This is a genomic window from Streptomyces griseus subsp. griseus, from assembly GCF_000720255.1.
Lineage (GTDB): Bacteria > Actinomycetota > Actinomycetes > Streptomycetales > Streptomycetaceae > Streptomyces > Streptomyces griseus_I.
The window spans coordinates 113,458-171,128 of record NZ_JOJE01000009.1 but is presented as its reverse complement, the minus strand read 5'-3'; the positions used below and the strand labels follow the sequence as shown (position 1 = coordinate 171,128).

Sequence of the window (57,671 nt, the reverse complement as noted above, 5' to 3'; positions counted from 1 at the left end):
AGGCCAGGGCCGACGCGGCCGAACCCAAGGGGGGAACCTCATGACCGGCTTCGTGGGCTTCGCCCTCCGCCGCGCCCTCGGCATGGTGATCACCCTCTTCGCCATCTCGGTGATCGTCTACGTCGTCTTCTACGTCACCCCCGGCAACGTCGCCCAGATCACCTGCGGCCCGCGCTGCTCGCCCGCCCAGGTGCACCAGGTCGCCGAGCAACTGCACCTCGACGACCCGCTGTACGTGCGCTACTGGCACTTCCTCCAGGGCCTCTTCGCCGGCCAGGACTACTCGACGGGCACCGCGGTCCAGCACTGCTCGGCGCCCTGCCTCGGCCTGTCGTACCAGAGCGACCAGCAGGTGACCCAGCTGATCCTGGCGAAGCTGCCGGTCAGCCTGTCGCTCGTGTTCGGCGCCATGGTCGTCTGGCTGGTTCTCGGCGTCGGCACCGGTGTGCTCTCGGCGTGGCGGCGCGGCCGGCTCTCCGAGCGGCTGCTGACCGGCATCACGCTCGCCGGCGTGGCCACCCCTGTCTTCGTCATCGGCCTGGTCCTGCTGATCGTGGTCTGCGGCGAACTGGAGCTCCTGCCGTTCCCGCAGTACGTCGCCCTGACCGACGACCCCGAGCAGTGGGCGTGGAACCTGCTGCTGCCGTGGCTCTCGCTCGCCCTCATCGAGGCCGCCGCGTTCGCCCGGCTGACCCGGGCGTCGATGCTGGAGACTCTCGCCGAGGACCACATCCGCACCTTCCGCGCGTACGGCGTCGGCGAACGGTCGATCATCGGACGGCACGCGCTGCGCGGGGCGTTCGCGCCGGTCATCGCGCTCAACGCCAACAACTTCGGGGGCGCGGTCGGCGGCGCGGTCCTCACCGAGACGCTCTTCGGCCTGCCCGGCATCGGACAGGAACTGGTCCATGCCGTCAACGTCGTCGACCTTCCCGTGGTCGTCGGCATGGTCCTGGTCATCGGGTTCTTCGTGGTCGTCGCCAACGCCGTCGCGGACGTGCTGTACGCGGTGGCCGACCGACGGGTGGTGCTGACATGAGTCTCGTGGAAGTCACCGATCTCACGGTCGAGTTCGGCGAGCTGCGGGCCGTCGACGGACTGTCCTTCGCGCTGGAGCAGGGTGCCGCCCTCGCCCTGGTCGGCGAGTCCGGCTCCGGCAAGTCCACGGTCGCCTCGGCCCTGCTGGGGCTGCACCGCGGCACGGGCGCGCGGGTCGGCGGCTCGGTCCACGTGGCCGGGACCGACGTACGGGCCGCCTCCGACGAGGAGTTGCGGCGGCTGCGCGGCGGGAAGGCCGCCATGGTCTTCCAGGACCCGCTGTCGTCCCTCGACCCGTACTACGCCATCGGCGATCAGATCGCCGAGGTGTACCGCGTGCACACGCGCGCGTCGCGGCGAGCGGCACGCGCGCGTGCGGTCGAGGTGCTCGACCGGGTGGGAATCCCGGACGCGGTACGGCGGTCCCGGTCCCGCCCGCACGAGTTCAGCGGCGGCATGCGGCAACGAGCGCTGATCGCCATGGCGCTGGCCTGCGAGCCCGGCCTGCTCATCGCCGACGAGCCGACGACCGCGCTCGACGTGACCGTCCAGGCGCAGATCCTCGACCTGCTGCACACGCTGCGCGAGGAAACCGGCATGGGGCTGCTGCTCGTCACCCACGACGTGGGCGTCGCCGCCGAGAGCGTCGACGAGGTGCTGGTCATGAGGCACGGACGGGCGGTCGAGCACGGAGCGGTGCAGGAGGTGCTCGGAGCGCCGTCGGAGGCGTACACGCGGGAGCTGTTGGGGGCGGTACCGCGAGTCGACGCGGCTCGGGTCGCTCCCCAGGAGGTCCCGGTGTCAGAGGGAGGTTCCGGGGAGCCCGTCCTCGAGGCGACCGGGCTCGGGCGGGTGTTCGGGCGTGGAAAGCGGGCGTTCAACGCCGTGGACGACGTCTCGCTGACGATCCACCGGGGCGAGACCCTCGGCATCGTGGGCGAGAGCGGCAGCGGCAAGACGACGCTGGGCCGGATGCTGGTCGGGCTGCTGGAGCCCACGGCCGGAGAGGTCCGCTTCGACGGCCGAGTGCGGTCCGGGGTGGACCCGGCCGTGCAGATGGTCTTCCAGGACCCCGTCTCCTCACTCAACCCCCGCCGCAGCGTGGGCGAGTCGATCGCCGATCCGCTGCGGGCGCGCGGGGAGAAGGACGAGGGGCGGGTACGCGGGCGTGTACGCGAACTGCTGGAGCGCGTCGGCCTCGAAGGGGCGCACTACGACCGCTACCCGCACGAGTTCAGCGGCGGACAGCGCCAGCGCGTCGGCATCGCGCGGGCGCTCGCGGCCGACCCACGCGTCATCGTCTGCGACGAGCCGGTCTCCGCGCTCGACGTCACCACCCAGGCGCAGGTGGTCGCCCTGCTCGGTGAACTGCAGCGCGAACTCGGGCTTGCGCTCGTCTTCGTCGCGCACGACCTCGCCGTGGTGCGCCAGGTCAGCGACCGGGTCGTGGTGATGCGGCGCGGCCGGATCGTCGAGGAGGGCCCCGCCGACGCGGTGTACGAGTCGCCCCGGGACCTGTACACCAAGCAGCTCCTGGCCGCAGTGCCGGCGCTCGACCCGGCGGAAGCGGCCCGTCGCCGGGCCGCGCGCCGGGAGTTGGCGGTGGTCGTCTGAGTCTCCGCCCAGTTCGCAAGTGACGTTTCGTGTGCGGTTGATCTCCTAGCGCGACGGAACGCTACCTGCACGGGAAAGTTACGCCCCTTCACCCCTTTTGGTGGCGCGATGGACAACCGTCCGTCGCGCCACCGCCTTGTCCGCATACGTTCTTCCCGCTGCGAGCCGTCGGGTCAACGGCGGCTCCCCAAACGGGAGATCGGGGGTGCACTCGTGCGCATCGGACTGCTTACGGAGGGTGGCTATCCGTATGTGAGCGGTGACGCCGTGCTCTGGTGCGACCGGCTCGTGCGCGGGCTCGGGCAGCACGAGTTCGACATCTACGCGCTCAGCCGCAGCGAACGCCAGGAGGACGAGGGCTGGGTCGCGCTGCCGCCGCACGTCGACCGGGTCCGCACCGCGCCCCTCTGGTCCGCCGAGTGCGACGGGGTGGTGTACGGGCGCCGCGCGCGCCGCCGGTTCGCGGAGGCCTACGGCGAGTTGGTGGCCGCGCTGTGCCAGGGGGATGCCTCGGACCCCCTCGCCGGCTCGTCGGGCGCCGAGGCGGACCGTTTCGGCTACGCGCTGTACGGCCTGGCGGAACTCGCCCGTGATGAGGGCGGGCTGATGGGCGCGCTCCGGTCCGAACACGCTGTGCGCACCCTGGAGCGCGCCTGCCGTGCGCCCGGCGCACTGCGCACGGCGCGCGAAGCCCGCGTGCCCGAACTGCTCGCCGTCGCGGATCACATCGAACGCGCCCTGCGCCCCCTCTCGCTCGACTGGTACGAGGAGGACGGCCTCGGCGCGGTCGACCTGTGCCACGCCACGTCCGGCGGCGCGGCCGCCCTGCCCGGCCTGCTCGCGCGGCACTTCTCGGGCGTACCGCTGCTGGTGACCGAGTACGGGGTGCGGCTGCGGTCGCACTATCTGGCTTCGGGTGCGGGGGCGTCGGGTGCGGGGACGTCGGGTGAGTCCGCTGGGCCTGGTGGATCCGGTGCACCCGGGGCACCCGGGGCACCCGGTGAAGCCACGGGGGCCGCTCCCGCCGTACGCGCCCTGCTCGCCGTCTTTCACGGCGGGCTGGCCGCCGAGGTGTACCGGCAGGCCGCCTTCGTCACCTCCGGCAACGCGCACGCACGGCGCTGGCAGGAACGCTGCGGCGCCGACCGCGCCAAGCTCCGTACCGTCCACCCGGGCATGGACGCGTCCCGCTTCGCGGACGTCGGGGAGTCCCCGGACGCCGCCGAGCCGAACACGCTGGTCTGGATGGGCCGGGTGGAGCCCGCCAAGGACCTGGTGTCGCTGCTGCACGCCTTCGCCAAGGTCCGCGAGGGGGAGCCGAAGGCGCGGCTGCGGATCGTCGGCGCCCCGGCCGGAGCCGAGGGTGCGGCGTACCTCGGCCACTGCAAGGCGCTGGCCGCGCAGCTCTTCCCCGACGAGGCCGAGGGCCCCCACGCCGTGGGCGACAACCCGGTGTCCTTCGAGGAGATCGGCGGCCCGGAGGCCCCGACGCCCGCCGACGCGTACGCGTCCGGTGCGGTGATCGTCCTGTCCAGCGTCGTCGAGGGCTTCCCCATCGGCCTGGCCGAGGCCATGTTCTGCGGCCGGGCGACGGTGTCGACGGACGTCGGCGCGGTCGTGGAGGTCATCGGCGGCACCGGGCTGGTCGTGCCTCCGCGCAATCCGCGGGCGCTCGCCGAGGCGTGCGTGGCGTTGCTGCGCGACCCCGAGCGTCGTGCCCGCCTGGGTGCCGCCGCCCGCGCCCGCGCACTCGAACTGTTCACCGTCGAGCAGAACATCACGGCGTTCCACGGCATTTACCTGGAGATCGTCTCCCGATGCCCGGTCACCCGCGCCGCCCTCGAGGGCAGCGGTGACCCCCAGCCCTTCGCCGTCCCCGCCGAGGCCCACCTTCCCGGCCGCTGGGCCGACCCGGTGGCCCGCGTCGCCGCCCGCGGTGGGCAGGGCGGGACGGCACAGCCACCGGTCACCGCCACGGCCGGAAACCCCGCGGTGGAGGCAGCCCGATGAACAGTGCCGAGCGACTGAGCCGAGCCGGGGGCCCGGACCGTACTAAGGCATGGGAAAGGGGGGTTTTGGCTACGGAAGCCGGAGGGATCGGGGAGAACGGCGTGACGGAGCTCGGGGTGGCCGGGGGAGTGGCGCGGGACATCACGGAGTCCGGTGTGAACGAGGTCGAGGACGCCGTCGAGCGCGCGGTCGAGGTCAAGGGCGCGGTCGACAGCGACGGAGATATCGACAGCGACGGAGATATCGACGGCGACGGCGAGGGCGTGGCTTTGGCCGGTCGCGCGCTGAGCGCTGCCCGCAAGCCGGACGTCGGCCCGTCCCGCCGAGGCGCCGTCGATCCCGTCAAAGCCCTGATGCACCGCCATCGTGAGCTGTGCGAACGGGCCGTGGACCCCCTGGAGATCGCCGCCGGCCTCGAGGCCCACGGCGTCACCGACCGGACCGCGGCCCGATTCCGCCACCGTGACGTCTTCTCGCTCGCGGAGGAGATGTACGCGCGCGTGCCCCGCGACGGCGAAGCGCCGCCCCACACGGCCCCCGCGCCCGCCCGACCCCGTGTCGACCGGGCCCTGCTCACCCTCCTCCCCGGCGCGCTGTGCACCGCGACCGTGGCCGGCGTACGCCTCACCCAGGGACAGCCGCGCCTGATCGTCGCGGCCGCGGGGGTCATCGCCGTCGCCCTCGGACTGGGCGCGGTCCTGCGCCACGGGCCCCTGGGCCTCAGGCGGGGCGCGTCCTCCGGCCGTCATGCCTCCAGCGTCTGGACCGGCTGGCTCCTCGCCTACACCGCCCTGGGGGACGGACTCCTGCGCGCCGCTCTCGCCGGAGGCCCGGACGGTCTGCCGACCGGAACGGCGGACGGCCCCTGGCCGCTGGCCACCGTCCCCCTGCTGGCCCTCACCCTCGCCTGCACGCCCGCGGCCTGGACGACCCACCTCTTCGCCACACGCGCGCGGCGCACCCTTGCCGCCAGCCGCGGCCTGGAGGAGTTCGCCACCTCCGTACGCCCGCTGCTGTTCGGCACGTTCACCCTGTACGTCGGCGCGCTGGCGGCCCTGCTCACCCTCTGCGCGGCGGTCCTGGACGAGCCCGCCTCCTACGCGGCCACCCTCACCCTGGGCGCGCTCCTCCTGCTCGCCCGTCTCCTCACCGTCCACGGCTTCACCCACGCCCCGGCGGTCGTCCTCGCCGCCACGACCGCCGCCGAGGCGGTCGCCCTCGCCACGGTCTTCGCGGGCCGCCTGCCCGGCTGCGCCGCCCTCGCCGTCCCCGTCGAGACCCTCGCGGAGGCCTGGGGCCCCGCGGGAGTCCCGGCCCTCTCCTGCGGAGCGGCCTCCCTCACCCTCCTGATCCACGCGGCCCGCACCCTGACCCGGGCCTCGGCCCACGCCCGAGCGAACCGGCCGTGACACCCGCACCACCCATGACACCGCACAACCCGTAACACCCATAAGGAGACCACCAGATGACCACCTCCCGACCCGGCGCCACCGCAGCCGCCGGAGCGCAGCACCCGGGAGCCGTACGCACCCAGGGAGTCGAACGATGAGGGTCCTGCTGATCGGAGCCAACGGCTACCTCGGCCGCTTCGTCGCCGACCGCCTGATCGCCGACCCGGCCGTCCAGCTCACCGCGCTCGGCCGCGGCGACGACGCCGACGTCCGCTTCGACCTCGCGTCCGGCAGCCCCGGCGCGCTCACCCGCTTCTTCGACGCGGTCCACCCCGGTGTCGTCGTCAACTGCGCGGGCGCCACCCGCGGCGGCGCCCGCGAACTCACCCGGCACAACACCGTCGCCGTCGCCACCGTCTGCGAGGCGCTGCGCCGCAGCGGCTGCGGTGCCCGTCTGGTGCAGATCGGCTGCGGCGCCGAGTACGGACCCAGCCAGCCCGGCTCCTCCACCGCCGAGGACGCCGTCCCCCGCCCCGGCGGCCCGTACGGCGTCAGCAAACTCGCCGCCACCGAGCTCGTGCTGGGCTCCGGTCTGGACGCCGTCGTCCTGCGCGTCTTCTCGCCCGCCGGCCCCGGCACCCCGGCCGGCTCCCCGCTCGGCCGCCTCGCCGAGGCCATGCGCCGCGCCATGCAGTCCGGCGACGGCGAGCTCAAGCTCGCCGGTCTGGGTGCCCAGCGCGACTTCGTCGACGTGCGCGACGTCGCCCGTGCCGTGCACGCGGCCTCCCTCTCCGCGGCGCAGGGCGTCATCAACATCGGCTCGGGCCGCGCCGTGCGCCTGCGCGACGCCGCCGCGATCCTCGCCCGCGTCGCCGGGTACGGCGGCGCCCTCCACGAACTCGACGGACACCACGGCCCCCTGCGGTCCGCCGTCGGGCACCCGCGCTCCGAGTCGGACCACACGGCCCCCGTCGCGTATCCGTACCCCGACGGCTGCGGCAACTGGCAGCAGGCCGACGTGCGCACCGCACGCGACCGGCTCGGCTGGCGCCCCCGGATCAACCTGGAGGAGTCCCTGGCCGACATCTGGATGGAGGCGGCGTGCCGTATCTGACCAGTTCGGCGGCGGGCACCGCGGACACCGACGTACGCCTCGGCTTCGGCGTCCCGGGCTTCGCGCACCCCCTCCTCGCGCCCGCCGAGTGGGGCGAGCTCACCCGCCCCGGCACCCCCCTGCACTGGGTGGTCCTCAACGTGGCCGACGGCCCCGGCGTCCGGCCCGACCCGCACTGTCTGGCGGCCGCCGGGCGGCTGCGCAACGGAGGTGTCCGCGTCCTCGGCCACCTCGATGCCGCCCACGGCGCCCGCTCCTTCGCCAAGGTGGTCTCCGACGCCCAGCGCTACCTCGACTGGTACCAGGTCGACGGTTTCCTCCTGGACCGCTGCCCCGCCGGACGCGGCAAGCTCCCCGAGGTCCGCCGCACGGTGACCACGCTCCGCACCCTTCGCGACGGCGCCCACATCGTCCTCGGCCACGGCACCCACCCCCACCCGGGCTACGCCGAGAACGCCGACCAGCTGGTGACCTTCTCCGGTTCCTGGAGCGACTACCGCTGGTCGCAGGTGGCCGAATGGACCGCCGACTACCCGCCCGACCGCTTCTGCCACTTCGTCCACGGCGTGCCCCGCGGCCACCTCGACGAGGCCCTGCGCGTCGCCCGCTGGCAGGGCGCGGCGACGATCTACTTCACCGACCACACGGACCGCGACGGCCACACCGATCCCTGGCAGACCATGCCCGGCTACTGGGACGACATCGTCTCGCGTATCGGAACAGGTGTCTCGGAATGAAGAAGGCCATGGCAGTGTTACAGGGAGAACAACCGTAGTGATTGACCGACCAACGGAGTCCCCGTGTCGTTGCCACCCCTGGTCGAGCCCGCCTCCGAGCTCACCGTAGACGAGGTCCGCAGGTACTCCCGCCACCTGATCATCCCCGACGTCGGGATGGACGGGCAGAAGCGGCTGAAGAACGCCAAGGTGCTGTGTGTGGGCGCTGGCGGCCTGGGCTCGCCGGCGTTGATGTACCTGGCCGCGGCCGGTGTCGGCACGCTCGGCATCGTGGAGTTCGACGAGGTCGACGAGTCGAACCTGCAGCGCCAGATCATCCACAGCCAGTCCGACATCGGCCGCTCCAAGGCCGCGTCCGCGCGTGACTCCGTCCTGGGCATCAACCCGTACGTGAACGTGGTCCTTCACGAGGAGCGGCTCGAGGCCGACAACGTGATGGACATCTTCAGCCAGTACGACCTGATCGTCGACGGCACGGACAACTTCGCGACCCGCTACCTGGTCAATGACGCGTGCGTGCTGCTGAACAAGCCGTACGTCTGGGGCTCGATCTACCGCTTCGACGGCCAGGCCTCCGTCTTCTGGTCCGAGCACGGTCCCTGCTACCGCTGCCTCTACCCGGAGCCCCCGCCCCCCGGCATGGTCCCCTCCTGCGCCGAGGGTGGCGTGCTCGGCGTGCTGTGCGCGTCCATCGGTTCCATCCAGGTCAACGAGGCCATCAAGCTCCTCGCGGGCATCGGCGAGCCGCTCGTCGGCCGCCTGATGATCTACGACGCCCTGGAGATGCAGTACCGCCAGGTCAAGGTCCGCAAGGACCCGGACTGCGCGGTCTGCGGTGAGAACCCGACCGTCACCGAGCTCATCGACTACGAGGCCTTCTGCGGCGTCGTCTCCGAGGAGGCCCAGGAGGCGGCCGCCAGCTCGACGATCACTCCGAAGCAGCTCAAGGAGTGGATCGACGACGGCGAGAACATCGACATCATCGACGTTCGCGAGGTCAACGAGTACGAGATCGTCTCGATCCCGGGCGCCAGGCTGATCCCGAAGAACGAGTTCCTCATGGGCACCGCCCTGGAGAGCCTGCCCCAGGACAAGAAGATCGTCCTGCACTGCAAGACGGGTGTCCGCAGTGCGGAAGTTCTCGCGGTCCTGAAGTCCGCGGGCTTCTCCGACGCCGTCCACGTCGGCGGCGGCGTCATCGGCTGGGTCAACCAGATCGAACCCGACAAGCCGGTCTACTGATCACCGCTCTCGCTCCAGCGAGGCTGACGAAGCCCACGGCGCCGACCAGTTCGGACGCCGTGGGCTTCCGTCGTCAGTCTGGCAACAGGCTGAAGCCGAGCAATACGGCGGCCTCGACGCCGCACCGCCCCGGGGGCGAAGACACCGTCGGATTCGGGATCGCGTCCGATGCGATTCCCGTGGCTGCGCAGCCCGACCGATTCCGGGTCGACGTCCTGGATGTGCACGACAGGACCGAGCCGCACACGGCAGGCATCCGCGTAGACCTCGGCCTTGCGTCGTGCGGCCGCGTCCGGTCCGCGCCGTAGCCCTTGAACTCCGACTGGAGGGCGAGGCGTGATCCGGATACGTCGGAGTCGGGTATTCCGTGCTCCCGCAGTACGGTCCGCAGCCTGGCAACCGCCGCTCCAGCCTGTTCAAAGGCTTCTTTGGGCGTCGGTGCCACAAGGTCGACCGCCATCTTCGCCTGGGCTCCGCCGACACATGCCCCGCACCGAGCGCACTGAGCCCCCAGGGCTCCTTGATCTCTGCCATTCGAGGATCGAATCAGTAACACCCCACCGCGGCAACACACTTGAAAACCGTTGTGGCGTCGCGCCGCCGTCATGCGCAGACCTTGCCGTCCTTCGGGGCCGTGCCCTTGAGGAGGTACGCGTTCACCGTGGAGTCGACGCAGTCGCTGCCGCTGCCGTAGGCGCCGTGGCCCTCGCCCTTCCAGGTGAGTACGACGCCGACGTCCTTGCCGAGTTCGTCGGCCATCCTGCGGGCGCCCTCGTAAGGGGTGGCCGGGTCGCCGGTGTTGCCGACCACCAGGATCGGAGCCGCGCCCGGGGCACTCACCTCCGGGGTGTCGAACTGACCGGCCACGGGCCAGTCGTGGCACCAGCCCGCCGTGTCCCAGGCGAGGAAGTCACCGAAGACGGGCGATATCTGCTCGAACGCGGGCAGACGCTTCCTCGTCTCCGCCGAGGTCGGCCGCTGCTTGTCGTCCAGGCACGAGATGACCCGCTGCGCATGGGTCGTCGTGCCGTAGTGCCCGGAGGCGTCCCGCTCGTTGTAGCCGTCGGCCAGGGTGAGCAGCCCGGTGCCGTCTCCGGCCTCGGCCGCCTTCAGGGCGTTGGTGAGGGTCGGCCAGCCGGCCTCGCTGTACAGCGGGAGGACGATGCCGGTGACCGCCAGGGTCTGGGTGAGCGTGCGGCCCGACGAGGTCGGCAGCGGCTTCGCGTCGATTCGCTTCAGCAGGTCGGCGATCTTCCGGGTGCCCTGCCGCGGGTCCTGGCCGGTCGACTTCAGGTAGTCGTCCAGCGCGCGCTGGAAGCCCCGGGCCTGGTTCTCGGCGTGCCCCACGGTGTCGGCGCTCGGGTCGACCACCGCGTCGAGGATGATCCGCCCCACGTTCCGGGGGAAGAGGTGGGCGTAGACGCCGCCGAGTTCGGTGCCGTAGGAGATGCCGAAGTAGTGCATCCTGCTGTCGCTGAGGACCTGGCGCATCAGGTCCATGTCGCGCGCGGTGTCAGTGGTCGACACGTGGGCCATCCGGTCCCCGGCGTCCTTCTGGCAGCCCTTGGCGAAGTCCTCGGCGTCCTGGAAGTACGCCTGCTCCTCCGCCGGGGTGTCCGGCGTGGCGTCGATCTTCTCCTCGGCGGCCTGGATCTGCTTGTCGTCGCGGCAGCGGATCCCGCCCCGCGCACCCACGCCCCGCGGGTCCCAGCTGACCAGGTCGTACCGCTCGTGCAGGGAGGAGACCGTCGAGGCGTACGACGGCATGGAGTCGACTCCGGAGCCGCCGGGGCCGCCGAAGTTGAACAGCAGTGAACCGATGCGGTCCTTGCCCCGGGCCTTGCTGCGGATCATCGCCAGTTCCATGGTCCGGCCGCCCGGCTTCGACCAGTCCAGCGGTACCTTCAGCAGCGCGCACTGCCAGTCGCTGCCCGGAGCGGGGGAGTCCCCGGTCGCCCGGCACCGCCCCCAGTCGAGCTTCTGCGAGGTCAGGGAAGAGGGCAGGGCGTTGGTCCCGGAGCCCGAGGACGGCGCGGTGGCGGACGGGCGGTCACTGCCCTGGCGCTGCCCTCCCTTGCCGCTCTTGCCGTCGGACGACGAGCCGCCGCTACAGCCCGTCACCAGCAACGCGGCGGCGGCGCCCAACGCCGTCCACCTGACGAAACGACCCATCCCATTCCCCCTCGCAAGCCGCCCGCACTTCGGTCGCGGACGGTGGTCAGGCCATCGTAGGCGGACCGCACCACAGCTGCCGAAGCCTGTGGATAACCCTTTGACCTGCGCTCTTGCCCAGCACCGTGCGTCACGCTAGGAGCAGACGGTCCCGGCGGCCGGAACCTTCCCCTCCAGCAGATAGCCGTCCACCGCGCCCTGCACGCACTTGTTGCCGCTGTCGTACGCGCCATGCCCCTGCCCCTTGTACGTCAGCTCGACCCCCACGCCCGGGCCGAGGGCGTCGACCATCTTCTTCGCGCCCTCGTACGGCGTGGCCGGGTCGCCGGTGTTGCCCACGACGAGGATCGGCGCCGATCCGGGCGCGCTGACGTCCGGGTGGTCGGCGGCGCCCCGCACGGCCCAGTCGGTGCAGCTGGTCAGGCCCCACGCCAGGTAGTCGCCGAAGAGCGCCGAGGCCGCCCGGAACTCGGGCAGCTTCCGCTGCACGTAGTTACTGTCGTAGCGCGGCCTGTCGTCGGCACAGTTGATGGACACGTTGGCGGCGGTGATGTTGCTGTACTCACGGTTCTCGCCGCGTCCGTTCATCGAGTCGGACAGCAGCATCAGGATCTTCCCGTCCCCGTCGTACGCCTGTTCAAGACCTTCGGTGAGGTACTTCCAGAACTCCTGGGAGTAGAGCGACTGGGCGATCCCGCTGATGGCGGCGCTCTGGGTCAGTTCACGGGGGAAGACGCCCGGGATGGGTCTGACGTCGAGGTCCTCGAGCAGCCGGGCGATACGGTTCTTCACGTCCTGTGGAGTGGCGCCGACCGGGCATTCCTCGGTCTGCGAGGTGCAGTTCTCGGCGAAGTTGTCGAGGGCCCGTTGGAATCCCCTGGCCTGCCCCAGTGAGCCCTGCTCGGGTGTCTGCGTCGGATCGACGACCGCGTCGAAGACGGCCCGGCCCACGGTCCGGGGAAACAGGTGGGCGTAGACGCCGCCGAGTTCGGTGCCGTAGGAGATGCCGAAGTAGTACAGCTTGTCGTCGCCGAGGACCTGGCGCATCAGGTCCATGTCGTGGGCCGCGTCGGTCGTGCGCACGTGCGGCAGCATCCCCTTCGAGTTGTCCTCGCAGGCCTCGTTGAACTCCTTGGTGCTGTCGAGGAACTCGGAGCGTTCCGTGGCGTCGTCGGGCGTCATGTCCTGCTGGAAGTAGGCGTCGAGCTGTGGGTCGTTCTCGCAGCGGACGGGGGCGCTGCGGCCGACCCCGCGCGGGTCGAAGCTGACCAGGTCGTAGCGGGTGCGCAAGGCCGCGTAGTCCTGGCCGAAGGCGTGCAGCGTGGTGACGCCGGAGCCGCCGGGCCCGCCGAAGTTGAACACCAGGGAGCCGATCCGCCGGCTCGCCTCGCCGCTCGCCTTCGCCCGGATCAGCGCGAGCCCGATGGTGTCGCCCTGCGGTTCGTCCCAGTCGAGGGGCACCCTGAGAGTGGCGCACTGCCACGGGTCGCCGTCCGGCAGGGGCGACGGGGCGGTGCCTCCGCCCTCCGCCTGGGACGGTGCCGGGCAGTCCTTCCAGCTCAGTTTCTGGGCCGACAGGTCCTCGTCACCCGCGTCGTCGCCGCAGGCCGCCGCCAGGGAGGACAGCAGGACGGCGACGGCTGTGAGGCCAGCGGTGCGCAGGCGGGAGGGCTTCGGCATGCAACCCATCCTGGGGTCGGGCCCGGCGCGGCGCGCGGGGCACGAGCCGTCCGAGGTAAGGCCGCCGTCGTCCTACAACGCGCCCTTGCGGGTCAACTGGTTGAAGGCCAGCCAGCCCGGCAGCACCGGGATCCACAGGGTGAGCAGCCGGAACAGCAGGACCGCGGGCGCCGCGACCTCCTTGGGAAGTCCGACGGCGATCAGACCGACTGTGAGGGTCGCCTCGACCGCGCCGACACCGCCCGGCGTCGGGGCGGCGGATCCGAGCGCGTTACCGGCGAGGAAGACGACGGCGACGCTGGCGATGCTGAGGTTGGTCGACTGGTCACCGAACGCGCGGATCGACGCGTCCAGGCACATCACGAAGCAGGCGGTGAGCAGCAGCATGCCGCCGATGCCGGTGATCAGCTTCTGCGGCCGCTGGAGCACGTCCAGCATGCGGGGTACGACACCGGCGAACAGCGACCGCACGCGCGTGACGACGAACTTCCGCAGGAACGGCACCGAGGTCACCACGAGCACCAGCACCGCCACGGTGAGCAGACCCGCGATGACGGTCCGGGACGGCGACAGCGACGGTGTCTTCTCGGTGCCGGTCAGGTAACCGAAGGACAGCAGCATGAGGATGTGACAGCCGAGCCCGAACAGTTGGGAGGCGCCCACGCTGGCCACCGCGAGCCCGGGCCGCACCCCCGCGCGCTGCAGGAAACGGGTGTTGAGGGCCACTCCACCGACCGCGGCCGGTGCGACGATCTTCACGAACGACCCGGCGACCTGCGCGGCCACCGTCCGCGGGAACGGCACGCGCTCCGGCACGAATCCCAGCAGGCTCATCGCCGCGGCGACATAGCTCAGCGCCGAGAACAGCACGGCCGCCGCGACCCAGCCCCACTCGGCGTTGGCGACGAGCGGACCGAACTCGATGTGGGTGAGCTGCGTCAGCAGGAAGTACGCGCCGATGGCGCCGGCGATGAAACTGATCAGAGTGCGGGGCCGCACCCGCTCCAGGCGGGCCGGCTCGACCGGGGCCTGCGGCCTGATCCGCAGCACCTCGTGCCGGATGAGCGTGAGCAGATCGTCCTCGCGCGCCTCCTCCAGGGCCTCGTCGATGGCCCGCTTCTCGGCGCGCGCCTCCGCCCGTACGGCCTTCTTGTCGGCCTTGTCTTTCACGGTCGCGGCCTCGTCGGCGCCGGCCGTCTCCAGGCGGGCCTGCTTGGCCTGCCGGGACGCCTCCAGCACCGCCTCGCGCTCGCGCTGGGCGCGTTCCCGGGCCAGTCTGCGCAGCGTCGCGCGCGTGGAGCGGCTGAGGGCGATGGGCTGCAGCATCGGGAGGCAGCCGGCCACGGCGTCCGGGCCGAGCACGGCCACCGCCGCATCCACGGCGCGCTCGGCACCCACCCGCAGGCCCAATGTCACCAGCAGTTGGGAGATGTCCATACGCAGCAGCAGGTCACCGGCCGCGATCTCGCCGACGCGCAGGTCGGTGAGGATCACCGTGCCGGAACGATCCACCAGGACCGCGTCACCCACCAGCCGGCGGTGCGCGATGCGCCGGGACTGCAGGGCCCGCACCTGGTGCCAGGTGTCCCGCAGCAGCTCGTCGGTGATCTCCTCGTCCGGCAGCGAGTCGAGGGTGCGGCCCCCCGTGTGCTCGTAGACGAGCATGACGGCGTCGGGGCCGAGTTCGGAGGTCGCGATCAGCTTGGGCGCGTTGGCGCCGGCCGCGATGGCCGCGTAGGCGAGCAGCGCCTCCTGCTCCAGGGCCTGGCGAAGCGACTGGAGGCTGCTGCGTGTGGCGAAGCCGCGCAGCGTCAGATTGCGCCACGCGCGGTAGAAGAAGCCCTGAGCCTGCTGCTCACGGTCGACCACCGTCACATCCAGTGGGGGGCCGTCCTCGAGGGTCACGAAGTAGCGGCGGCCGCGGTCGCCGGTCTCCGGGGTGTCCGACACCTCCTCGCGGGCCGCGCTCACCGGGTGGAAGCCGACGTGCCTGAGGCCCGCCATCAGCGTCCGTCCGGTGGGGCGGACGTTGGGCGAGCCGACCGCGTACAGCGTGCCGTAGGCCACGGTCCAGCCGATCAGCACCGTCAGGATGATCGAGAACGGTGTGGTGTAGCCGGTGACCAGCATGGAGAACGCGTCGAGGAGCAGCACGATCCACAGCACCGCGCGCCAGCGCGGCCTGCGTGACATGCCCACGGCCGTCATATACGCGATGACCGGGGCGAGATAGCCGTGCACCGGGTCGGTGAGGGCATGGATGTCGCCGGGGGAGGGCTGGGTGAGCGCTTCCTGGATCGAGTCGGGGGCGGCCTTGGCGACCCAGAGGTCGGTGGCCAGTGTCACACCGTGCGCGAGGACCGCCGCGAGGACGCCGTCCGCGATGCGCAGCCCGTCGCGTTTGATCAGCCGCTCGATGGCGAACGCGACCGGCACCAGCAGGATCGCGATGCTGGAGGCCAGCCCCGCGATCTTGATCAACAGGTCCGGGGCCTGCCCGGTGCCCTTGTTGATGTCCTGTTCCAGGCCCGAGGTGGTGCCGTGCGCGAAGGCGGCGATCCCGAGCAGCACGACGATCGCGAGGACACCGACCAGCAGCCGCATCAGGTCGGAGGGGCGGTGCACGCGCGCGGGGAGCAGCGGTTCGTCGCCCTCCACCTCGTCGGCGTGCACCTCGTCCACGAAGTCGGCCTCAGCCTGCTGCCCGGCGGTGGCGTTCGCCTCGGGGGCGCCCTGTCCGTCCGCCTCGGGCGGGTCAGGGCGTGACGCAGCGGCAGAGGTGCCCTCCGTGTCGTCGGAATGCGCACCCTGCTGCTTCATCGTCTCTTCTTGATCTCGAATCACCGATCACCGCCCGCACGATGGTGGCATGCTCCACCGACACACGGGGGCATCAGGGTGCAAACGCGGGGGCGCACAGTCTGCCCGAAGCACCGCTCCCGGGCGAGGCTCACGCACCGTCGCGGGCGCGTCACATTGTCGGTGGGGTGGGGCAGGATGGGTCGGATGAGCGAGCAGAGCCATCCGGACGAGGCCCGCGCGGAGCACACGGACGCGCTCCCCGAGTACGCCGAGCGCGTGCTCGACGTCGCCGAACTCATCCCGCCGGGCCGTGTCATGACGTACGGGGACGTCGCCGAGTGGCTGGAGGAGGGAGGGCCGCGCCAGGTCGGGCGGGTGATGGCCCTCTACGGAGGAGCCGTGCCGTGGTGGCGCGTGGTGCGCTCCGACGGAGTGCTCCTCCCTGGCCACGAGCTGCGGGCACTCGACCACTACCGCACGGAGGGCACGCCCCTGAAGGAGGCGAGCAGGGCCGCCGGGGGCCACCTGCCCCGCCTCGACATGCGGCGGGCGCGATGGGACGGCGGCGAACGCGCGACGGGTCACACCTGACAGCTTCCGCCATCGGACCCGGCCGGGGGGAGCCTGTGGTCCGTACGGGGGAACCGGGGGACGCCCGTGGCATGACGTACGTTCGTGAGGTGAGGGACTCGCGTGGCATACGTGCCCGATGGGACTGCCGAGAAGAAGGGGAAGCCCTGCTTCCGGTCCGCCCGTCGGCGTAGCGTCGGCTGCACGTGTCCCTCTCACCCCGCGGTCACCGCCCGCAGCACGCGGCGGCCCGCCCCCGGCGTTCGCGCCGGCAGCGTCAACCCCATGCACTCCCACCAGGACCGGCGAACCACGTGAGCTCCTCTTTCTCCACCAGGCGCCTGTCGCACCCCCAGGTGCGACAGGGGAACCGTGGCGCTTACCGACTGGTACGTACCCCTCCGGCCCGCATCGACCCCCCTCGTTTGGACGCCGCGCAGCGCGCCGTGGTTGACCACACCTCCGGCCCGCTGCTCGTCCTCGCAGGTCCGGGCACCGGCAAGACCACCACCCTCGTCGAGTCCGTGGCGGCCCGCGTGGCCCGCGGCGGCGACCCCGCACGGATCCTCGTGCTCACGTTCAGCCGCAGGGCGGCGGTGGAGCTGCGCGACCGCATGGCGCTGCGCACCGGAGCCACCCGCGCCCCCCGGGCGACCACCTTCCACTCGTTCTGCTACGCCCTGGTCCGAGCCCACCAGGACAGCGACCTCTTCGTGGAGCCGCTGCGCCTGCTCTCCGGCCCCGAGCAGGACGTGACCGTCCGCGAGCTGCTCGCCGGACAGCCCGACCTGGAACGGCTCGGCCTCGCACACACGCGCTGGCCGGACGAACTGCGCGCGTGCCTGACCACCCGCGGCTTCGCCGACGAGGTCCGCGCGGTCCTCGCCCGCAGCCGCGAACTGGGCCTGGGGCCGGACGCCCTGGATGCGTTCGCCCGCCGCACGGGCCGCCCCGACTGGCGTGCCGCGGCCGCCTTCCTCGCCGAGTACCTCGACGTGCTCGACCTGCAAGGGGTGCTCGACTACGCGGAACTGGTCCACCGAGCGGTCCTCCTCGCCCACCGCCCCGAGGTCGCCGAGCGGCTCGCCGCCCAGTACGACGCCGTCTTCGTGGACGAGTACCAGGACACCGACGCGGCCCAGGTACGGCTGCTGCACGCCCTGGCCGGCGGCGGCCGCACCCTGGTCGCCTTCGGCGACCCCGACCAGTCGATCTACGCCTTCCGGGGCGCCGACGTGAACGGCATCCTCGACTTCCCCGACGCCTTCCCGCGCGCGGACGGGCGGCCCGCCCCCGTCGAGGTGCTGCGCACCTCCCGCCGCTCGGGCGCCGCCCTGCTGGCCGCGACCAGGCTGCTCACCCAGCGCATGCCGCTGACCCGCCTGCCGGCCGACAAGGTGCGTGCCCACCGCGAGCTCGCTCCGGTACGCGACGGCGGAGGCGTGGAGGTCTACACGTACCCCACGCCCGGCACGGAGCTGGACAACATCGCCGACATTCTCCGCCGCGCCCACCTGGAGGACGGCGTCCCCTGGGGCGAGATGGCCGTCCTGGTGCGCGCCGGATCCCGCACGATACCGACCCTCCGCCGCGCCCTCACCGCGGCCGGCGTACCCCTCGACATCGACGGCGACGACCTGCCCCTGCGTCACGAACCGGCCGTGGCCCCCCTGCTGACGGCCCTGCGGGCGGTGGCAACGGCCGCGGTCACTCCCTCCGATGCGTCCACTGATCTCCCCGCGGATGAGTCGCGGCCGGACGCCTGCCGGCTCGACACCGAGACCGCCCTCACCCTGCTCGCCTCCCCCCTCGCCGGTATGGACGCGGCCGATCTGCGCCGCCTCGGGCGTGCCCTGCGGGAGGAGGAGCGCGCCGCGGGCAACCCGCTGCCGCCGCCCTCGGACGAACTGCTCGCGCGGGCGCTGGCCGAGCCGGAGCGCCTGGTCACGCACGACCCGACGTACGCGCGCGGCGCCCAGCGGCTCGGCGCCCTGCTCGCCAAGGCCCGTGAGCGCCTCGCCGGCGGTGGCACCGCCGAGGAGGCGCTCTGGGACCTGTGGGAGGGCACACCCTGGCCCGCGCGTCTGGAGCGGGCAGCCCGGCGCGGCGGCGCGGCCGGTCGCAACGCCGACCGCGACCTCGACGCCGTGTGCGCCCTCTTCGCGACGGCGGCGCGCGCGGAGGAGCGCGTCGGCGGCCGGGGCGCCCTGAACTTCCTGGAGGAGATCGGCTCCGAGGACATCGCCGCCGACACCCTCACCCGGCGTGCCGTGCGCCCCGACGCCGTCCGCCTGATGACCGCCCACCGCTCCAAGGGCCTTCAGTGGCGCCTGGTCGTCGTGGCGGGCGTCCAGGAGGGCCTGTGGCCGGACCTGCGCCGCCGCGGCTCCCTCCTGGAGGCCGACCGCATCGGCCGCGACGGACTCGCCGAACCGCTCACCCCGGGCGCGCTGCTCGCCGAGGAGCGCCGCCTGTTCTACGTCGCCGCCACGCGCGCGCGTGAACGCCTCGTCGTCACCGCAGTCAAGGCCCCCGCCGACGACGGCGACCAACCCTCCCGCTTCCTCACCGAACTCGGCGTCGAACCCAGGGACGTCACCGGCCGCCCCCGCCGCCCCCTGTCGGTGGCCGCGCTCGTCGCCGAGCTGCGCGCCACGACGGTCGACCCGCGCGCGTCCGACACCCTCAGGGAGGCGGCGGCACGGCGGCTGGCCAGACTCGCCGCCCTCGCCGACGAGGACGGGCGCCCGCTGGTGCCGTCCGCCCATCCCTACCGCTGGTGGGGCATGTTCGAACCGACCGAGAGCAAGGTGCCGCTGCGCAACCGCGACCAGCCCGTCGTCCTGTCCGGCAGCGCCCTCGACCAACTCGCCAACACCTGCGCCCTGCAATGGTTCCTGGGCCGCGAGGTCAAGGCCGACGCCCCCGCGACCGCGGCCCAGGGCTTCGGCAACGTGGTCCACGTCCTCGCCGACGAGGTCGCCTCCGGGCACACCCCTGCCGACCTCGCCGTCCTCATGGAGCGACTCGACTCCGTGTGGAACGCCCTCGCCTTCGACGCCCCGTGGAAGTCGCAACAGGAGAAGGAGCACGCGCGCGTAGCTCTCGAACGCTTCCTGCGCTGGCACGTCATGGACCGCGCGGGACGCACCCCGGTGGCGAGCGAGCGTGACTTCGACGTCACCCTCGAAGCCGGCGACTACGAGGTGCGCATCCGCGGCCAGATGGACCGTGTCGAGACGGACGGTGAGGGCCGTGCCTACGTCGTCGACTTCAAGACGGGCAAGCAGGCGGCGAGTTCCGCCGAGGTGGAACGCCATCCCCAGCTGGCCGTCTACCAGCTCGCGGTGCGCGAGGGAGCCGTCGACGACGCCTTCGACGGCGTACGCCCCGAACCGGGCGGCGCCGAACTCGTCCAGCTGCGGCAGGGCGCGGCGAAGCGGGACGGCGGCGAGACCCTGCCCAAGGTGCAGGCGCAGGACGCCCTCGACGGCGAGGCGGGTGAGTGGGTCGGCGATCTGCTGGCCACGGCCGCCGGGAAGGTGCTCGACGAACGGTTCGCGCCGACCACCGGCCAGCACTGCGCGCACTGCGCGTTCCGCGCCTCGTGCAGCGCCCGGCCCGAAGGGCGGCACGTGGTCGAGTGACGCGAGTGTCAGTGGTCGCCACTAGCCTCTCCGACATGTCCGCCCCCATCTCCGATCCCGAGCAGCTCAAGGAGCTCCTCGGGATTCCGTTCACCCCCGAGCAGACGGCGTGCATCGTCGCGCCCCCCGCTCCCCAGGTGATCGTGGCCGGTGCCGGGTCGGGCAAGACGACGGTGATGGCGGCACGCGTGGTGTGGCTGGTCGGCACCGGCCAGGTCGCCCCCGAGCAGGTCCTCGGCCTGACCTTCACCAACAAGGCCGCCGGCGAACTCGCCGAGCGCGTCCGCAAGGCGCTGGTCAGGGCGGGCGTCACCGACCCCGATGTCATCGACCCGGACAATCCTCCGGGCGAGCCGGTCATCTCCACGTACCACTCCTTCGCGGGCCGCCTGCTGACCGACCACGGCCTGCGCATCGGCCTGGAACCGACCTCCCGCCTGCTCGCCGACGCCACCCGCTTCCAGCTCGCCGCACGGGTACTGCGCGAGGCCCCCGGCCCCTACCCGGCGCTCACCCGCTCCTTCGCCGACCTGGTCAGTGACCTCCTCGCCCTCGACGCCGAGCTCGCCGAACACCTCGTACGACCCGAGGACCTGCGCGCGTACGACGCCGGCCTGCTCGCCGCACTCCAGAGCGTCAAGCTCACCAACGCCGACCTGCGCAAGGTCCCCGAGGCCGCCGCCGCACGCGGCGAACTCGCCGAGTTGGTAATCCGCTACCGGGCCGCCAAGCGCGAGCGCGACCTGCTCGACTTCGGCGACCAGATCGCCCTCTCCGCGCGGCTCGCGAGCCTGCCGGAGGTGGGCCGCGTCCTGCGCGACGAGTTCCGCGTGGTGCTCCTCGACGAGTACCAGGACACATCGGTCGCGCAACGCGTCCTGCTCGCGGGCCTGTTCGGCGCCGGCACCGGGCACCCGGTGACCGCCGTCGGCGACCCCTGCCAGGCGATCTACGGCTGGCGCGGCGCCTCCGTCGCCAACCTCGACGACTTCCCCGAGCACTTCGCGCACGCCGACGGCCGCCGCGCGTCCCGCCAGGCCCTCAGCGAGAACCGCCGCAGCGGTGGCCGCCTCCTCGACCTCGCCAACGGCCTCGCCGAACCCCTGCGCGCGATGCACGCGGGCGTGGAGGCCCTCCGCCCGGCCCCCGGCGCCGAACGCGACGGCATGGTGCGCTGCGCGCTGCTGCGCACTCACGCCGAGGAGATCGACTGGATCGCCGACTCCATCACCCACCTCGTGAACACCGGCAAGGCACCCGGCGAGATCGCCGTCCTGTGCCGCACGGCGACCGACTTCGCGGAGATCCAGGGAGCGCTCGTCGCCCGGGACGTCCCCGTCGAGGTGGTCGGCCTGTCGGGGCTGCTGCACCTGCCCGAGGTCGCCGACCTCGTCGCCGTCTGCGAGGTTCTCCAGGACCCCGGCGCCAACGCCTCCCTGGTCCGCCTGCTGACCGGCCCGCGCTGGCGCATCGGCCCCCGCGACCTCGCCCTCCTGGGGCGCCGAGCCCGGCTCCTCGTCGCCCACGCGCGCGCGGACGAGGGCGACGACCCCGACCGCCGGCTCGCCGAGGCCGTCGAGGGAGTCGACCCGGCGGAGGTGATCTCGCTCGCGGACGCCCTCGACACCTTCCTGGAAAGTCCGCTGGACGGCGCCGGGGACGACGACGGGCTGCCCTTCTCGCCGGACGCGCGCGTGCGGTTCGCCCGCCTCGCCGCCGAACTGCGCGATCTGCGCCGCTCGCTCTCCGACCCGCTGATGGACGTCCTGCACCGCGTCCTCGCCGTCACCGGCCTGGAGGTCGAACTGTCGGCGTCCCCGCACGCCCTGGCCGCCCGCCGCCGCGAGACCCTGTCGAACTTCCTCGACATCGCCGCCTCCTTCGCCGCCAACGAGAGCGAGGCGAGCCTGCTCGCCTTCCTCGGCTTCCTGCGCACCGCCGCCCAGTACGAGAAGGGCCTCGACAACGCCCTCCCCGGCGGCGAGAACACCGTCAAGGTGCTCACGGCGCACAGGTCCAAGGGCCTGGAGTGGGACGTCGTCGCCGTCCCCGGCCTGGTCACCGGCACCTTCCCCAGCGGTCAGGGCCGCGAGAAGTGGACCGCCCAGGCGAAAGTGCTGCCGCACGAACTGCGCGGCGACGCCGACACACTGCCCGAGGTCGGCGCGTGGGACTCGCGGGGCCTGAAGGCCTTCCACGAGGCGATGAAGGAGCACCAGCACACCGAGGAACTCCGCCTCGGCTACGTCACCTTCACCCGCCCCCGCTCCCTCCTGCTCGGCTCCGGTCACTGGTGGGGCCCCACCCAGAAGAAGCCCCGCGGCCCCTCCGACTTCCTGCTGGCCCTGTACCAGCACTGTGAGGCCGGTCACGGGGAGATCGAGGCCTGGGCGGAGGAACCCGAGGAGGGCGAGGAGAACCCGGCCCTGCACCGTGCGAGCGCCGACCAGGTCTGGCCCCTGCCCCTGGACGACACCGCACTGTCCCGCCGCCGCGCCGCAGCACAGACGGTCCTGGCCCACCTCGAGGACCTCTCCTTCGTGGAGGACGGCCACCTTCCGGCGACCCACGACCCGGACACCGACCACGATCCCGACTGGCCGCCCCCTCCGGAGGACGACGAGCCGCCGTACGACGAGGCGGACCCTTTCGACGAACCCGCCTACGTCGAGACCGACCCCTTCGACGACGACCCCTCCGACCGGGGGGCCCCGACCACGAGCCGCCCGAAGGTCCCGCACCAGGCGACGGCTCCCGAACTCCCGACCGGCCCGCGCCCGGCACGCGCCGCCCCCGCGCGGGCGCGCCTCACGCCGGAGGAAGCCCGCACCATCGACTCCTGGGACCGAGACCTCGACGCACTCGCCGGTGAGCTGCTGCGCGCCCGCCGGAGCGTCACCGACGTCCCCCTGCCGACCACGCTGACCGTGTCGCAGATGCTGCGCCTCGCCGCCGACCCGGACGGCTTCGCACAGGAACTCGCGCGCCCCATGCCGCGCCCTCCGCAACCCGCCGCCCGCCGGGGCACCCGCTTCCACGCCTGGGTCGAGGCCCGCTTCGAAGCACTGACGCTGCCCATGCTGGAGCCTGACGAGCTGCCTGGCAGCGAGGCCGAGATCACCGACGAGCGCGACCTGGAGGCGCTCAAGGACGCCTTCGAGCGCACCGAGTACGCCCACCGCACACCCCACCGTGTGGAAGCCCCCTTCCAGATCGAGATCGCCGGCCGCGTCGTACGGGGCCGTATCGACGCCGTGTACCAGTCGGGCGACGGCGCGTCGGCGACGTACGAGATCGTCGACTGGAAGACCAACCGCGGCCGCACCGCCGACCCGCTCCAGCTCGCCCTGTACCGCCTCGCCTGGGCCGAGCAGCGGGGCGTGCCACTGGAGTCGGTCACGGCCGCGTTCTTCTACGTCCGCGACGGTGAGGTCGTAAGGCCCGAGGGCATGCCGGACCGGGCCGCGCTGGAGCGGCTGCTCCTCGACGAGCAGCCGTGTGACGAACCGCCCAGCGAGGATGTCGGCCCGGGCCGATAGGCTCGTGACCATGAGCCAGCCCGTTGACAGTGCCGTCAGCGTCGTCCGTACGTACATCGAGCAGCACCGCGCCGCCTTCGTCGACGACCTCGTCGAGTGGCTGCGCATCCCGTCCGTGTCGGCCCAGCCTGAGCACGCGCCCGACGTGCGACGCAGCGCCGATTGGCTGGCCACCGGACTGAAGGGGACCGGATTCCCGACCACCGAGGTCTGGGAGACCCCCGGCGCCCCGGCCGTCTACGCGGAATGGCCCTCCGGCGATCCCGCGGCGCCCACGGTCCTGGTCTACGGCCACCACGACGTGCAGCCGGCCGCCCGCGAGGACGGCTGGGACAGCGAGCCCTTCGAACCCGTCGTCCGGGACAACCGCCTCCACGCGCGCGGGGCGGCCGACGACAAGGGTCAGGTGTTCTTCCACACCCTCGGCGTCCGCGCCCACCTCGCCGCCACCGGCCGCACCGCCCCCGCCGTGAACCTGAAGCTGTTGATCGAGGGCGAGGAGGAGTCCGGTTCCCCGCACTTCCGCGCCCTCGTCGAGAGGCACGCGCGGCGGCTGGCCGCCGACGCCGTGGTCGTCTCCGACACCGGTATGTGGTCCGAGGACACCCCCACGGTGTGTACGGGCATGCGGGGTCTCGCCGAGTGCGAGATCCGGCTCCACGGCCCCGACCAGGACGTCCACTCCGGGTCCTTCGGCGGCGCCGTCCCCAACCCGGCGACCGCCGTGGCCCGACTGGTCGCCGCCCTGCACGACGAGCACGCGCGCGTGGCCGTCCCCGGGTTCTACGACGGCGTCGTCGAACTCACCGACCGCGAGCGTGAACTCTTCGCCGAACTGCCCTTCGACGAGGAGCGCTGGCTGGGTACCGCCAAGTCCCGCGCCGCCCATGGCGAGGCCGGATACACCACCCTGGAGCGCGTCTGGGCCCGCCCGACCGCCGAGGTCAACGGCATCGGCGGCGGCTACCAGGGCGCCGGCAGCAAGACGATCATCCCGTCCTCGGCGATGGTGAAACTGTCCTTCCGGCTGGTCGCGGGGCAGGACCCCGACCGGATCGAAAAGACCGTCCGCGCGTGGGCCGCGGCGCAGGTGCCCGCCGGGATCCGTGCCGAGATCACCTTCAGCCCCGCCACCCGCCCGTGCCTGACCCCGCTGGACCACCCGGCCCTGCGGTCCGTGGTCCGCGCCATGGGCCGCGCCTTCGAAACGCCCGTCCGCTTCACCCGTGAGGGCGGCTCCGGGCCCGCCGCCGACCTGCAGGACGTCCTCGGTGCCCCGGTCCTCTTCCTGGGCATCTCCGTCCCGTCCGACGGCTGGCACGCGCCGAACGAGAAGGTCGAGCTCGACCTGCTCCTCAAGGGTGTCGAGACCAGCGCGTACCTGTGGAGCGACCTCGCGGAGAACTGGCGTCGTGCGCCCTGACCGTCCCGAGCCCGAGGTGCCGTCCCTGACGGAGTTGCGTGCGGGGCACACTGGAGAGGCCGCCCCGCCCGCCCCGGCCCCGCCGGACCCGATCGCCTCCCGCCGTACGTCCCGCTGAACCGTCCGCCGAAAACCATCCGTGCCACCGGGGGAGATGCAAATACCCGTGACCGCCTGGACCGACCACACCGCCGACCGACCCATCTCGCTCACCGCGCCCAGCGGCATCGACCGCGCCGCCCACCACCGGCTCGACGAGGCCTGGCTCGCGGCGGCGTGGAGCCACCCCTCGACGCGCTGCTTCGTGGTCTCCGGCGGTCAGGTCCTCATCGACGAGACGTCCGACGGCCGGACCGAACTCGTCATGACCCCCTCGTTCGAGGCCCCCCTCACCGAGGCGCACCGGTACTTCCTCGGCATGGACGAGGACGGCGTGAGCTACTTCGCCCTCCAGAAGGACGCGTTGCCGGGCCGTATCGACCAGTCCGCGCGCCCGGCCGGCCTGCGGGAGGCGGGCCTGCTGCTGTCGGCGCGCGACGTGGGTCTGATGGTGCACGCGGTCGGGCTGGAGAACTGGCAGCGCACCCACCGTTTCTGCTCCCGCTGCGGCGAGCGCACGGTCATCGCCGCGGCCGGGCACATCCGCCGTTGCCAGGCCTGCGGTGCCGAGCACTACCCGCGCACCGATCCGGCCGTCATCATGGCGGTCACCGACGACGACGACCGCATCCTGCTCGGCCGCCAGGTCCACTGGCCCGAGGGCCGCTTCTCCACGCTCGCCGGCTTCGTCGAACCCGGGGAGGCCATCGAGCAGTCGGTGCGCCGCGAGGTCTTCGAGGAGGCCGGCATCGCCGTCGGCCAGGTCGAATACGTCGCCAGCCAGCCCTGGCCCTTCCCGTCCAGCCTCATGCTGGGCTTCATGGCCCGAGCCACCTCCACCGACATCACCGTCGACGGCGACGAACTGCACGAGGCCCGCTGGTTCTCACGCGACGAACTGCGCGCCGCCTTCGAGACCGGCGAGGTCCTGCCGCCGTACGGCATCTCCATCGCGGCCCGCCTGATCGAGCTCTGGTACGGCAAGCCGCTGCCCACGCGCGGCATCTGATGTGACGTAAAACACAAAGGAGGTGGCCGTTCCCGAGCGGGAACGGCCACCTCCTTTGTGCGGTGGCGCGGTCAGACGCCGATCTTCTGCTTCACCTGGGCCAGCGACGGGTTCGTCAGCGTCGAGCCGTCCGGGAAGAGAACGGTCGGCACCGTCTGATTTCCGCCATTCGCCTTCTCCACGAACGCGGCGGACGCCGGGTCCTGTTCGATGTTGATCTCGTTGTACGAAATGCCCTCGCGGTCCATCTGGCTCTTCAGCCGACGGCAGTAGCCGCACCACGTGGTGCTGTACATCGTCACAGTGCCCGACATGTCTCGGTCGCTCCTTCAACGGCTCGGGGTGCGTGGTCGCAGAGGTGGAACATCCGGGGAGAGGCGGCCATTCCCGCGGGCGCCCCCGCGGCGAAGTGACGCCTGCCGCATTAGTACGACTGCGAGCCGGTCCCTGTGGACAACCGACTCAGCCGTCCCGGGCGACCTGGCAGCATGGCCGTGTGACAGCAGCAACGCACTCCACGCTCTTCCCACAGGCACCGGACTCCGCCGACGCCGTGCTCGAAGGGCTCGACCCCGAGCAGCGCGAGGTGGCCACCGCCCTGCACGGCCCGGTGTGCGTGCTGGCCGGCGCCGGCACCGGCAAGACCAGGGCCATCACCCACCGCATCGCCTACGGCGTGCGCGCGGGGATCCTCCAGCCGTCCAGCGTGCTCGCCGTCACCTTCACCAACCGCGCCGCCGGAGAGATGCGCGGGCGGCTGCGCCAGCTCGGCGCGCAGGGCGTCCAGGCCCGTACCTTCCACTCGGCCGCGCTCCGACAGTTGCAGTACTTCTGGCCGAAAGCGATCGGTGGCTCCCTGCCCCGGCTCGTCGACCGCAAGATCCAGCTCGTCGCCGACGCGGCCGCCGCCTGCCGCATCCGCCTCGACCGGGGAGAGCTGAGGGACGTCACCGCCGAGATCGAGTGGTCGAAGGTCACCCAGACCGTCCCCGCCGACTACGCGCCCACCGCCGCCAAGGCCGGCCGGGAGACGCCCCGCGACCCCGCCGAGATCGCCCAGCTCTACTCGGTCTACGAGGATCTCAAGCGTGAGCGCGGCGTCATCGACTTCGAGGACGTCCTGCTGTTGACCGTCGCCGTCCTGCAGGACCGGAACGACATCGCCGAACAGGTACGCGCCCAGTACCAGCACTTCGTCGTCGACGAGTACCAGGACGTCAGCCCCCTCCAGCAGCGTCTGCTGGAACTGTGGCTCGGCGACCGGGACAACCTGTGCGTGGTCGGCGACGCGAGCCAGACGATCTACTCGTTCACCGGGGCGACCCCCGACCACCTCCTCGACTTCCGCACCCGCCACCCCGGCGCCACCGTCGTCAAGCTGGTCCGCGACTACCGCTCCACCCCGCAGGTCGTCCACCTCGCCAACGGCCTGCTCGCCCAGGCCCACGGCCGTGCCGCCGACCACCGGCTGGAGCTGGTCTCCCAGCGCGCCCCGGGGCCCGAACCCCTCTACACCGAGTACAGCGACGAGCCGGCCGAGGCCGAGGGCGCCGCCCACCGCATCCGCGAGCTCGTCGACGCGGGCGTCCCGGCCGGCGAGATCGCCGTCCTGTTCCGCACGAACTCGCAGTCGGAGACCTACGAGCAGGCCCTCGCGGACGCCGGAGTGCCCTATCAGCTGCGGGGAGCCGAGCGGTTCTTCGACCGGCCCGAGGTGCGCAAGGCCGGCATCGCCCTGCGCGCCGCAGCCCGCTTCGGCGGCAACGACTCCCTCCTCGCCGACGCCGTCGACCTGCCCTCCCAGGTGCGTGCCGTCCTCTCCGGAGAGGGCTGGACCCCACAGCCCCCGGCCGGCTCCGGGGCCGTCAGGGAGCGCTGGGAGTCGCTCGCCGCGTTGGTGAACCTGGCGCAGGACTTCGCCGCGGCCAGAGCCGGGGCCACCCTCGCGGACCTGGTCGCCGAACTCGACGAGCGCGCGAACGCCCAGCACGCCCCCACCGTGCAGGGCGTCACCCTCGCCTCCCTGCACTCCGCGAAGGGCCTGGAGTGGGACGTGGTGTTCCTGGTCGGGGTCGCCGAGGGCATGATGCCGATCACCTACGCCCGGACCGACGAACAGATCGAGGAGGAGCGCCGCCTGCTCTACGTCGGCGTCACCCGCGCCCGTGAGCACCTGCATCTGTCGTGGGCGCTGTCCCGCTCGCCCGGCGGCCGCCCGAACCGCCGCCCGAGCCGTTTCCTCGACGGGCTGCGCCCCGGCTCGGCCGGCGCCGCAGGCCGCGCCGGCTCGGCCGCCTCCGGGAGGCCGGCGACCGGCGTCGAGCGCGGGTTCGCGGGCCGGGGGCCGGCCGCCGTGCCGCGACGGACGCAGCGCAGCCCGGCCCGGTGCCGGGTGTGCGGGCGCACGCTGACCGACGCGGGCGAGATGAAGCTGATGCGCTGCGAGGACTGCCCCTCCGACATGGACGAGGGCCTCTACGAACGACTGCGCGAGTGGCGCGCCGAACAGGCGGAGCGCAGTGGGCAGCCCGGATTCTGCGTCTTCACCGACAAGACCCTGATGGCGATCGCCGAGGCCGCTCCTGACGACCCGGGCGAGCTGGCGCGGATCCCGGGCGTCGGAGCGCGCAAGCTCAACCGTTACGGGGCCGATGTACTGGCAATCTGCGCAGGCGGAGAACCGGCGGAGGACGATCGACGGAACTGACGCGAACTCGTCGAAAAAATAGTTTGCGCATGCCCCAGCGATCCCCATAGGTTCTTAGCCACGGGGACAGAGGCCTTCTCGGAGGCCCTGATTCCGTGCTGTACTTGCATACCCGCGTGGACTGGTTCACCCCAGTCCCTGAGACGCCGAGAGGAGGCGATTCCAGTGATCAGCATCGAGACCAGCTTCATCAGCACCGCCAAAATGACCGATCGCTCGGTCGTCTCCCTGTGCCTGCTCGGCGACTCCCCTCTGGGCACCGGTCTGTCCGGCATTCGTGCCGCCCGTCCGGCGTCCGCCCTGTCTCTCTCGGGCCTTCCCGTCCGTGAGCGCAATGAGCGACCGACCAAGGCACTGGAAGCGGCAGTAGAGGCAAAGGCGCAGGCCTATGCCTTTACGGCGACCGGTGCCGGATTCCGGAAGCAGACGACGCAGCACCACCAGATGTGGGCCTTCCGTGGGCCAGAACCCTGGAGTGATCCAGCCTGATCTCGATCAGGCCGGCGCCTTCAGGGCCGCGGAACCCCACCCGGGATCCGCGGCCCTTCTGTTTTCCCCGAACGGGGACGACGGAGCGAAGGGGCCTCGGGACAAGAAAAGAACCCGGTACCAGCCGCCACCCGGTCCAACCGGACCGGAAACGACCAGACGAGGAAGACGAACCGTGCAACTCGAAGCGCACGCCCCGTCCGTACCGCCTTCCGAAACGATCCCCCCGCCCGGCCTCACGGAGGACTCCACCTTGATCCCGCTCACCGCGCTCTCCGCGCTCGACGACGCCATCGAGAACCTGGGCGTACCCGTTCCCTGCCGTTCCTACGACCCGGAGGTCTTCTTCGCCGAGTCGCCCGCGGACGTCGAGTACGCCAAGTCCCTCTGCCGCACCTGCCCGCTGATGGAGGCCTGCCTCGCCGGCGCCAAAGAGCGGCGTGAGCCCTGGGGCGTCTGGGGTGGCGAGCTGTTCGTCCAGGGTGTCGTCGTCGCCCGGAAGCGGCCGCGTGGTCGCCCGCGCAAGAACCCGGTCACGGCATGAACACCGCAGGAACGATCGACCGCCCCCTCACGCACGACCCCAAGAAGCAGGCCCCGATGAAGCCGTCCACCAGCGAGCCCGCCGGCTCCGCGACTGAAGACGTCACCACCACCGGCGCGAACGACTCGCGTCAGAACAGGACCCGAGAGATGCAACTCATCCATGAAGCCCTGGCTCGTGCGCATATGCACGACCGACTGCACGAGGTCGAGCGGGAACGCCGGGCCGTGCGCCTGGCGACCGCTCGCCGGATGCAGCGCCGGGCCGAGCGCGCCTCGCTGCGCGCCCGCCGCGCGCTCGCCATGGCCGTCATGCAGTAGTCCTTCACCCACCTGAAGCGGTGGCCTCCCGGCCCAGGGAGGCGGAGCTCTTCCCCGCGGGGGCCGGTCCGACCGAACGGACCGGCCCCCGCGGTGCGTTGTGCGCGCTCCGCGAAGTAGCCCCGGCCCCTCGTGTGCGCCCGCTGCGGCACCCCGGCCCAGGGGCCGCGGGCCGCCACCTGGACCTGCTCCGGGGAGAACGGCGTCCGCCGTTACTTCTGGGAGGCCTGCGCCCGGGAGTACCTCAGGGTGGTCGAGGGACGGCTCGACTCGGGCTGGTGGTGAGCGCCGAGGCCCTGCGGACCCCGGCCGCCATGGGTCACGCCTCGGCCGCCGACTCCTCCTCGCCCAGGTCCTCCTCCGGCACGAAACCGGGGAGCCACTCCTCGAGTTCCTCGCGCATCCGCACGGTCGCCCCGAGCTGGCACAACACGCCGATGGTGCTCAGGGTGACCCGGTGTATCAGGAGGTAGGCCGGGGGCAGATTGAGGCGCTTGCCCAGCTGGTAGGCGGGGGAGCGGGGGTCGGCGATGCGGGCCGCCTGGCTGCGCATCCAACCGCGGGTGAAGGTGAACTCGTCGGCCCGGGCCGGTTCGATGATCGGCAGGAGGTAGTCCAGGACCGCCTCGGGGTCCAAATCTATGGTCTCCTTGACGAACCCCTCGGCGCGGAGCAGCTCGTAGACGGCTTCCGCCTCGCCGTCGAGCGTCATGCGCAGGGAGTCGCCGATGGGCGTGGGCAGACCGCCCGGGAGACGGTCGACCGTGCCGAAGTCCAGGACCCCCAGACGCCAGGTGTCCTCGTCGTCGGGTCCGCCGGGCAGGAGACGGAAGTTGCCGGGGTGCGGATCGGCGTGGAGGAGGCCGGTGCGGGCCGGGCCGGAGAAGAGGAAACGGGCCAGCAGCTGCCCGGCGCGGTCCCGCTGCTGCTGGGTGCCGTCGGAGATGATCTCCGACAGCGGGATGCCGTCGATCCACTCGGTGACCAGGACCTGGTCGCTCTGGTGGACCACCGCGGGCACCACGACGTCCGGGTCGTCCTCGAACTCCTCCGCGTGGGCCTGCTGGGCCTGGGCCTCCAGGGCGTAGTCGAGTTCCTCGGAGACGCGGTCCCTGAGTTCGGAGATCAGGGGCTTGACGTCCATGCCCGGGATGAGCGGCCCCAACAGTCGCGCGAAACGGCTCAGTTGGTTCAGATCGGACAGGAGGGCGTCACCGGCGCCCGGGTACTGCACCTTGACGGCCACCTCGCGTCCGTCGTGCCACACGCCCCGGTGGACCTGGCCGATCGAGGCGGCAGCGGCCGGCTTGTCCTCGAACTCCAGGAACAGCTCCTGCCAGTCCTGGCCGAGCCGCGCCTCGAGCACCGAGTGCACCGTGCTCGTCGGCATCGGCGGCGCCGCTTCCTGCAGCTTGGTCAGAGCCGCGCGGTAGGGGCCCGCGACCTCCTCGGGCAGCGCCGACTCGAAGACGGACAGCGCCTGCCCGAACTTCATCGCGCCGCCTTTCAGCTCGCCGAGCACCTTGAACAGCTGCTCCGCGGTGCGCTGCTGCAGCTCACGGCCCACGAGCTCGGCCGACTCGCCCACGATCCGTTTGCCGAGCCCCCAGGTGGCCCGCCCGGCGAAGCCGAGCGGAAGCGCGGCGAGCTTGGCGGTCCGGGTGACCGCCTTCCGGGGAAGATCAGACATGCGCCCTCCAAGTCCCAGCCGGCCGCGCCGCGCCTGCCTTACGGCATAACTCCGTTGACGGCCGTTGCCCCGCCATTGTCTCGTGCCGGCCCCCGGTCTCCGAAGCGTGTTCTCCCTCAGCTTCTTCCGTGACCCTCTCCGCGGCCCCGCAGGAGCATGCGGGGTGCCCCGGGACCGGCCGCGCGTGCCACTGGAGACCGGGTACGGAGACCTCCCAGCGGGCGCCGGCGCTCGACGGGCGGTGACCGTCCAGGAAGGCGAGCGCGTGCGCGGCCGCCAGCCCGGCGACAGCGGTGGCCAGTGTCAGGTCACAGGGTCTCACCTGGCGCGGCCTCCCGGAGCGCCACTGCGCGACCAGCCGCGGCCAGGTGGGGTCCCGGTCCGTGCGCCCCTCGTGCAGACAGCCCGCGCAGCCCGTCTCCCCGGGCAGGACGAAGGGGCCGACCACACCGGTGCCCTCCGCCACGCCCGCGTAGAGGTGCGGCGTGCCGGAGGAGATCAGGGAAGCGGCGGTGGACGGGCACGGAGTGTGCACGGCGACGTCGTCCCGCGGGGCGAGGATCACCAGGGAGTGGCCCGGGTCCGCCGCCTCGGGCCGCGGGCGGGTGCCGCGGCGCGGTGGGCGGTCGGGAGCGGCCCGGCGTACCGCTCGGCAGGCGGCCTGGTCCCGGCGTTCGCCGACGGCTTCGGCGGGGAGTCCGCCCGGAGCGACGTCCCACGGCTCGACCTTGCCGCCGTCGCGCACGTCGACCTCGCCGACCCCCGCTCCGGCCAGCAGTGAGGCCAGCACCCCGCCCACCCGGCCCGCGCCCCTGACCTGCACCCGCAAGGAGCGGCGGGCGGCGAGCCGGGCGATGGCGTCGCCCGGTTCCCGGGTGGTGAGCGAGAGCGAGGCGAGGTCCGGGCGGAGCCGGTCGAGCGCCTGCCTCCTGCCGCGCAGGTCGTCGGCGGCGGGCCCGCCGCCCTTGGCGTCGTCGAGCAGCCCGGCCCCCGCCAGCCGCTCCACCAGGGCGTCGACCCGGCCGTCCGGCAGGCCCATGCGGCGGCCCTCCGCCCTCAGCAGCACCATGCCGCGGGTGCCGTTGAGCAGGTCGAGGAAACCGGTCGTGGCCCGGTCCATCGGGCCGAGTGTCACGGCGTGCGCCGGTGCCATCCCGAACTGCACGGTGTCGAGATCCCGCCAGCCGCGCCGCAGCGCGGGTTTCACCATTGGATGCATGTGTGTCCCCCGTAGCCTGCTCACTCCCTGTGAGCCGACGGAGCGGGGGCGTGGGGGCGTCCTGGCTCCGCCGGCGAGTGCCAGCATGCACGGCCGGGCCGTAGGGCGTCGGAAGTTGTCCACAGACTGGGGAGATTGTTCGTATAAATAAGTCTTCACGCCGGTCGTACGAATCGGTCGCACGGTGGGCGATCGGAATCGAAACATTCCGGACCGGGACTTCCCCGTGTGCAGCGGGTAACGTCGGGGCGTGCCCGCCGAACCCCTGCACAGCGCCGGAAAACCACAGCGCAGCGCGACGAGCCAGCCGCCCAGCGGCCCGGGGGCGAGCGCGATCGAGGTGCGCAGGAGTGCCCGGCGCCGCCGGACGGTCTCCGCGTACCGCGAGGGCGATCGCACCATCGTGCTCATCCCCGCCCGGATGTCCGAGGCGGAGGAGCAACGCTGGGTGAACGTCATGCTCGACAAGCTGGCCGCCCAGGAGAGCAAGCGGACGCTCGGCGACTCCGAGCTGGCCGAACGCGCGGAGCGGCTGTCCGCCCAGTACTTCGCCGGCCGGGCCCGGCCCACTTCGGTCCGCTGGGTCACCAACCAGAACACCCGCTGGGGCTCGTGCACCCCGGCCGAGGGCAGCATCCGCCTGTCGCACCGGCTCCAGGGCATGCCCGAATACGTGATCGACTACGTCCTCCTGCACGAGCTCGCGCATCTGCTCGTGCCCGGACACGGGCCGCGCTTCTGGCGGCTGCTCGACGCCTACCCCCGGACCGAGCGGGCCCGCGGCTACCTCGAGGGGGTGGTCGCCGCCGACCGACTGCCTCATCCGCCCGACGCGCACGACGACTGACGTCACGCGCGCGTGGGCACGTCCCGCGCCCGGCACTCCTCATCCGCGTCGCCGCTGCTCGCGGGTTGTGTACCGGCTCTGTACCGACTTCGTGCGTTGTCCGAATTTGCCGCTAGCCTGGCGCGACGCAATCGCATTCGGGATGGGGGACGGTCGTTACGCATGGCCAGGGAATTCCAACGCGGCCACAAGGCCAGGATCAGTGACCTCACCGCGGGCACGGATCTGTACGTAGGCGTGCAGATCTCCGGCCCCGGGCTGACCTTCGACATCAGCTGCTTCGGTCTGGACGCCGACGAAAAGCTCTCGGACGACCGGTACTTCGTCTTCTTCAACCAGCCGAAGTCCCCCGAGGAGTCCATCCAGCTCCTGGGTGCCCAGGCGGGCGACACCGAGTCGTTCCGGGTCACCCTCGACCGGATCCCGCCGCAGCTCCACAAGCTGTCCTTCACGGCGACGGTCGACGGCGCCGGCCAGATGTCGCAGATCGCCCCCGGATACATCCGCATCGTCGCCGGCGGCGAGGAGGTGGCCCGGTACTCCTTCGACGGCTCGGAGTTCTCCACCGAGCGGGCCGTGATGCTGGGCGACTTCTACCTCAAGGACGTGTGGCGGTTCGCGGCCGTCGGACAGGGCTTCGACGGGGGCCTCGACGCGCTGCTGAAGAACTTCGGCGGCGAGGTGCTCGAGGAGGAGGCGCCCGCTGCTCCCCAGCAGCCGCAGTCCGGGGCCACCCCGGGCTTCGCCCCACCCGCGTTCGGTGCCCCGCCCGCCCCGGCACCCACTCCGCAGCAGTCCCAGCCCGCCGCACAGGGCTTCGCGCCCCCGCCCGGTGCCACTGCGCCCCCGGCCCCCGCGCCCGGGGTGCACGCCGCGCCGACCATCGTCGCGCCCCTGACCCCGCCCGGCGGCGCCGTACCGCCCCCGGGCCCGGCTCCCACGCCCTACGGCCAGCCGCCCCAGCAGCAGCCGTACGGTCAGCCGTCCGCCCCGCCGCCCCCGGGCTACGGCCAGCCCCAGGCACCCCATGCCCCGACGCCCCCGCCGGGCTACGGACAGCAGCCGACCCCGCCGCCCGGCTACGGCCAGCAGCCCCAGTTCGGGCAGGTCCCGGGCCAGCAGACCGGCGGCTACGGAGTGCCCCAGGGAGCGCCCCAGGGCGCCGGTGTGGCGGCCGCGCTCCAGCAGTTCAAGGAGACGCCGACCGGGCAGCGCTGGACGCAGCAGAACAAGAAGCTCATCCGCGTCGACCTCGGCATCGGCGGCCAGCCCGTGCTGGCCCGGCAGGGCAGCATGGTGCTCTACCAGGGCAAGGTCGACTTCAGCTACAAGGGCGCGGGCTTCGCCGGCCGGATCGTGGGCAACGCGACCGGCCAGGAGATGCAGCTGATGCGCTGCACCGGCCAGGGCCAGGTCTTCCTCGCCGAGAACTCCACGATGCTGCACCCCATCGAGCTCCAGGGCGACGGCATCTGCGTCTCCGCGGAGAACGTCCTCGCCTTCGACGAGAGCCTCCAGCACGAGGTCCGCCGCATCGAGGGCCACGGCATCCCAGGCGGCGCGCTGTTCACCATGCAGTTCACCGGCACCGGCACGATCGTCGTCAAGACGCACGGCACGCCCGTCGTGCTGCCCGTCACCCCGACGACCTTCGCCGACTGCAACGCCGTGGTCGCCTGGTCCGCCGCCTCCCAGGTCGTCGTCTCCAGCCAGGTCCGGATGCGCCGCAACGCCTACCCGGGCGACACCGGTGAGAGCGTCAACCTCCAGTTCCGGGGCGCTCCCGGCAACTTCATCGTCGTCCAGCCGTACGAGGTCTGAGGGAGCCCGTCATGAACCAGCCGCTCGCGGGCTACGCCCCCGCACCCGTCACCGCCCGCATGGAGAACCACGGCAACCACATGCTGAAGGTCGCCATGCAGACCGGGAACGACCTCTTCGCGCGCGTGGGCTCGATGGTCGCCTACGAGGGCTTCGTCCAGTACGAGCCCAATCCGCTGGCCGTGCGCCAGATCGCCAAGGACTGGATGACCGGCGAGGGCGCGCCCCTGATGAAGTGCACCGGCGACGGACTGCTCTACCTCGCCGACTACGGGGCGAACGTCGTCGTGATCAACCTCAACGGCGACGGCATCTCCGTCAACGCCACCAACCTCCTGGCCTTCGACGCCCACCTCACCTGGGGTGTGGAGCGGGTCAAGGGCCTGGCGAAGTTCGCCGGACAGGGACTGTGGAACACCAAGATCTCCGGGCAGGGCTGGGTCGCGCTGACCTCCCGGGGCAAGCCCATCGTCGTCGACTGCGGCGGCGGCGAGAACGAGACGTACGTCGACCCCGACGCGCTCGTCGCCTGGTCCCCCAACCTCAAGGTCAAGGGCAAGCGCAGCTTCAAGGCGCAGTCGCTGATCGGCCGGGGCAGCGGCGAGGCCTACCAGATGGCCTTCTCCGGCGAGGGCATCGTCGTCGTCCAGCCCAGCGAGGACAGCACCGACCGCCTCCGGATCCGGGGCTGAGGGGGAGCCAGAACGTCATGCAGAGCCCGCTTTTCGCCTACAACGACCAGCAGACCCAGGACCGCTGGAGCCTGCAGAACAAGCAGATGCTCCGCGTCGCCCTGGAGGGTCACGACGACATCCTCGCCCGCAAGGGCACCATGGTCGCCTACCAGGGCCTCGTCGAGTTCGACGCCGAGTACCAGAGCAACCAGCAGTCACGCGCGCGTGCGCGCACCGGTGAGGGCCTCGATCTGATGCGCTGCCACGGGCAGGGCACGGTCTACCTCGCCAACCTCAAGCAGCACGTCCACCTCATGGACGTGGAGCAGGACGGGCTGACCGTCGACAGCGGCTACGTCCTCGCGATGGACTCGTCGCTGCACCACGAGGTCATCGCCGTCGACAGCCTGTACGGCATCTCCGGCTCCGGGAAGTACCAGCTCAACATCACCGGCCGCGGCAAGGTCGCCCTGATGACCTCGGGCGCGCCGCTGATGATGCGGGTCACGCCGGACAAGTACGTCAACTGCGACGCCGACGCGATCGTCGCCTGGTCCACCGGGCTGCGGGTGCAGATGCAGGCGCAGACACACTCGTCCGGGGTGTGGCGGCGGCGCGGCAACACCGGCGAGGGCTGGGAGCTCAGCTTCATGGGCACCGGGTTCGCGCTGGTCCAGCCGAGCGAGCTGCTGCCGCCGCAGAACGCCCAGATCGGCTCCGGTCTGGCCGCGCAGTACGGCATGGGCCAGCAAGGTGCCCGGGGGCAGAACCAGGGCAACGTCTGGAGCTGAGCGCTCCGCGGGCCGGCCGTCAGCCGGCAGCGGGTCGTGCGTGGTCGGTCGCGCAGTTCCCCGCGCCCCTTTCGGGGCGCGGGTCGACTGCGTTCAGAGTCTGGCCCGCGTCGCTTCCAGCAGGCGTACGACCGAGTCGTCCGCCACGTCCTTCACCTCGTCGTAGGCGAACCAGCGCAGGTCCAGGGACTCGTCGCTGATGGCCTCGACCGCGCCGGCCGGGGCGAGGGCCGCGTACTGGACGTCGAGGTGCCACGCGCAGGGCGTCAGATGCCGGTCGAGCCGCACCGGGCCGCCCGGCAGCAGGGCCAGCCCGGGGATGCCCGACTCCTCCGTGCCCTCACGAAGGGCCGCCGAGGCGAGCGTGGGGTCGTCCGGCTCGCAGTGGCCGCCCATCTGCAGCCACATCCGCAGCTTCTTGTGGAGGGTCAGCAGAACCCGGCCCCGCTCGGGGTCGACCACCAGGGCGCTGGCCGTGATGTGTCCGTCCGCACAGGCCTTCCACATGCCGTCGGGGTGCTCGGCCAGGTGGTCCAGATAGGTCTGGCGCAGCTGTTCCTGGTCCTCGTAGCCCTTCAGCACGAGGACCGTGTCGTCGTACAGGCTCACTCGGCGTCGTCGCCCTTGTTCTCGCCCTCGTGGCCCTTGTCCTTCTTCTTCAGGTCGGGCTTGTCCGCCGCCTCGCCGAGCATCTTGTCCAGCTCGGAGAAGTCCAGCTGCTCGCGGTGGACGAAGCCGTCCGGGTCGTCCAGGTCGGACGCCGTAGGAAGCATGTCCGGGTGGGCCCACAGGCCGTCACGGCCGTCGACACCGCGCGCGTCCGTGAGGGACGCCCACAGACGGGAGGCGTCGCGCAGCCGGCGCGGGCGCAGTTCCAGACCGATCAGCGTGGCGAACGTCTGCTCCGCCGGACCGCCCGAGGCGCGACGGCGGCGCAGCGTCTCACGCAGCGCGTCCGCCGACGCCAGGCGCGGCTTCGCGGCCGCGTGGACCACCGCGTCCACCCAGCCCTCGACGAGGGCCAGGGCCGTCTCCAGACGGGCCAGTGCGGCCTTCTGCTCGGGCGTGTCCTCCGGCTGGAACATGCCCTGCTGGAGCGCGTCCTGCAGCTGCTCGGGGTTCTGCGGGTCGAACTGGCCGACGACGTCCTCCAGCTTGGCCGTGTCCACCTTGATCCCGCGCGCGTACCCCTCGACCGCGCCGAACAGGTGCGAACGCAGCCACGGCACATGCGCGAACAGGCGCTGGTGGGCGGCCTCCCGCAGGGCGAGGTAGAGCCGCACCTCCTCCTGCGACACGCCGAGGTCCTTGCCGAACGCCTCGATGTTCACGGGGAGCAGCGCGGCTTTCCCGGCCGGACCGAGCGGCAGGCCGATGTCGGTCGAACCGACGACCTCACCCGCGAGGACGCCGACGGCCTGGCCGATCTGCGTGCCGAACATGGCGCCGCCCATCGAGCGCATCATGCCGATCAGCGGGCCGGCCATGGCCTGCATCTCCTCCGGCAGGACGTCGCCCATGGCCGCGCCGACGCGCTCGGCGACCGGGTCGACGAGCTCCTTCCAGGCGGGCAGGGTCGCCTCGACCCACTCCGCGCGGCTCCACGCCACCGCGGAGCCGGCACCCGACGGCAACGACGTCGCGTCGTCCAGCCACAGGTCGGCCAGGCGCACGGCCTCCTGGACCGCGGTGCGCTCGGAGGGGCCGACACTGGCGTCCTTGGTGCCGTCGGCGGTCCCCTGGGAGACCGTCTGGCGTGCGATCTGTTTGGCCATGTCCCAGTTCACCGGGCCGCCCTCGTAGGAGAGCATCTGGCCCAGCTGCTGGAACGCGGCGCCCAGGTCGTTGGGGTTCAGGGAACCGAACATGGCGGCGAGCGGGTTGTCCGCGCCGGGGCCACCGAAGCCCCCGGCTCCGAGCCCGAAACCGAACGGGTTGGCCGGTCCCTGACCACCACCGCTCTCCTGGTCCTTCTTCTTGCCCTCGTCGCCGTCGTCCGGCTCCTCCGGCGGAAGGCCGAATCCGAATGGGGTGTCACTCACGGGAATCCTCGGCTGGTAAGGCCGCCGGTTCTCTCCGACGGCGCGACTGCCCGACAACACCACCCAGCGTAGACACCACGAGCCGTTCGGGCCTCGGTGCTTCGCCGAGTCACGGCCTGCGGCAGGATGGATGCCACCTGGTACGTACGCGTCACTCGCGCTCGTACTGAAGACAACCGCTGGAGACGCCCGGTGAGTTCCCCAGATCCACAGGTTCGCGCAGCGCGAAACGAGCCGACCAGTCCGGCCATGCGCGGGCCCGTCGTCGCGGTCACTGGTGCCGCGACCGGTGTCGGCGCACTGCTGACCGAGCGGCTCGCCGCGTCGGACGAGGTCAAGCAGGTCATCGCCATCGACGAGCGCAGGGGGGAGTGCGCGGCCGCGCAGTGGCACATCCTCGACGTGAGGGATCCGGCGATCGCGGAGAAGTTGCGCGGCGCGGACGTCGTGGTGCACCTGGCGCTCGACCTGGACCTGGGCTCCGACGCTTCCGCCCGGACGGCCTACAACGTACGGGGGACGCAGACCGTGCTGACCGCCGCGGCGGCGGCCGGGGTGCACCGCGTGGTGCTGTGCACGTCCGCGATGGTCTACGGGGCGCTGCCGGACAACGAGCTGCCGCTGTCCGAGGACGCGGAGCTGCGGGCGACCGCCGAGGCGACCGGGGTCGGGGACCTGCTGGAGATCGAGCGGCTCGCGCGGCGGGCTCCTCGGGCGCACCCCGGGCTCAATGTCACCGTGGTGCGGCCGTCGGTGCTGGTCGGGGGCACGGACACGGCCCTGACCAGGTACTTCGAGTCGCCTCGGCTGCTGGTCGTGGCCGGGTCGCGGCCGGCCTGGCAGTTCTGCCATGTCGAAGACCTGTGCGGTGCTCTGGAGTACGCCGTCCTGGAGAAGGTCGAGGGGGAGCTGGCCGTCGGGTGCGACGGGTGGCTGGAGCAGGAGGAGGTCGAGGAGCTCAGCGGGATCCGCAGGATGGAGCTGCCCTCGGCCGTCGCGCTGGGCGCGGCGGCCCGGCTGCACCGCATCGGGCTCACGCCGTCTCCGGCGGGGGACCTGGCGTACACGATGTACCCCTGGGTGGTGAGCGGCAGCCGGCTGCACGACGCGGGGTGGCGGCCGCAGTGGACCAACGAGGAGGTCCTCGCGGAACTGCTGGACGAGGTGTCCGGGCGCCACACGGTCGCCGGGCGGCGCCTGGGACGCAAGGACGCGACAGCCGCGGGCGCCGCGGGCGCGACGGTCGCGCTGCTGGGAGCGGCGGCCGTGGTGCGCAGGGCCCGCAAGGCGCGGCGGAGGATCTAGGTCTCTTTCTGCTTCACGCGCGCGTGCGGCACGATGGGGGCATGGCATCCAGTAGTGATCATCCGGGTGAGCGGCCCGCCGAGGAGCCGATCAAGCTGATCGGGATCCGGGAGACGGCTCTGTCCGTGGACGAGGTCATGCGGGCCGTCGGGGACGACGCCGCCGGGGGGACCGCGCTGTTCGTGGGCACCGTGCGGAACCACGACGGGGGTGCCGATGTCGACCGGCTCGGGTATTCGTGCCATCCCAGTGCCGAGGCCGAGATGCGGCGGATCGCGGAGAAGGTGGCCGCCGAGTACCCGGTGCGGGCGCTGGCGGCCGTGCACCGGGTGGGGGATCTGCGGGTCGGTGACCTCGCGGTCGTCGTCGGCGTGTCGTGCCCGCACCGGGGCGAGGCCTTCGAGGCGTGCCGGAAGCTGATCGACGACCTCAAGCACGAGGTGCCCATCTGGAAGCACCAGACGTTCTCTGACGGTACGGAGGAGTGGGTGGGCGCCTGCTGAGCGCCGCCTCAAGCCTCCTGAGCGCCGCCTCAGGTTGCGTAACCGCACCCCTGGCATGAGCGTTGTCAGTGCGGATGGTTAATCTGCTGATCAGTCAGTTGCGGTCGCTCAATCGGGGTTGGGAGGTCGGCATGGCGGCGCTCGCCTGGTTGCTGATTCCGCTGGTGGCTGCGATCGGCGCCGGTATGTGGGGGAGTTGGGCCAACCGGACCCGCAAGTCCCGCGGCGACGGTCCTGAGCTCGACGGGTACGCCCGTTTCCGTGCCGCCATGGAGAAGCCCCACTCGGGCACGTGACGTGCCGGGAGGGGGCGGCCCTGACGGTGCGCTGACAGGAGCGTCCCGTACTGTCGACACATGCCACGCCGCACCGCGACGATGCTCGCCTCCACCCTGATGCTGATCGCGCTCCTGTGCGCGGGAGTGTTCATCCCCGTGCCGTACTCGGAGATGTCCCCGGGGCCGACGGTGAACACCCTCGGCGATCACGACGGCGAGCCGGTGCTGCAGATCTCCGGGCGCAAGATTTACGCGACGAGCGGTCACCTCAACATGACCACCGTGCGGGTCACCAGCGCCGACTACCGGATGAACCTCGTCGAGGCCGTCTACGGGTGGCTCGCGCACGACAACAAGGTCGTGCCGCACGACACCCTCTACCCGGACGGCAAGACCGAGGAGCAGTCCACCCAGGAGAACGCCGAGGAGTTCAGCCAGTCCCAGGAGAGCGCGAAGGTCGCCGCCCTGAAGGAGCTGCACGTGCCGGTGAAGTCCTGGGTGATCGTCTCCACCGTCGGCAAGGCGACCCCGGCCGAGGGCAAGCTGCACGCGGGAGACGTGATCAAGGCGGTGAACGGCACCGCGGTGAAGGTGCCCGACGACGTCGCCAAGCTGGTGACCAAGCACAAGCCCGGTGAGGACGTCGTCTTCACGATCGTGCCGGCCAAGGAACAGGCGGCCGCGGAGAAGGAGCACAAGACGCCCACCCGGACCGAGAAAGTGACGATCACCACCACGACCTCGAACGACGAAGGCGCCAAGCGCGCCATCGTGGGCATCTCCGCCGGGACCGACCACACGTTCCCGTTCACGATCGACATCAAGCTGGCCGACGTCGGCGGGCCGAGCGCCGGTCTGATGTTCGCGCTCGGGATCTACGACAAGCTCACCCCGGGCAGCCTCACCGGCGGCACGTTCGTCGCGGGCACCGGCACGATCGACGACGACGGCAAGGTCGGACCGATCGGCGGCATCGAGATGAAGACCGTCGGCGCTCGCGACAAGGGCGCCCAGTACTTCCTCACGCCCGCCGACAACTGCGCCTCCGCCGCCAGGGACACCCCCGAGGGGCTCCGGCTGGTCAAGGTGAACACGATCGAGGACGCTCTCGGCGCCCTCAAGGACATCCGCGCCGGCGACACCGCCGACCTGCCGAAGTGCACGACCAAGGGCTGACCGGCAGACCCCGATGCGGCGACGGGGGGCGCTCCTCACGGTGAGGGGCGCCCCCCGTCGCCGTACCCGCAGGCCTCAGTCGTCGAAGGTCGCCGCCAGTGCCTCCGCGAGGCCAGGTACCAGGTCGGAGCCGGTGAGGACCTCCGTGGGGGTGTCCTTCTCGCGCAGCCGCAGGGCCGACTCGCGCGTGCCGTCGCGCAGGACCGCGACCGTCATGCGGACCTCCTGACGGTCGGGGTGCTCGGCGACCCACTTCGCGAGCTTCGCCTCGTCGAGGCCCTGGGGAACCTGTGCCTCGGCGGACGGCGGCAGCATCAGACGCTCCACGGTGAGGGCGCAGCCGGCCACCGCGTCGGGCCAGGCGATGGTGCCCAGGAATTCGTCGAGCGCCTTGTCCGTTGGAACCTCGTCCTGCTCGATCGGGGTGAGAGCGGTGGTCTGCTGCTCGTCCTCACCCAGGCCGAGCTGGGTCGCGAGAGCGGGTTCCTGGACCCGCAGCCGTGCGGTGTCGACGAGGGCGAAGAGGCGGGCGGGCTGGTCCCAGCCGAGGCCGGAGGCGTACTCGTCGATCTCGAGTACGGCCTGGGTGAGCGGGCTCGCTGCCATGGGAGTGTTGGACATGGTCACAATCCTGCCTCGTTCCCACCCGGAATCGGGAACCGAGTAAACGGTGAGTAAGTTGCATAGGTGTGGGCCCACTGTCACGGGGGGCCACGTACGGTCCACGAACACGCGGGCCTGACGAATCGACAGCGAACTTCGAGGTGCGCACCTTGGCTTTCCAGATGCCGGACCGCGGCGGAGGCCCGACAGGGCCGCGGATGAGAGTGGGACGCCCGTCCCGGCGTGTCCGGACCCTGCTGATGACGCTGGGCGTCCTTGCCGTTCTCGGTATGGCGTTCACGATGTTCGCGGGTTTCTGGACGGACTGGCTCTGGTACCGCTCGGTGAAGTACTCCTCGGTCTTCACCACCACGCTGTGGACCAAGATCGGGCTCTTCTTCGTCTTCGGTCTGCTGATGGCCCTCGCCGTGGGATTCAACATCTGGCTGGCCCACCGGTTGCGCCCGCCGCTGAGCGCGATGTCGATGGAGCAGCAGAATCTCGACCGCTACCGCATGGGCATCGCGCCCTACAAGAAGTGGCTGCTGCTCGGGATCACCGCCCTGGTGGGCCTGATCGCCGGCGCCTCGGCGTCGGGCCAGTGGCGGACCTGGCTGATGTGGGTCAACGGCGTCTCCTTCGGACAGAAGGACCCGCAGTTCCACCTCGACGTCTCCTTCTACGCCTTCGACCTGCCCTGGTACCGGTTCCTGCTCGGCTTCGGCTTCGCCGCCGCGATCCTGTCGGTGATCGCCGCCGCGCTCACCCACTACCTCTACGGCGGGCTGCGCATCACCAGCCCCGGCGCGCGTGCCACCGCCGCGGCCACCGGGCACCTGTCGGTGCTGCTGGGCGTCTTCGTCGCCCTGAAGGCGGTCGCGTACTGGCTCGACCGGTACGGCCTCGCGGTCAAGTCCAGCGACTTCAAGGCGACGGACAACTGGACCGGCCTGCGGTACGTGGACGCCAACGCCTATCTGCCGGCCAAGACGATCCTGTTCTGCATCGCCGTCATCTGCGCCCTGCTGTTCTTCGCCACCCTCTGGCGGCGCACCTGGCAGCTGCCCGTGATCGGCTTCGGTCTCATGGTGCTCTCCGCGATACTGATCGGCGGGCTCTACCCGGCGATCGTGCAGAAGTTCCAGGTACAGCCCAACGAGCAGGCCAAGGAAGCGCCGTACGTCGAGAAGAACCTCAAGGCGACGCGTGAGGCGTACGGCATCGACGGCGCCAAGGTCACCGATTACTCGGGCAAGGGCAACGCCGAGGACAAGACCAAGCTGCGGGACGACGTCGACGCCACGGCGAGCATCCGCATCATGGACCCGAACATCGTCTCGCCGACCTTCCAGCAGCTCCAGCAGATGCGGAAGTACTACGCGTTCCCGAACAACCTGGACGTCGACCGCTACAGCAAGGACGGCCAGGACCAGGACACCGTCATCGGTCTGCGCGAGCTGAACCTCGCCGGCGTCGACAAGCAGAACTGGATCAACAACCACTTCCGCTACACGCACGGTTACGGCGTGGTCGCCGCCAAGGGCACCACCGCCGACGCCGAGGGCCGCCCGGTCTTCACCGAGTCCGACCTGCCGTCCAAGGGCAACCTCCCGAGGTACCAGCAGCGGATCTACTACGGCGAGAAGACCACGACGTACTCGATCGTCGGCGGTCCGCAGAAGGAGATCGACTACTCCGACGACGACGGCGAGAAGACCACCACCTATACGGGCAAGAGCGGGGTCAACCTCTCCAACCCGGTCAACCGGGCCGCGTACGCGGTGGCGTTCGGCGAGCCGCAGATCATGTACTCCGGTGCCATCGGCGAGGGTTCGCGGATCCTGTACAACCGCACGCCGAAGGAGCGCGTCGAGGCGGTCGCCCCGTGGCTGACCATCGACGGAGACGCCTACCCGGCGGTCGTGGACGGCAAGATCCAGTGGATCGTGGACGCCTACACCACGACCAACGGCTATCCCTACGCCTCCCGTACGACCCTCGGTGACACCACGGCCGACTCGCTGACCGCGACCAACAACTCGCGTGCGGTGGTGGCCCAGCAGAACCAGGTCAACTACATCCGCAACTCGGTGAAGGCGACCGTCGACGCGTACACCGGCGATGTCAAGCTCTACCAGTGGGACACCAAGGACCCGGTCCTGAAGACCTGGATGAAGGCATTCCCGGGCACGGTGAAGTCCAAGGCGGACATCTCGCAGTCCCTGATGGATCATCTGCGGTATCCGCAGGACCTGTTCAAGGTCCAGCGTGAACTGCTCTCCCGCTACCACGTGAAGGACGCGACGACGTTCCTCAGCGGCAGCGAGGTGTGGCAGGTGCCGGACGACCCGACCAACAAGTCGGGCAACGCGGTGCCGCCGTACTACCTGAGCATGAAGATGCCCGACCAGACGAAGCAGGCGTTCTCGCTGACGACGACGTTCACGCCGAACGGCCGGGACAACCTCAGCGCGTTCATGTCGGTCGACGCGGAAGCGGGCACCGGCGACTACGGCAAGATCAGAATCCTGAAACTGCCAACCAGTACGACCGTCGACGGACCCAAACAGGTCCAGAGCCAGTTCAACTCCGAACAGGACATCGCCGAGTCCATCAGGCTGCTGAAGGGCGGCGACTCCGACATCGAGTACGGCAACCTGCTGACCGTGCCACTCGACGGAGGACTGCTCTACGTGGAGCCGGTCTACGTACGCGGCGGTGGACTCAAATACCCGCTGCTGCGGAAGGTGTTGGTGACGTACGGCGGCACCACCGCCTTCGAGGACACGCTCGACGAGGCCCTCAACAAGGTCTTCGGAGCGGAGGGCGCGACTCCCGAGCCACCGGACAAGGGCGGTACGACGCCACCGCCGACGTCGGACAACCCGACGGTCCAGGACGCGCTGAACGACGCCCAGAAGGCCTTCGACGACGGCCAGAAGGCTCTGGAGGCCAAGGACTGGGAGGCGTACGGCAAGGCGCAGAAGGACCTCGAGGACGCGCTGCAGAGGGCCGAGGACGCGCAGGCCGAGGCCGGCAAGAAGGGCGGCAGCGGCAACAAGGGCACCAGCAGCCCGAGTCCGAGCGCCACGCCCAGCGGCAAACCGAGCGCCACGCCCAGCGGTAAGCCGAGCAGTAGTCCCAGCGGCTGATCGAGCTGGTCAAGAGCCCACCCCGCGCCGTGGTACGGTTGAAACACAACGGCGCGGGGTGGAGCAGCTCGGTAGCTCGCTGGGCTCATAACCCAGAGGTCGCAGGTTCAAATCCTGTCCCCGCTACTGAAGTCGACGACGACGTCGTGCGACAGCAAAGGCCCGGATCCTCCAGAGGATCCGGGCCTTTGTGGTGTGCGAACGCACAAACCGAGCAGGGGACGGTCGTGCCGCGGTGGGGAGTTGGGCGAACTGTGTTTGACTTGTCTCTCTGTGGGCATGTCGACAAAACGCTGAAGTGACCTCACTGGCTGCGGTATACGAGGTGTACCCAGGTTGCAGGTGGTGCGACGATGGACGTTATGGGGGACAAGGCAACTCTGTTCGAGACAGGGCGATTTGTGCAGCCTTCCATGCGGGAAGAAATCCGGGACGAAACCGGACAGACCGCCGAAGAGGTGGCTGAGGAAGCAGCCGAGGAGGTTCGTCAGCGGCTCGCGGCGGAGGCCGGCGACGTCGAGGCGATGAGCGTCCTGGGAAGCATGCTGCTGCGCCGCGGTGACCTCGACGGAGCCGAACCCCATCTGCGTGCCGCCACCGCAGCCGGTGACCGGGCCGCCGCCAACAACCTGGGAGTCCTCCTCCACCAGCGCGGCTACGCCGACGAGGCCGCCGGGTGGTGGCGGGTCGCCGCCGTCGCCGGTTCCGCCGCGGCCGCGCACGCGCTCGGCCGGCACCACCGTGAGCGCGGGGACGAGCCGGCCGCCGAGTACTGGCTGCGCCAGTCCGCCGAGCAGGAACACGCGCTCGGCGCGTACGCGCTCGCCGACCTCCTGGAGCACCGCGGGGACGGACAGGCCGAGCGGTGGATGCGTGCCGCCGCCGAGCGGGGACACCGGGAGGCGGCCTACCGGCTGGCGCGCGCGCTCGACCGCAGGGCGGGGCGCGTGGACGGGGCGGGGTCCGAGGACGGCGGCCACGGCGACGATGCCGAGCAGTGGTACCGGCAGGCCGCGGCGCGCGGGCACAGACGTGCCGCGCTGCACCTCGGGGCGATCCTGGAGAAGCGCGGGGCGCTGAAGGAGGCGGGGCGCTGGTACCTGACCTCGGCCAAGGACGGGGAGGCGCGGGCCGCCTGTGCGCTCGGGTTCCTGCTGCGGGACGCGGGGGACGCGGAGAGCGCCGCCGTGTGGTGGCTGCGGGCCGCGCAGGACGGCGACGGCAACGCGGCGAACGCGCTGGGCGCGCTGCACGCCGAGCGGGGCGAGACGCAGACGGCGGAGCGGTGGTACCGGGCCGCGATGGACGCGGGTGACGTGAACGGCGCGTACAACCTCGGGCTGCTCTGCGCCGAGCAGGGCCGCACCGCGCAGGCCGAGCAGTGGTACCGGCGCGCGGCCTACGCCGGGCACCGGGAGGCGGCGAACGCGCTGGCGATCCTGCTGCTCCAGGGCGGGGACACCGCCGGTGCCGAGCCGTGGTTCTCCAAGGCGGCGGAGGCGGGCAGCGTCGACGCGGCCTTCAACCTGGGGATCCTCCACGCCGGGCGGGGCGAGGAGGAGGCCGCGCTGGGCTGGTACGAGCGGGCGGCGGCCGCTGGGCACACCGAGGCGGCGCTCCAGGTCGGGATGGCCCGGCTGCGGGGCGGGGACGAGCAGGAGGCGGAGCGGCATCTGCGGTGTGCGGCGGGGGGCGGCAGCGCGGAGGCGGCGTACCGGCTGGCGACCGTGCTGGACGCGCGACGGCCGCCGACGTCCGCGCACGAGCTCGGGGAGTCGGCGCACGAGAAGACCGAGTGTGAGGAGTGGTACGAGCGGGCGGCGTCCCAGGGTCACCGGCGGGCGCAGGTGCGGGTGGGGATGCTGGCCGCCGCGCGGGGTGATGTCGTGGAGGCGGCGCGGTGGTACCGGGAGGCGGCCGAGGCGGGGTCGCGGAACGGGGCGTTCAATCTGGGGCTGCTGTTGGCTCGGGAGGGGAGCGAGCCGGAGGCGGCCGTGTGGTGGACGCGGGCGGCCGACGCGGGTCATGGGCGGGCGGCGTTGCGGCTGGCCCTGGTCTACGCGCGTCGGGGTGAGCTGGCGGAAGGGCAGCGCTGGGCCGACCGGGCGGTGGGGCTGGGACCGGCGGAGGTCGCGGAACGGGCGGCGAGGTTGCGGGACGCCCTGCGGGAGGAGCTGTCGGCATGAACTGTGGCGCGGCCCACCCGTCCTGCGTTCCCATCGATTTGCTTCTCGGTGCGCCCCTCACGTAGTGTTGCATTCATCGACGCGGGGTGGAGCAGCTCGGTAGCTCGCTGGGCTCATAACCCAGAGGTCGCAGGTTCAAATCCTGTCCCCGCTACTGAAGGCCGAGGGCCGGAATCCAAAAGGGTTCCGGCCCTCGGTGTATGCGCTCCCTCGGTGTATGGGCCGGTGAGCAAAGAGAAGCCCCGGTACCCATGAGTGGGTGCCGGGGCTCTTCGGTGGGGGCGGGTTATGCCGCCACCGCGCAGGTCGGGCAGATGCCGCGGTAGGTGACCTCGACGTCCGAGACGGTGAAGCCGAAGCGTTCGGAGTCGGGGAGGTCGGCCAGCGGGTTGCCGTCGGGGTGGACGTCGCGGATCGCGCCGCACTGGGCGCAGACCAGGTGGTGGTGAGGACGGTGGGCGTTGGGGTCGTACCGCTTCGCGCGCTTGTCCGTGGCGACCTCGAGCACCTCGCCGAGGGAGACCAGCTCACCCAGCGTGTTGTAGACGGTCGCCCGGGAGATCTCGGGCAGCTTGGCGACAGCCCTTGTGTGGACCTCGTCGGCCGTCAGGTGGACGTGTTCGCCGTCGAGGACCTCGGCCACGACGCGTCGCTGCGCGGTCATGCGCCAACCGCGTCCGCGCAGCCGTTCCAGAAGGTCACTCATGCCATCCAGCCTAACAGCCAGAGGGACAAGAATCCGAATGGGTGTGACTTTGGATCAGCCCCTGATTTGGATGGTGTCTAATGTGCGACGGGCTTGGCTCTGGTCAAGGCGCGTGAAGCAACGGCGCGTGCTGTCGCGCCGGTGCCCAGCAGCGGATGATGTCGCGGACGGAGACGATGCCCGCCGGTTCGCCGCCGTCCAGGACGATGAGGTGGCGGAATCCGCCGTGGGCCATGGCGTGCGCGGCCTCCTCCAGCGTCCAGGACGGGGTGGCGAACACGACGTCGTTGGTGGTGTGGGCATGGGTGCGTTCCGTGTCCGGGTTCTGTCCGAGGCCCACGGAGTTGAGGATGTCGCGTTCGGTGAGGATGCCGATCCCGCCGGCATCGGGGTCGAGGACCACAGCCGCGCCCACCCGGCGGGCGGACATCAGGGCGGCGGCCTGGCGGAGGGTGTGGGCGGGTCCGATGGTCAGGACAACTGTGCTCATGGCGTCGCGGACGAGCATGGGTTCCGAGTCACCTCCTGGAACCCCTGATGTCGTTCAGGGGTTCACAAGTTCACAAGTGAGGGTCCCCTCAGATTGGCAGGTAAAGCGGAGGTCAACAAGAGGGCGTGCGCAGCCGGCGGAGGGCGCGCACGCTCATCCCGTTCTTCGTACTTGGCGCGCCGTGCCGCTCACGCGCTCCGGCCGAGATACCCCAGCAGCTCGTGATGCAGCAGACCGTTCGACGCGGCCGCGTTGCCGCTGTGCGGGCCCGGACGGCCGTCGAGACCGGTGAAGGAACCGCCGGCCTCCGTGACGATGATCGCGTTCGCCGCCATGTCCCACAGCGACAGCTCGGGCTCGGCGCACACGTCGACGGACCCTTCGGCGACCATCATGTACGGCCAGAAGTCGCCGTACGCGCGCGTGCGCCACACCTGGCGGGTCAGGTCGAGGAAGCCGTCCAGCCGGCCCTGCTCCTCCCAGCCGCTCAGCGAGGAGTACGCGAAGGAGGCGTCCGCGAGCTGCGAGACGCGGGAGACGTGCAGACGGCTCGCGTTGGACAGGCTGCGGCCACCGAAGGCGCCGTGCCCCTTGGCGGCCCACCAGCGGCGGTTCAGGGCAGGGGCGGAGACCAGGCCGACGACGGGGTGGTAGCCACCCTCTCCCGCCTCCATCAGGGCGATGAGGGTGGCCCACACGGGAACGCCGCGAACGTAGTTCTTCGTGCCGTCGATCGGGTCGATGACCCACCGGCGCGGACCGCTGCCCTCGACGCCGTACTCCTCGCCGAGGATCGCGTCCCGGGGCCGCGCCCGATGCAGATGGCCGCGGATGAGCTCCTCCGCCGCCTTGTCCGCCTCGCTCACCGGAGTCAGGTCCGGTTTGGTCTCCACCTTGAGGTCGAGGGCCTTGAAGCGGTCCATGGTGGCGGCGTCCGCGGCGTCCGCGAGAACGTGCGCGAAGCGGAGGTCGTCGAGGTAGTCCGGCATGTAGGGAACGGTATCTGCCGAAGGCGAGGAGGGGCTACGGGGGGCCGGGCTGTTCCACGAGGGTGCGGGGCGCGCGCTCCTCGTGACAAGCGCTGTGGGAAAGGTGTCCGTGGGATGCATGCCCACGGTGCGGCCGGGCAGGTGTGCCGACGATGTACCACCCCTCGACTTCCCGCGCGCGCCCGCCTGTTGGCACCCACCGATGCGCTCGCGAACCCTTGACAGTGCCTCCGTACGCGTCAAATCTGGGCGCAGAGCCGCTCGCCCCGGGGAGGCGATGATGCCTGCAGCGCGGGAGTCCTTGTTGGACGCCGCTTTCGCGTCACTGGAGCGCCGTTCGTGGTCCACCGTGCGGATGGTGGACGTCGCCGCGGCGGCCGGAGTGTCCCGGCAGACGCTGTACAACGAGTTCGGCAGCAAGGAGGGGCTCGCCCGGGCGCTCGTCCGCAGGGAGGCCGACAGCTATCTCGCGGGCGTCGAGCGCGCGCTCACCACGCCGGCCGACGCCCGGGAGCGGCTGACCGCGACCGCCGAGTGGACCGCGTCGGCCGCCCGCGACAACGTGCTCGTACGGGCCATGCTCACCGGCTCCTGGAACGAGCGCCTGCCCACGCCGGCCCTCACCGGCGTGCCGTCCTCCTCGGCCGTACCGGCGCAGCGGCGGGCGGACGGTCCGCTGCCCTCGCCCGCGGACTTCGTGGCGATGGTCCGCGACCGGGCCGTGGCGGTGCTCACCGGGCCCGGAGCCGTGGCCAGGCCGGACACCGGGGACCTGGCCCGCTCCTGCGAACTCGCCGTCCGCCTCGCGCTGTCCTGTGTGGCGGCACCGCCCGGCGAGGGCGGGGTCGCGGACCTCGTACGCGGCGCGCTGCACCGCCAGCCGGTCTGAGCGGCGGGGTCAGTGCGAGGACCCCGACAGCTGGAGCCCGATCACACCGACGACGACCAGGCTGATCGAGACGATCTTCAGCGTCGACACCAGGTCGCCGAGGAAGACCATGCCGTAGATCGCGGTGCCCGCCGCGCCGATGCCGGTCCACACGGCGTAGGCGGGGCCCACGTCGAGTTTCCGCAGGGCCAGGGTCAGCAGGCCGAAGCTGCCGAGCGCGAAGATGCTGAAGGCGACGGTGGGCCAGAGCCGCGTGAAGCCGTGCGAGAGTTTCAGACAGACGGCGAAGCCCGTTTCGAGCAACCCGGCCACTATGACCAGCAGCCACGCCATGTGCTGTCCTCCCGTACCGTTCACGTCCGGTGACCGCTTCGTCGTGCCGGGGCGGGCTTTGGATCCGACCCGGTGCGATTATGCCCTTACCGGACCTGGGGCAAGACAAACAACGCGGAGGTCAGTCGCCTTCCTTGCGCTCCCTCGTCGCCAGCAGCCGGCGCAGGGAGTACAGCCTGGCCGGGTCCGCGTGACCCTCGGCGACCCACTCGTCCAGCGCGCAGTCAGGCTCGTCGTGACTGCACGCTCGCGGGCAGCCCTCAGTGCCCGCTTCGAGGTCGGGGAAGGCGTGGATGACCCGGGACGGGTCGACGTGGGCCAGGCCGAAGGACCGTACACCCGGCGTGTCGATCACCCAGCTGTCCGTGCCCGACAGGGGCAGCGCCAACGCCGACGTCGTGGTGTGCCGGCCGCGGCCCGTCACCGCGTTGACGTGGCCCGTCGTACGGCGGCGGTCCACCGGGACCAGCGCGTTCACCAGGGTCGTCTTGCCCACGCCGGAGTGCCCCACGAACGCCGTCGTACGGCCGTCGAGGAGCTCGCGCGCCCGGTCCGCCACGTCACCGTTCTCCAGCTCCGCACGGCTGGTGACGACGTACGGGATGTCCAGGTCGCCGTACAGCTCGAGCAGCTTGTCGGGCGACGCCAGGTCCGACTTGGTCAGGACCAGCAGCGGCTCCAGGCCACCGTCGAAGGCCGCGACCAGGCAGCGGTCGATCAGCCGGGGGCGGGGCTCCGGGTCGGCCAGGGCCGTGACGATCGCCAGCTGGTCGGCGTTGGCGACCACCACCCGCTCGTACGGATCGTCGTCGTCCGCCGTGCGGCGCAGCACCGACGAGCGTTCCTCGATGCGGACGATCCGGGCGAGGGTGTCCTTCTTTCCTGACAGGTCACCGACGAGGGCCACCCGGTCGCCGACCACCGCGGCCTTGCGGCCCAGCTCACGGGCCTTCATCGCCAGCACGATCCGGTCCTCGACCAGACAGGTCAGACGGCCCCGGTCGACGGTGAGGACCATGCCCCCGGCCGCGTCCTCGTGCTTGGGGCGGATGTGCGTACGTGGTCGGTTGCCCTTGCGGTTCGGGCGGCTGCGGATGTCGTCCTCGTCGGTGTGCTTGCCGTAGCGGCGCATGGCGGAAGTCCCTAGGCCCCGAGCATCCCGGTCCACAGCTCGGGGAAGTCCGGCAGGGTCTTCGCCGTCGTCGCCACGTTCTCGATCCGCACCCCGTCGACCGCCAGGCCGATGATCGCGCCGGCCGTCGCCATGCGGTGGTCCTCGTAGGTGTGGAAGACGCCACCGTGCAGGGGGCGCGGGCGGATGTGCAGACCGTCGGCCGTCTCGGTGATGTCACCGCCGAGCTCGTTGATCTCCTTGGTGAGCGCGGCCAGACGGTCCGTCTCGTGCAGGCGCAGATGGGCCACGCCCCGCAGGGTGGAGGGGGAGTCCGCGAGGGCGGCGACCGCCGCGACACCGGGCGTCAGCTCGCCCACGTCCCCGAGGTCCACGTCGATGCCGTGGATCGCGCCCGAACCGCGGAACTCCAGTCCGTACTCCGTCAGCATGCAGGAACCGCCCATTTCGGTGAAGATCTCCCGCAGCCTGTCACCCGGCTGGGTCGTCCGCGCCGGCCAGTCCGGGATGAGCACCTTGCCACCCGTGACCAGCGCCGCCGCCAGGAACGGCTGGGCGTTGGAGAGGTCCGGCTCGATCGTCAGGTCCCGGCCGAGCAGCGCGCCCGGCGTGACCCGCCAGACGTTCCGCTCGCCGCCCGACTCCGGCGTGTCCACCTGGGCGCCGACCGCGCGCAGCATGTCCACCGTCATCCGGATGTGCGGCATCGACGGCAGCGTCGAGCCGGTGTGACGGACCTCGACACCCTGGTTGAAACGCGGGCCCGACAGCAGCAGGGCGCTCACGAACTGCGACGACGAGGACGCGTCGACCTCGACCGGACCGCCCTCCAGCGCACCGCCGCCGTGCACGGTCAGCGGCAGTGCGCCCCGGCCGTCGTCGTCGATCCGGGCACCCAGGACACGCAGCGCGTCGATGACGCCGTTCAGGGGGCGCTCGTACGACCTCGGGTCGCCGTCGAAGCGGATGGGGCCGTCGGCCAGCGCGGCGACCGGCGGCAGGAAGCGCATCACCGTGCCGGCGTTGCCGACGTCGACGGCGGCCGGGCCGCGCAGGCCCGCGGGGATGACGCGCCAGGCCTCGCCGGTGCCGTCGGGGCCGACGCCTTCCTCGATCTCCACACCCATGGCCCGCAGGGCGCCCGCCATCAGGAGCGTGTCGCGGGAGCGGAGGGGGCGGCGCAGCCAGCCGGGTTCGGAGGCGAGGGCGGCGAGGACGAGGGCGCGGTTGGTGACCGACTTGGACCCGGGCACGTGGACCGTCGCGTCGACGGCTCCGCTCGCGTGCGGGGCGGGCCAGAGGGCGGTTTGCGCGGGGTTAACGGCCATGGGGCCCACTTTAGTAGGGGGCGCTCCTGGCCGTCGTTCGGCCGCGGGTCCGTCGGGGCTGGTCACACCTCCAGCAGCCAACGCCCTCCGCCTATCAACGAGCACAGCGACACGGCGTGGAACAGGAACAGCCACAGCCCCGCCGGTGTGTGTGTCAGCCGACCGAGCTGGTCCGCGTCGGAATCGCCCGCTCCTCCCCTCGACCTCTTCGCCTGGAGCTCGAACGCCGGGCGTACTCCCCCCAGCAGGAGGAACCACACCACCGCGTAGGCGAAGGCGGCCTGGACCTGGGGGCCGGTCAGCCATGAGACCAGGAGGAAGACGCCGCCCGTGAGGACGACGGTCAGCGCGCCGTAGGCGTTGCGGATCATCACCAGCATCGCCACCAGGAGGGCGGTCGCGAGCCACAGCAGGAGCGTGATGTGACCGGCCGCGAGCAGGGCCGCGCCGCCCAGGCCGAGCAGCGGAGGAGCGGTGTAGCCGGCGGCGGCGGTGAGGATCATCCCGATGCCGTGCGGCTTGCCGCGGCTGACGGTGAGGCCGCTGGTGTCGGAGTGCAGGCGTATGCCGGTCAGGGTGCGGCCGGTGAGCAGCGCGACCAGGCCGTGGCCGCCCTCGTGGGCGATGGTGATGGCGTTGCGGGAGAGGCGCCACACGTTGTGCGGGACGACTATGGCGAGCGCGGCGGCCATGGTGGCCAGCACCACCCACAGGTCGGGGTCGTGCTGGGTGCCGACGAGACGGTCCCACAGGTCGGGCAGCGCGGTGACGGCGGTGCTGTCCATGTTTCGCGGTGGCTCCCTCTCGTCGTGCGGAGTCTGGCAGTGTGGCACGTATGTGCGGACGGTATGCGGCCAGTCGTGGGCCCGAGGATCTCGCAGGAGTCTTCGAGATCGAGAAGTGGGAGCCGGAGGAGACCCTGGCGCCCGACTACAACGTGGCTCCGACCAAGGAGGTGTACGCGGTCCTGGACCGTCCTGTGAAGGACGCCGACGACAAGCGCCCGGTTCGCCAGCTGCGGAAGCTGAAGTGGGGGCTGGTCCCGTCCTGGTCGAAGACCCCCGAGGGCGCCGCCCGGATGATCAACGCGCGCGCCGAGACGGTCCACGAGAAGCCGTCCTACCGCCGTGCCTTCACCTCCCGGCGCTGCATCATCCCCGCCGACGGCTACTACGAGTGGGTCACCGGCGCCCAGGAGCGGGACCTGGAGGTCGAGGGGAAGAAGAAGCGGCCGCGCAAGCAGCCGTACTTCGTGCTCCCGGCCGACGGGTCCGTGTTCGCGATGGCCGGTCTGTACGAGTTCTGGCGGGACCGCACGCTGCCCGACGACCATCCCCAGGCGTGGTGGGTGACGTGCTCCGTGATCACCACGGAGGCCGAGAGGACCCCGCTCGCGGTGGCACCCGCGCAGGGGCCGCACGCCCTGGCCGACATCCACCCCCGCATGCCGCTGATGCTGACGCCGGACCGCTGGGACACCTGGCTCGACCCGGCCCGCACGGACCCGGACGACCTGCGCGAGCTGCTCGCCCCGCCGCCCGAGGGGCTGATGCGGGCGTACCCGGTGACGACCGCCGTCAGCAACGTCCGCAACAACGGGCCGGAGTTGCTGAAGGAGCTGGAGGGACCGGAAGAGGGCACACTCTTCTGATGTGACGGACGTGAGCGATGTGACTGGCGTGGCGAAAGCGACCAGCAAGACCGACGTGACCAGCAAGACCGACGTGACCAGCGAGACCGACGTGACCAGCAAGACCGACGTGACCAGCGAGACCGTCGAGACCGATGCCGGCCCCGCCCGCATCACCTGGCACCCGGCGAAGAACGCCCGGCTCGTCCTCGCGGTGAGCCACGGTGCCGGCGGTGGCATCGAGGCACGCGACCTGCGGGCGCTGGCGGCCGAGCTGCCCGGGCACGGCGTGACCGTCGCCCTCGTCGAACAGCCCTGGCGGGTCGCCGGGAAGAAGCTCGCGCCCGCCCCGAAGACGCTGGACGTCGGATGGCGCGGGATCTGGCCCGCGCTCGCCGGGGCGGGACTTCCCGTCATCTCGGGCGGGCGCAGCGCGGGCGCCCGGGTGGCCTGCCGCACCGCCACCGAGCTCGGCGCGCACGCCGTCCTCGCCCTCAGCTTCCCCCTGCACCCACCGGGCAAGCCGGAGAAGTCCCGCGCCGGCGAACTGCTCGGCGCGGGCGTCCCGACCCTCGTCGTACAGGGCGGCAACGACCCCTTCGGCAAGCCGGAGGAGTTCCCCGGGGGGACCTACGAACTGATCGAGGTGCCGTACGGCGATCACGGCTTCGCCGTGCCGAAGCGGGCGGACATCGGACAGGACCGCGCCCTGGAGATCATCACCGCCGGTGTCGCAGGGTGGGCCTCGTCACTCGCGTAGACGACGGGAATGCCGGGCGGCCGACCACTGTTGAGGCGAACAGAAGTGCTGGCAGACCAGCGCCGACGTCGTACGAAAGGGAGTCCGCCGCATGGGTTCGACCATCTGCCCGAGCCGCAGCAGCCGCGCCGACCTGGACTGGACGGTGCTGCACGCGGCCAAGACCGCCCCTATTCGGGCGGCGGCCGGGGCGGATCGTGTTCTATCCTCCGATTCGAGTGGGGCCGGTTTCGGTGCCACGAGGAATCTTGAGGAGGTGGGTCCGGTCACTGGGACCGACGCAGGGACCGACAACGGCCAGGCGGAGCTGCCCGAGGGCCGGGGCGACAGCGCGGAGTCGAACACGGAGCGCAGCGCGCGCTTCGAACGGGACGCGCTCGAATTCCTCGACCAGATGTACTCGGCCGCGCTGCGCATGACGCGCAACCCGGCCGACGCCGAGGACCTGGTGCAGGAGACGTACGCCAAGGCGTACGCGTCCTTCCACCAGTTCCGTGAGGGCACCAACCTCAAGGCGTGGCTGTATCGGATCCTCACGAACACGTTCATCAACTCGTACCGCAAGAAGCAGCGCGAACCCCAGCGCAGCGCGGCCGAGGAGATCGAGGACTGGCAGCTCGCCCGTGCCGAGTCGCACATGTCGACGGGTCTGCGCTCCGCCGAGTCGCAGGCGCTCGACCACCTGCCCGACTCGGACGTGAAGGAAGCACTCCAGGCGATCCCCGAGGAGTTCCGCATCGCCGTCTATCTCGCGGACGTCGAGGGCTTTGCGTACAAGGAGATCGCGGACATCATGGGGACACCCATCGGTACGGTGATGTCCCGGCTGCACCGGGGCCGCCGTCAACTGCGCGGAATGCTCGAGGACTACGCCCGTGAGCGCGGCCTGGTCCCGGCGGGCGCCGGAGAGTCGAACGAAGTGAAAGGTTCGGGCTCATGAGCTGCGGAGACCCGCACGAGACGGACTGCGGTGAGGTCCT

The 57,671-nt window shown here is 71.6% G+C and carries 49 protein-coding genes and 2 tRNA genes (2 of these 51 only partly in view); 35 read left to right on the top strand and 16 right to left on the bottom strand.

Going from position 1 to position 57,671, the window contains the following annotated elements:
- From IG99_RS15485 to moeZ, 8 genes are all read left to right on the top strand, one after another.
- Positions 1–44 carry the final stretch of an ABC transporter permease gene (locus tag IG99_RS15485; RefSeq protein ID WP_037674248.1) on the top strand. It extends 979 nt beyond the left edge of the window, so 44 of the gene's 1,023 nt are visible here — the last part of the coding sequence; its start codon lies beyond the left edge, outside the window; its stop codon occupies positions 42–44.
- Positions 41–1,039, top strand: coding sequence for an ABC transporter permease (locus tag IG99_RS15480; protein WP_037674245.1), 999 nt, complete (start codon positions 41–43; stop codon positions 1,037–1,039). The genes IG99_RS15485 and IG99_RS15480 overlap by 4 nt, the downstream gene beginning before the upstream one ends.
- Complete coding sequence (locus IG99_RS15475; protein ID WP_037674242.1) at positions 1,036–2,652, top strand: dipeptide ABC transporter ATP-binding protein; 1,617 nt, start codon at positions 1,036–1,038, stop codon at positions 2,650–2,652. Before IG99_RS15480 ends, IG99_RS15475 begins: the two co-directional genes overlap by 4 nt.
- 213 nt (positions 2,653–2,865) lie before the next feature.
- On the top strand, positions 2,866–4,662 hold the full coding sequence (locus tag IG99_RS15470; protein ID WP_234311857.1) for a DUF3492 domain-containing protein: 1,797 nt from the start codon (positions 2,866–2,868) through the stop codon (positions 4,660–4,662).
- Positions 4,663–4,763: 101 nt separating this feature from the next.
- A complete protein-coding gene (locus IG99_RS15465; protein ID WP_394298018.1) occupies positions 4,764–6,071 on the top strand; it encodes a hypothetical protein in 1,308 nt (435 codons plus the stop codon).
- 136 nt (positions 6,072–6,207) lie between these two features.
- The gene (locus IG99_RS15460) at positions 6,208–7,167 is read left to right on the top strand and encodes an NAD-dependent epimerase/dehydratase family protein (RefSeq protein ID WP_037674236.1); all 960 of its coding nucleotides are present in this window, start codon (positions 6,208–6,210) and stop codon (positions 7,165–7,167) included.
- Positions 7,155–7,904, top strand: a complete 750-nt coding sequence (locus tag IG99_RS15455; protein WP_037674233.1) for a spherulation-specific family 4 protein — start codon at positions 7,155–7,157, stop codon at positions 7,902–7,904. The genes IG99_RS15460 and IG99_RS15455 overlap by 13 nt, the downstream gene beginning before the upstream one ends.
- 63 nt (positions 7,905–7,967) lie before the next feature.
- Positions 7,968–9,146 carry an adenylyltransferase/sulfurtransferase MoeZ gene (gene moeZ / locus IG99_RS15450; protein WP_037674231.1) on the top strand — a complete coding sequence of 393 codons (1,179 nt, stop codon included), beginning with the start codon at positions 7,968–7,970 and terminating at the stop codon, positions 9,144–9,146.
- 603 nt (positions 9,147–9,749) lie between these two features.
- Here the strand turns inward: moeZ and IG99_RS15440 are convergent.
- The 3 genes from IG99_RS15440 to IG99_RS15430 form a co-directional block, all read right to left on the bottom strand.
- Positions 9,750–11,318, bottom strand: coding sequence for an alpha/beta hydrolase (locus IG99_RS15440; protein WP_037674228.1), 1,569 nt, complete (start codon positions 11,316–11,318; stop codon positions 9,750–9,752).
- 135 nt (positions 11,319–11,453) lie between these two features.
- Positions 11,454–12,998, bottom strand: coding sequence for an alpha/beta hydrolase (locus IG99_RS15435; RefSeq protein WP_037674226.1), 1,545 nt, complete (start codon positions 12,996–12,998; stop codon positions 11,454–11,456).
- A 72-nt stretch (positions 12,999–13,070) separates the two neighbouring features.
- The gene (locus tag IG99_RS15430; protein ID WP_037674225.1) at positions 13,071–15,818 is read right to left on the bottom strand and encodes a lysylphosphatidylglycerol synthase domain-containing protein; all 2,748 of its coding nucleotides are present in this window, start codon (positions 15,816–15,818) and stop codon (positions 13,071–13,073) included.
- A gap of 186 nt (positions 15,819–16,004) precedes the next feature.
- Here IG99_RS15430 and IG99_RS15425 point away from each other — a divergent pair, with 186 nt between their 5' ends.
- From IG99_RS15425 to nudC, 5 genes are all read left to right on the top strand, one after another.
- Positions 16,005–16,391: an MGMT family protein gene (locus tag IG99_RS15425; RefSeq protein WP_037674224.1), complete on the top strand. Its 387-nt coding sequence runs from the start codon at positions 16,005–16,007 to the stop codon at positions 16,389–16,391.
- 293 nt (positions 16,392–16,684) lie between these two features.
- Complete coding sequence (locus IG99_RS15420) at positions 16,685–20,017, top strand: ATP-dependent helicase (RefSeq protein WP_078947724.1); 3,333 nt, start codon at positions 16,685–16,687, stop codon at positions 20,015–20,017.
- 35 nt (positions 20,018–20,052) lie between these two features.
- Positions 20,053–23,556 carry an ATP-dependent DNA helicase gene (locus IG99_RS15415; RefSeq protein WP_037674223.1) on the top strand — a complete coding sequence of 1,168 codons (3,504 nt, stop codon included), beginning with the start codon at positions 20,053–20,055 and terminating at the stop codon, positions 23,554–23,556.
- Between the two features lie 10 nt (positions 23,557–23,566).
- Positions 23,567–24,979: a dipeptidase gene (locus IG99_RS15410; RefSeq protein ID WP_037674222.1), complete on the top strand. Its 1,413-nt coding sequence runs from the start codon at positions 23,567–23,569 to the stop codon at positions 24,977–24,979.
- A gap of 166 nt (positions 24,980–25,145) precedes the next feature.
- The gene (nudC, locus tag IG99_RS15405) at positions 25,146–26,087 is read left to right on the top strand and encodes an NAD(+) diphosphatase (protein ID WP_037674220.1); all 942 of its coding nucleotides are present in this window, start codon (positions 25,146–25,148) and stop codon (positions 26,085–26,087) included.
- A gap of 71 nt (positions 26,088–26,158) precedes the next feature.
- Here nudC and IG99_RS15400 read toward each other — a convergent pair whose 3' ends face one another.
- Positions 26,159–26,401 carry a mycoredoxin gene (locus IG99_RS15400; protein ID WP_037674219.1) on the bottom strand — a complete coding sequence of 81 codons (243 nt, stop codon included), beginning with the start codon at positions 26,399–26,401 and terminating at the stop codon, positions 26,159–26,161.
- Between the two features lie 182 nt (positions 26,402–26,583).
- On the opposite strand from IG99_RS15400, the gene IG99_RS15395 reads away from it, so the two are divergent.
- From IG99_RS15395 to IG99_RS49590, 5 genes are all read left to right on the top strand, one after another.
- On the top strand, positions 26,584–28,794 hold the full coding sequence (locus IG99_RS15395) for an ATP-dependent DNA helicase UvrD2 (protein WP_037674216.1): 2,211 nt from the start codon (positions 26,584–26,586) through the stop codon (positions 28,792–28,794).
- A 165-nt stretch (positions 28,795–28,959) separates the two neighbouring features.
- Positions 28,960–29,283 carry a hypothetical protein gene (locus IG99_RS15390; protein ID WP_037674215.1) on the top strand — a complete coding sequence of 108 codons (324 nt, stop codon included), beginning with the start codon at positions 28,960–28,962 and terminating at the stop codon, positions 29,281–29,283.
- A 175-nt stretch (positions 29,284–29,458) separates the two neighbouring features.
- Complete coding sequence (locus IG99_RS15385; RefSeq protein WP_037674213.1) at positions 29,459–29,827, top strand: WhiB family transcriptional regulator; 369 nt, start codon at positions 29,459–29,461, stop codon at positions 29,825–29,827.
- Positions 29,824–30,147 carry a hypothetical protein gene (locus IG99_RS15380; protein ID WP_037674211.1) on the top strand — a complete coding sequence of 108 codons (324 nt, stop codon included), beginning with the start codon at positions 29,824–29,826 and terminating at the stop codon, positions 30,145–30,147. Before IG99_RS15385 ends, IG99_RS15380 begins: the two co-directional genes overlap by 4 nt.
- 132 nt (positions 30,148–30,279) lie before the next feature.
- Positions 30,280–30,432, top strand: coding sequence for a hypothetical protein (locus IG99_RS49590; RefSeq protein WP_199815526.1), 153 nt, complete (start codon positions 30,280–30,282; stop codon positions 30,430–30,432).
- 34 nt (positions 30,433–30,466) lie between these two features.
- Here the strand turns inward: IG99_RS49590 and IG99_RS15375 are convergent, their stop codons facing one another.
- Positions 30,467–31,837 (bottom strand): ABC1 kinase family protein, encoded by a 1,371-nt coding sequence (locus tag IG99_RS15375; protein ID WP_037674209.1) that lies wholly within the window; start codon positions 31,835–31,837, stop codon positions 30,467–30,469.
- Positions 31,830–33,056: a TOMM precursor leader peptide-binding protein gene (locus IG99_RS15370; RefSeq protein WP_037674207.1), complete on the bottom strand. Its 1,227-nt coding sequence runs from the start codon at positions 33,054–33,056 to the stop codon at positions 31,830–31,832. The genes IG99_RS15375 and IG99_RS15370 overlap by 8 nt, the downstream gene beginning before the upstream one ends.
- 250 nt (positions 33,057–33,306) lie before the next feature.
- Here IG99_RS15370 and IG99_RS15365 point away from each other — a divergent pair, with 250 nt between their 5' ends.
- The 4 genes from IG99_RS15365 (at position 33,307) to IG99_RS15350 (ending at position 37,189) form a co-directional block, all read left to right on the top strand.
- Positions 33,307–33,903: a M48 metallopeptidase family protein gene (locus tag IG99_RS15365; RefSeq protein WP_037674205.1), complete on the top strand. Its 597-nt coding sequence runs from the start codon at positions 33,307–33,309 to the stop codon at positions 33,901–33,903.
- A 162-nt stretch (positions 33,904–34,065) separates the two neighbouring features.
- Positions 34,066–35,724 (top strand): TerD family protein, encoded by a 1,659-nt coding sequence (locus IG99_RS15360; protein ID WP_037674203.1) that lies wholly within the window; start codon positions 34,066–34,068, stop codon positions 35,722–35,724.
- Between the two features lie 11 nt (positions 35,725–35,735).
- Entirely contained in the window at positions 35,736–36,416 is a 681-nt protein-coding gene (locus IG99_RS15355; RefSeq protein ID WP_037674202.1) for an AIM24 family protein, read from the top strand.
- Between the two features lie 17 nt (positions 36,417–36,433).
- Entirely contained in the window at positions 36,434–37,189 is a 756-nt protein-coding gene (locus IG99_RS15350; RefSeq protein WP_037674200.1) for an AIM24 family protein, read from the top strand.
- A gap of 93 nt (positions 37,190–37,282) precedes the next feature.
- Here the strand turns inward: IG99_RS15350 and IG99_RS15345 are convergent, their stop codons facing one another.
- Complete coding sequence (locus tag IG99_RS15345) at positions 37,283–37,798, bottom strand: NUDIX hydrolase (protein WP_037674197.1); 516 nt, start codon at positions 37,796–37,798, stop codon at positions 37,283–37,285.
- Complete coding sequence (locus IG99_RS15340; protein ID WP_037674193.1) at positions 37,795–39,231, bottom strand: zinc-dependent metalloprotease; 1,437 nt, start codon at positions 39,229–39,231, stop codon at positions 37,795–37,797. Before IG99_RS15340 ends, IG99_RS15345 begins: the two co-directional genes overlap by 4 nt.
- 192 nt (positions 39,232–39,423) lie before the next feature.
- Between IG99_RS15340 and IG99_RS15335 the strand changes: the two genes are divergently transcribed.
- From IG99_RS15335 to IG99_RS15320, 4 genes are all read left to right on the top strand, one after another.
- Positions 39,424–40,536 carry an SDR family oxidoreductase gene (locus tag IG99_RS15335; protein WP_037674191.1) on the top strand — a complete coding sequence of 371 codons (1,113 nt, stop codon included), beginning with the start codon at positions 39,424–39,426 and terminating at the stop codon, positions 40,534–40,536.
- A gap of 41 nt (positions 40,537–40,577) precedes the next feature.
- Positions 40,578–41,039, top strand: a complete 462-nt coding sequence (locus IG99_RS15330) for a molybdenum cofactor biosynthesis protein MoaE (protein WP_037674188.1) — start codon at positions 40,578–40,580, stop codon at positions 41,037–41,039.
- Positions 41,040–41,113: 74 nt separating this feature from the next.
- Positions 41,114–41,335 carry a hypothetical protein gene (locus tag IG99_RS15325; RefSeq protein ID WP_158973188.1) on the top strand — a complete coding sequence of 74 codons (222 nt, stop codon included), beginning with the start codon at positions 41,114–41,116 and terminating at the stop codon, positions 41,333–41,335.
- Positions 41,336–41,395: 60 nt separating this feature from the next.
- The gene (locus IG99_RS15320; RefSeq protein WP_037674185.1) at positions 41,396–42,493 is read left to right on the top strand and encodes a YlbL family protein; all 1,098 of its coding nucleotides are present in this window, start codon (positions 41,396–41,398) and stop codon (positions 42,491–42,493) included.
- A 75-nt stretch (positions 42,494–42,568) separates the two neighbouring features.
- On the opposite strand, the gene IG99_RS15315 is transcribed toward IG99_RS15320, so the two are convergent.
- Entirely contained in the window at positions 42,569–43,114 is a 546-nt protein-coding gene (locus tag IG99_RS15315; RefSeq protein ID WP_037674184.1) for a PPA1309 family protein, read from the bottom strand.
- A 164-nt stretch (positions 43,115–43,278) separates the two neighbouring features.
- Here IG99_RS15315 and IG99_RS15310 point away from each other — a divergent pair, with 164 nt between their 5' ends.
- From IG99_RS15310 to IG99_RS15295, 4 genes are all read left to right on the top strand, one after another.
- Positions 43,279–46,248, top strand: a complete 2,970-nt coding sequence (locus IG99_RS15310) for a UPF0182 family membrane protein (protein WP_051865436.1) — start codon at positions 43,279–43,281, stop codon at positions 46,246–46,248.
- Between the two features lie 52 nt (positions 46,249–46,300).
- Positions 46,301–46,374: transfer RNA gene (locus tag IG99_RS15305), tRNA-Met, on the top strand.
- Between the two features lie 227 nt (positions 46,375–46,601).
- The gene (locus tag IG99_RS15300) at positions 46,602–48,434 is read left to right on the top strand and encodes a tetratricopeptide repeat protein (RefSeq protein ID WP_199815524.1); all 1,833 of its coding nucleotides are present in this window, start codon (positions 46,602–46,604) and stop codon (positions 48,432–48,434) included.
- 80 nt (positions 48,435–48,514) lie between these two features.
- A tRNA-Met gene (locus IG99_RS15295) sits at positions 48,515–48,588 on the top strand.
- A 132-nt stretch (positions 48,589–48,720) separates the two neighbouring features.
- On the opposite strand, the gene IG99_RS15290 is transcribed toward IG99_RS15295, so the two are convergent.
- The 3 genes from IG99_RS15290 to hisN all read right to left on the bottom strand — a co-directional run bounded on the left by IG99_RS15290 (position 48,721) and on the right by hisN (position 50,619).
- A complete protein-coding gene (locus IG99_RS15290; RefSeq protein ID WP_037674181.1) occupies positions 48,721–49,140 on the bottom strand; it encodes a Fur family transcriptional regulator in 420 nt (139 codons plus the stop codon).
- A 103-nt stretch (positions 49,141–49,243) separates the two neighbouring features.
- Positions 49,244–49,648, bottom strand: a complete 405-nt coding sequence (locus IG99_RS15285) for a CBS domain-containing protein (protein WP_037674180.1) — start codon at positions 49,646–49,648, stop codon at positions 49,244–49,246.
- A gap of 170 nt (positions 49,649–49,818) precedes the next feature.
- A complete protein-coding gene (gene hisN / locus IG99_RS15280; protein ID WP_037674179.1) occupies positions 49,819–50,619 on the bottom strand; it encodes a histidinol-phosphatase in 801 nt (266 codons plus the stop codon).
- Between the two features lie 277 nt (positions 50,620–50,896).
- Between hisN and IG99_RS15275 the strand changes: the two genes are divergently transcribed.
- Entirely contained in the window at positions 50,897–51,508 is a 612-nt protein-coding gene (locus IG99_RS15275; RefSeq protein ID WP_199815523.1) for a TetR/AcrR family transcriptional regulator, read from the top strand.
- Positions 51,509–51,517: 9 nt separating this feature from the next.
- On the opposite strand, the gene IG99_RS15270 is transcribed toward IG99_RS15275, so the two are convergent.
- From IG99_RS15270 to IG99_RS15255, 4 genes are all read right to left on the bottom strand, one after another.
- Positions 51,518–51,841, bottom strand: a complete 324-nt coding sequence (locus IG99_RS15270; RefSeq protein WP_037674175.1) for a DMT family transporter — start codon at positions 51,839–51,841, stop codon at positions 51,518–51,520.
- Between the two features lie 121 nt (positions 51,842–51,962).
- On the bottom strand, positions 51,963–52,973 hold the full coding sequence (gene rsgA, locus IG99_RS15265; protein ID WP_037674173.1) for a ribosome small subunit-dependent GTPase A: 1,011 nt from the start codon (positions 52,971–52,973) through the stop codon (positions 51,963–51,965).
- Positions 52,974–52,984: 11 nt separating this feature from the next.
- Positions 52,985–54,301, bottom strand: a complete 1,317-nt coding sequence (aroA, locus tag IG99_RS15260; protein ID WP_037674169.1) for a 3-phosphoshikimate 1-carboxyvinyltransferase — start codon at positions 54,299–54,301, stop codon at positions 52,985–52,987.
- Positions 54,302–54,363: 62 nt separating this feature from the next.
- Complete coding sequence (locus IG99_RS15255; RefSeq protein WP_037674167.1) at positions 54,364–55,086, bottom strand: M50 family metallopeptidase; 723 nt, start codon at positions 55,084–55,086, stop codon at positions 54,364–54,366.
- A 50-nt stretch (positions 55,087–55,136) separates the two neighbouring features.
- Here IG99_RS15255 and IG99_RS15250 point away from each other — a divergent pair, with 50 nt between their 5' ends.
- The 4 genes from IG99_RS15250 to rsrA all read left to right on the top strand — a co-directional run.
- Positions 55,137–55,952, top strand: coding sequence for an SOS response-associated peptidase (locus IG99_RS15250; RefSeq protein ID WP_037674165.1), 816 nt, complete (start codon positions 55,137–55,139; stop codon positions 55,950–55,952).
- A 91-nt stretch (positions 55,953–56,043) separates the two neighbouring features.
- Positions 56,044–56,691 (top strand): alpha/beta hydrolase family protein, encoded by a 648-nt coding sequence (locus IG99_RS15245; protein WP_107055938.1) that lies wholly within the window; start codon positions 56,044–56,046, stop codon positions 56,689–56,691.
- A 256-nt stretch (positions 56,692–56,947) separates the two neighbouring features.
- On the top strand, positions 56,948–57,631 hold the full coding sequence (gene sigR, locus IG99_RS15240; protein WP_037674162.1) for an RNA polymerase sigma factor SigR: 684 nt from the start codon (positions 56,948–56,950) through the stop codon (positions 57,629–57,631).
- On the top strand, positions 57,628–57,671 hold the beginning of the coding sequence (rsrA, locus tag IG99_RS15235; protein ID WP_037674159.1) for a mycothiol system anti-sigma-R factor. Its footprint extends 268 nt past the window's final position; 44 of the gene's 312 nt are visible here — the first part of the coding sequence; the start codon lies at positions 57,628–57,630; its stop codon lies beyond the right edge, outside the window. The genes sigR and rsrA overlap by 4 nt, the downstream gene beginning before the upstream one ends.

What these genes read in the sequence shown, in the direction of transcription:
- IG99_RS15415 (WP_037674223.1), top strand. Translation starts at nt 20,053, where the DNA reads ATGTCCGCCCCCATCTCCGATCCCGAGCAGCTCAAGGAGCTCCTCGGG.
- IG99_RS15270 (WP_037674175.1), bottom strand. Translation starts at nt 51,841, where the DNA reads ATGGCGTGGCTGCTGGTCATAGTGGCCGGGTTGCTCGAAACGGGCTTC.
- IG99_RS15290 (WP_037674181.1), bottom strand. Translation starts at nt 49,140, where the DNA reads ATGAGTGACCTTCTGGAACGGCTGCGCGGACGCGGTTGGCGCATGACC.
- IG99_RS15325 (WP_158973188.1), top strand. Translation starts at nt 41,114, where the DNA reads ATGGTTAATCTGCTGATCAGTCAGTTGCGGTCGCTCAATCGGGGTTGG.
- IG99_RS15350 (WP_037674200.1), top strand. Translation starts at nt 36,434, where the DNA reads ATGCAGAGCCCGCTTTTCGCCTACAACGACCAGCAGACCCAGGACCGC.
- hisN (WP_037674179.1), bottom strand. Translation starts at nt 50,619, where the DNA reads ATGCCGGACTACCTCGACGACCTCCGCTTCGCGCACGTTCTCGCGGAC.
- IG99_RS15285 (WP_037674180.1), bottom strand. Translation starts at nt 49,648, where the DNA reads ATGCTCGTCCGCGACGCCATGAGCACAGTTGTCCTGACCATCGGACCC.
- IG99_RS15460 (WP_037674236.1), top strand. Translation starts at nt 6,208, where the DNA reads ATGAGGGTCCTGCTGATCGGAGCCAACGGCTACCTCGGCCGCTTCGTC.
- IG99_RS15310 (WP_051865436.1), top strand. Translation starts at nt 43,279, where the DNA reads ATGCCGGACCGCGGCGGAGGCCCGACAGGGCCGCGGATGAGAGTGGGA.
- IG99_RS15360 (WP_037674203.1), top strand. Translation starts at nt 34,066, where the DNA reads ATGGCCAGGGAATTCCAACGCGGCCACAAGGCCAGGATCAGTGACCTC.
- IG99_RS15430 (WP_037674225.1), bottom strand. Translation starts at nt 15,818, where the DNA reads ATGAAGCAGCAGGGTGCGCATTCCGACGACACGGAGGGCACCTCTGCC.
- IG99_RS15370 (WP_037674207.1), bottom strand. Translation starts at nt 33,056, where the DNA reads ATGCATCCAATGGTGAAACCCGCGCTGCGGCGCGGCTGGCGGGATCTC.
- IG99_RS15355 (WP_037674202.1), top strand. Translation starts at nt 35,736, where the DNA reads ATGAACCAGCCGCTCGCGGGCTACGCCCCCGCACCCGTCACCGCCCGC.
- IG99_RS15435 (WP_037674226.1), bottom strand. Translation starts at nt 12,998, where the DNA reads ATGCCGAAGCCCTCCCGCCTGCGCACCGCTGGCCTCACAGCCGTCGCC.
- IG99_RS15315 (WP_037674184.1), bottom strand. Translation starts at nt 43,114, where the DNA reads ATGTCCAACACTCCCATGGCAGCGAGCCCGCTCACCCAGGCCGTACTC.
- IG99_RS15375 (WP_037674209.1), bottom strand. Translation starts at nt 31,837, where the DNA reads ATGTCTGATCTTCCCCGGAAGGCGGTCACCCGGACCGCCAAGCTCGCC.
- IG99_RS15425 (WP_037674224.1), top strand. Translation starts at nt 16,005, where the DNA reads ATGAGCGAGCAGAGCCATCCGGACGAGGCCCGCGCGGAGCACACGGAC.
- rsgA (WP_037674173.1), bottom strand. Translation starts at nt 52,973, where the DNA reads ATGCGCCGCTACGGCAAGCACACCGACGAGGACGACATCCGCAGCCGC.
- aroA (WP_037674169.1), bottom strand. Translation starts at nt 54,301, where the DNA reads ATGGCCGTTAACCCCGCGCAAACCGCCCTCTGGCCCGCCCCGCACGCG.
- IG99_RS15255 (WP_037674167.1), bottom strand. Translation starts at nt 55,086, where the DNA reads ATGGACAGCACCGCCGTCACCGCGCTGCCCGACCTGTGGGACCGTCTC.
- IG99_RS15250 (WP_037674165.1), top strand. Translation starts at nt 55,137, where the DNA reads ATGTGCGGACGGTATGCGGCCAGTCGTGGGCCCGAGGATCTCGCAGGA.
- IG99_RS15475 (WP_037674242.1), top strand. Translation starts at nt 1,036, where the DNA reads ATGAGTCTCGTGGAAGTCACCGATCTCACGGTCGAGTTCGGCGAGCTG.
- IG99_RS15275 (WP_199815523.1), top strand. Translation starts at nt 50,897, where the DNA reads ATGATGCCTGCAGCGCGGGAGTCCTTGTTGGACGCCGCTTTCGCGTCA.
- IG99_RS15400 (WP_037674219.1), bottom strand. Translation starts at nt 26,401, where the DNA reads ATGTCGGGCACTGTGACGATGTACAGCACCACGTGGTGCGGCTACTGC.
- IG99_RS15300 (WP_199815524.1), top strand. Translation starts at nt 46,602, where the DNA reads ATGGACGTTATGGGGGACAAGGCAACTCTGTTCGAGACAGGGCGATTT.
- IG99_RS15330 (WP_037674188.1), top strand. Translation starts at nt 40,578, where the DNA reads ATGGCATCCAGTAGTGATCATCCGGGTGAGCGGCCCGCCGAGGAGCCG.
- IG99_RS15440 (WP_037674228.1), bottom strand. Translation starts at nt 11,318, where the DNA reads ATGGGTCGTTTCGTCAGGTGGACGGCGTTGGGCGCCGCCGCCGCGTTG.
- IG99_RS15380 (WP_037674211.1), top strand. Translation starts at nt 29,824, where the DNA reads ATGAACACCGCAGGAACGATCGACCGCCCCCTCACGCACGACCCCAAG.
- IG99_RS15320 (WP_037674185.1), top strand. Translation starts at nt 41,396, where the DNA reads ATGCCACGCCGCACCGCGACGATGCTCGCCTCCACCCTGATGCTGATC.
- IG99_RS15480 (WP_037674245.1), top strand. Translation starts at nt 41, where the DNA reads ATGACCGGCTTCGTGGGCTTCGCCCTCCGCCGCGCCCTCGGCATGGTG.
- IG99_RS15410 (WP_037674222.1), top strand. Translation starts at nt 23,567, where the DNA reads ATGAGCCAGCCCGTTGACAGTGCCGTCAGCGTCGTCCGTACGTACATC.